We start from the raw sequence: 57,671 nt of genomic DNA, 5'->3' as shown, positions 1-57,671 counted from the left end.
AACAAAAAACAGTAAAGGAATACCAGACTGTCTTTAATGATACAATTAGTTGGGCGCTGGAAACGATAATTGCTTAGAACCTTTCAACCACTTCTAAAGCTGAAAAATCCATGAAGCCAGACAATAAAATTTCTGAACTCACGGATTTTCAACTAAATTTTTTTATGCTTTTGCCCTGTCCAACACCGTCTCCCTTTCAATCAATGTATGCGGAATCAGGACTTTCTGCTTCATTGCCTGCGGAGCTTTAAGCTGCTGAATAAACTGTTGTACCGCTATCCTTCCAAGTTCTTCCGTGTGAATATCAATAGAGGTGATATAGGGATGAATCAGTGTGGTGAAAATTGAGTTATTAAAGCTAATCACCGATAAATTATCCGGCACCTTATAGCCATACAAATTAGCCAGCTGAATTACACGTAAGGCAAACATATCATCAATAGCCATACAGGCTGTCGGCTTCAACTTTTTCAACGTTTCTTCAAATTCTATATAATCACTCGGCTGTTTCAACACTGCATAAGGAAATGGCTCTAAACCAGATTCTTCCATTGATTTTTGATACCCATAGCAGCGTTCCTGAAACACATTTTCTTTCTCATAATTGGTCACAAATAAAATTCTTTTGTGACCTTTATCAATCAAATATTGCGTGGCTGTTCTTCCCAGAAGCTGATTGTCATTATCCACACAACTGGTGCCGTTGCTGTATTGATAGGGCTGACCAATCACCGTATAAGGGATGCTCTGTTCAACCAGATACTGTAAGACCGGATCATTCTTTCTGACATACAGCAGAATAAAACCATCCACTCGTTTTTGTTTATACATCAGCTGAACATTTTCCAACAGTTCTTCCTGCGTCTCACCCGAAGCAAATGAGATAGTCACATCCTGCTTCCCCGCCTCCTGATTCATAGCCGTAATTGCTTCCAGATAGAAAGGATTGCTCTTCCTGTCATCAGAAGATAAAACAGGGAAGACAACGCCAATTGTATTGGAAAATTTCTTCGCCAGATTTTGCGCTGAGGCATTTGGAACATACCCAAGCTTATCCATGGCTTTTCTTACACGCTCTTTCGTCTCTTTTGAAATACTTGGATGATCCTGCAGCGTTCTCGAAACAGTTGAAGGCGCCACCCCTACTTCTCTGGCTACATCCTTAATTGTCACACTCATAGTTCTTCCCTCTTTATTATTATTGAAGAATCATTCATTATTTATAGAAAATTCTGTCATTATCTTAATAAGAATAAATGCAAACGGTTGCTTTGTCAATACTAATAGATTTGAGTTTACCCCCAATTTTTGAAATTAATATAGAAGATTCTTGAACTAACGGTATTTCGAAGCGTGTTTCATTTATTTACAAAACAGCTTCGACAACGACTAATATAATAAGATTGTTAGCGAAAAATATGGAAATTCAACTAATAGAGACTTTCCGCTTCTGCTTTGACCGTATTATTTTCTTTTTCTATTAATTCTGAGAAGAACAGCTCTGCTTCCACTCCATAGTGATCGCTTATTATCGGGGTTCCTCGTCCATCAAAAAGAACTTCACAGGCTTCGGCATAGAAATTTTCATCATTGAAAATGTAGTCCATTCGCAGCTGCTGCTGATTACCGGACCAGCCATCTATTGCTTTAGATACAGTAAATCCACTATTCGTTGTATCCGCAGCTGCATAACTATCTAAAAAGCTTTTAGTTACTAACTCATACCCTTCCTGCTGATACTCAGCTGGATTATTAAAATCACCCAATAAAAGTTTTGGACACTTGATTTTATCCAATAATTTAAGTGTTTGCCCCCACTCGTATTGGAATCCCTTCGCTGTTTCTTCTGACCACCAGGAATAGTGACAGCAGATTGCTAGAATCTCTTGTCCATCTAAAACAGTTCTGCCCAGAAGAAGCTTTCTCGTCCGATAATCAGAAAACTCTTTTTCCTTTGAAACAATAGCCCCTTGAGCCTTAACAGGTACTTTAGAAAACAGTGCCAATCCTTCATGATATTGCCCATACCCCAGATGCACAGGCATCCATGACCAGTAATAAAAAGTGCCCGCCGTCTTTAGTTTTTCTGCAAGAAGAAAAGCAAAGTTGTCTTCATGAATCGTATACTCCGCAAGAGCTCCTGTATCAAAATAAGCGTCTGTTTCAACAGTTTCCGAAGAAGTCAGCTGATTAACCTCCTGCAATGCGATCAAGTCATAATCTTTTTCAAGGATTACTTTTGTCAGTACTTCGAGTTTTTCCAAAGGCTTTGATTCCATCCAGCTGTGTGTATTTAAGGTCATTACCCGCATCAATTCAGTCCTTTCTTTTTTCCAAGCTGCTGCGACTTTCATTGAATTATTAAAAATATCACAGTATGCCGCCTCTACTGTTTTACAATAAAACACAGCATGCATAACAAAAAATCAATAATTCTTAATTTTCAGGTTCCTATTAAATTTTATATCTAATTCATACTGTTACGGAGCCAATCACTGTTTTTCCTGATTGCCTCCCCTTTTTATCCAGTGTAAATTTTTGAACTTTTTCACTGTTGGTAAAGACGACAATTATCGTAATTCCTTTCCCTTCAGCCTTGATTTTTGCCAAGTCGGCGTGCGCTATTTTTTCTCCTGCTGCCAGCTTCTGTCCAACCTGAACAAAGATTTCAAAAGCTGGTTCTTTCATTTCAACGGTATCCAAACCCATGTGAATCAGTACTTCCAAGCCTTCTTCTGTTTTCAGTCCGATCGCATGTTTTGTCGGAAAAACACTGACTACTTCTCCATCTATTGGTGAATAGACGGTTCCTGATACAGGTTCGACCGCAAAGCCGTTGCCCAGCATCTTTTGTGAAAATACTTCATCAGGTACTTCTTCGATTGAAATCACTTCACCGTCTGCAACAGCTCTCAATTCTTTTATAAGCCCTGAAGCTTCTTCGGTATGGCTAAATACACTTGTTGCTGCCTTAATAAACTCCTGTTCAAAATCAGTCTCAGGAATCTTGACACCTGATTCTAATAAATCTTGAATATCCGACTTCAGCACATCCGCTTTAGGTCCATAAACTGCCTGTACACCATTATCTTTCAAAATCAAGCCCATTGCACCGGCTTTTTTCCAATACTGCTCATCTCCGACTTTCTCTTGATCTTTCACGGAAACTCTCAATCTTGTCATACACGCATCAACATCCGCAATATTTTCACGTCCACCCAACAGATTTACTATATTGATGATTTGCTGATCGGCGTTCATTACTGTCCCGTCAATATTTGAGCTTTCAGTACCTTCATTTTCATAGTTGCCGCTTCTGCCCGGTGTCGCAAAGTTGAATTTTTTAATCATAAAATTCGCTGCAAAATAAGTAATCACACCAAACAGCACTGTGACAACTACAAAATTAACCAAATCCATTCCCAGTCCAGCTTTAATTGTAATCGGCGTCCGTGTCAGTAACTCAATATTGCCAAATGAATGTACTCGGAGAGAGACAATATCCGCCATGGCAAAAGCCGCACCCTGAATCACAGAATACACAACATACAACGGAACTGCCGCAAACATAAACATGAACTCCAGCGGTTCAGTTACACCGGTCAGGAAAACAGCTAAAGCAGCGGAAACAAACATAGATTTGTATTTGTGGCGTTTTTCTGCATCAACATTTCGATACATTGCCAATGTCATCCCCATCAAAATTCCAGATGAACCGATCATTTGCCCGACTTTAAAACGGGCCGGTGTCCAATTTTCCAAAACATAAGCATACTGACCGGCATCACCAGCATCTTTCAAGTTAACTAAATCAGTTGCCCATGCCAGCCACAACGGATCTTGGCCGAATACCTGAGTTCCCGCCTGCGCTCCCGAGAGGATTTCATAAGTGCCGCCCAACTGCGTATAATTAATAGGGATCGTCAGCATATGATGGAGCCCAAATGGCAGCAGCAAACGTTCCAGCGTTCCATATAAAAACGGTGCAAGGACAGGAGCTGTTTCCTGTGATTGAGCTATCCACAAGCCAAAATTATTAATCCCTGCCTGAATAGTCGGCCAGATTACTGCTAAGAGCAGTGATACCAGTACAGACCAGATAATTACCACAAATGGCACAAAACGTTTACCATTAAAAAAGGACAGAGCATCCGGCAGCTTGCGGTAACTGTAGTATTTATTATAGGCTGCTGCTCCGACAAAGCCGGCAATAATTCCAACAAAAACCCCCATATTCAATGCAGGCGCTTCCAGTACGCTGGTAAAGAATCCTTTCACCATAATTTTTGTTCCAAATAACGTGTGAGTAAAAGCGTCTTCATTATTCAGCATATCTGAAGTAACCCCAAAAATAGAACCTGTTATTCGATTAATCAAAATAAATGAAATTCCAGCAGCAAAAGCACCGCCTGCTTTTTCTTTCGCCCAGCTCCCGCCAATGGCTAATGCAAAAAGTATATGTAAATTGCCGATAATTGCCCAACCGATGTTTTCGATAACACCGCCTGTAGTGACCAGTGCTCCAAGATCAGGATTAATTAACGGAAGTGATTTTCCCAGACTGATCATGAGTCCGGCAGCCGGCATCACTGCTACAACGACCATTAAAGCCTTTCCAAATTTTTGCAGAAATTCAAAATTAAAATATTTTTTCACATTCTCCCACCTCTTCTTTAATAAACACACGATAATTGCTTAAGACATTAAAAATGAACAGTAATTATTCGATATTAGCGCAACCGTTTTCGTTATTAATTATATATCTTGCTTTATAAAAAGTAAACAACAACACGATTTTTCTTTTAAAAACCATTAAAACAACTGAAATCAAAGATTAGAAGGCTATTTTTTAAAATTGACAACGAAATCGTTTGCACTTATTATTAAAGTAGAGACTGAAATAATGGAAATTTAACAAAAAAGGAGGTATGCTTTTTTCAGCTTAAACTGTTAAAGAGGAGTTGGATTCTATCTTGCCACTGCTCTGTGCAGCAATTTCTCACGATGAGCAAAGCAGGTTTCCATGAGTAAATCCAGTAATCAGCAGAATGCATCAGTGACAGAAATAGAACAAACACATTATAGAGGAGGAATCATCTTATGTTTCAAGGCGTACTATTTGATTTAGACGGCGTCATAACAGATACAGCCGAATACCACTATCGTGCCTGGAAAAAACTGGCTGATCAGTTGGGAATTACCATTGACAGAAAATTTAACGAAAAGCTTAAGGGAGTTAGCCGAGAAGATTCACTTGCGCTGATTCTAGCACATGGAGATCAGTCTGACCGCTATACGGCAGAAGAATTTGCGTCCTTGGCCAAAGAAAAAAATGACAACTATGTAACGATGATTCAACAGGTATCCCCCGCTGATGTCTATCCCGGAATATTGGACTTGCTGAAAGAACTGAAAAAAGCAGGAATCAAAATTGCTTTGGCTTCTGCCAGTAAAAATGGCCCAACGCTTTTGGATAAAATGAAGCTTTCAGGCTATTTTGATGCAATTGTTGATCCTGCATCCGTTGCAGCCGGGAAGCCCGCTCCGGATATTTATCTGGCTGCTGCACAGCAGCTTGGTCTGGAAGCAAAAGACTGCATTGGTATTGAAGATGCACAGGCCGGTATTGCATCAATCAAAGCAAGCGGCGCTTTGCCGGTGGGCGTTGGAAAAACAGAAGATTTAGGCACAGACATCCCCTTGGTTGCCTCTACAAAAGAATTAACGTTTGATTATTTGAAACAGGTTTGTATAGAAAATAGATAACTGTCTAAATCATCTGTTTCAGAGTTAATTTTTTATAGAAAACAGAACTATGACATAGGTCCATAGAAAAACACCAATGAAATACCTGAAAAAGGTTCATTTCACTGGTGTTTTTTAGCAAAAGAAAAGGGTTGCCATTCCAGACATTTCACCAAAACTAGTTTTAAGCACCTTATTTTCATAACCATTGCGTTGATTTCCGTGTTCTTTGTCTTATTTTAAATGAGTGTCATAGCCTAAGTACTTCGTTAGCTCTCCCAGCAGTATCTTTTCAAACAACGGACAAAACGTGTCTTTTAGTGTTTCCTGCATATCCTCAACGGATTCAGGTTGGTAAGATTTGTAAACATTCAGAATGGATTCAGCCAGCTTTACGGGGACATGATTCTGTTTCTTTTTCGCCATGGATTCATCCCCTTTCTCCTTTATTGCAGGAAAAGAAAAATCGTAAAGCAACCTCATTCCCAGGATAGGGGTTACTTACACGATTTTTTTACACTCTCCGCTTAAACACAAAAAAGATAAGAGAAGACTCTTAGAGTTATCTCCCATCTTTTTTAAATTACTGCTATTAACAATCTCTCAAATAAAATTATTCGCTGACTGTCACTGTTCCTGTTACAGATGAATCATTTTTAGTTACGTCTGCTGAATCTTGATATTCTTGTGTTTCAAACACAACGTTACCTTCAACTGTTGCTCCGTCTAAAACAAAGCCATTTGCTTTAACAACGATATCACCTTTCACTGTACCGTGAACGATATTGAAGTTTTCAGATTCTACAGTCAATGTTGGAACTGTAATTGTGTATTCTGCAGTCACATTACGATCTGCATCTTGAGAATACAATGCCAGTTTTCTGTAGATGTCGCCGCTTTCTTCCCCTTTATCATGGAATTCTCCGGCAACTGTTACATCAGACTCAAAGGTTACATCACTTGTTGCTGCGATAAGCCAGTTGCCGTCTGCTGACAATGCTGCTTCCAATACTGCAGGATCATCACTGATTGAAGCAGTTGAAACCACATCTGCACTGCTGCTTGTTGAGCTTACTTCTGTTGTTTCTGAAGTTGATGTTGAGTCGCTTGAAGTATCATTATCTGCTCCACATGCTCCCAATACCAAAGTTGCTACTCCTGCTAAACCTACTAATGCTAATTTTTTTGATAACATATTTCTATTCTCCCTTTCTTTAATCGAAAAAATTATATCATGTAATACGAATGAATCCAAACAAAAAGCTCAAAATTTAAATAACAATTCAACTGTAAGAAAAGCTGTATGCCAGAGTATAAAATTTACTTTTACGCATCGTATCTTGACATATTAAAACGTTGAAATAAACAAAGCTGCTTACAATTGCTTATTATCTTGAAAACTTGAAAAACTTCTAAGCTATTTTTTATATGACGAACAGAAAAATAAAACGAACCTTCCAAAGTTTTCTGAAAGATTCATTTATCCGCTTATCCCTACATAAATTTACTTCATTCTGTTCTTCCTTTCATGATTCAACAGCCAGCGTTTTCTTTCCAGCCCACCAGCATATCCGCCAAGCCCCCCTCCGGTTTGAATCACCCGATGGCAGGGAATGATAATTGCCAGCTGATTCGCTCCATTCGCAGTCCCCACTGCTCGAATAGCTTTAGGGTTATCTATTTTTTCTGCCAGCTCCTTATATGTCGAGGTTTGCCCTGGTTCAATCAACTGCAACTGATGCCAGACATCTTTTTGAAAATCTGATCCCATTAAAGTGATGGGTGTTTTAAATGTTGTCAGCACTCCTTTAAAGTACAAATCCAGCTCTCTTTTAATTTGCTCTGAGACCGCTGTTTTTCCTGGAATGATCTGGGCACTGAGCCGGTTTCTCAACCGTTCAATTTCCCGTTCCAAGCCGCGGCGATCGACAAACTCCAATAAGTAAAGAAATTCATCATCCGCTATACTCATCATCGGACCTAAAACAGTATCCACCCAATCTGCATACAATACTTTCATTGCCTTCGAAAGAACAGGTTTTCTTCCCATAATTTTTGTAAATGCATCATGAAATCCGCTGGTGGACTCATAGCCCATATCCAGTTGTGTATCTATAATTTTTTCGCCATTCTTGATTGTTTTCATTGCGATCCCCATCCTTCTTGCTCTGGCATATTGTACAAATGTCATTCCATACACCTTTTTAAATTGTCTTCTGGCTGTCGCAGCGTGAATCCCAAGTGCTGAAAAATCACTGTCCTTCCAACGCTTTTCCGGCTGGGCTTCTACCAAATCCACCATTTTCTGAACCGTTTCAGGGATCTCACGAGGAAATGATAATGGTCGGCACCGTTTACAAGGTCTGAAGCCTGACAAAAGTGCTTCTTCTGCTGTTTCATAAAACTGACAGTTGTCATATTTAGGTTTGCGTGCTGGACAAGTGGCATGACAGAAAACACCTGTCGTTTTAATTCCCGCGAAAAAAATCCCATCATATTCTGTTTTTCGTTCAAGCAGCGCCTGATAAAATTCTTTTCTTACTGCTTCTTCGGTAATCATCTAAATTCCCTCTTCCTTTTTCCATTCAGCTTCTCTGCCTTTGCTTTTTCCTTTTATATTGTACTGTTGCCGAAAAATAGAATAGCTGACTTTTGTGATTGATGCTGAATTAATACTGAATCATTTATTACACTTAGTTAGTATACCTCTTCCTATTTGGGGACGCTTCCGAAAAATGAACATTGAATTTTTTCTTCCTATGTTCTGTGAACCCATTTTATTGATGATTTAAGAATTGGCTAAGAACAACTGTTACAGGAAAGATATTGAAAGAAACGGAGCAATTCCAAAAAAAGAGTAGACATTCATAAAATACAGTACAAGAAAGAGCGAATAACTATAAATGAGCCTATCTTACTCATTAAAAAATGAATCGAAACGCTTAGGAAAAGAGCATGCATTGAGGACTGTCTCATCAACAATCAAAAAAGGAGATAATTATAGATTAAATTGAATGTAACGATTCAGGAAAAACAATGCTTATGAAACGAATTACTGGTCTTTCCAGAGAATCCGGCGGCAAAATCATCTTAATGGGAAAAAGTAAAAAAAACTGGCTACTCTCAGGCGCTACAGTCTATTGTTGCTGTAATTGAAGAACCCGCTGCCTACGCAAAGCTGTCTGCTTACGAAAACATGAAAATCATCTGTATCCAGAAAGGGATTCATGATTATTCAATGATTGACGAAATGCTGCAGGTTGTTGATTTGGCTGATACGGGAAAAAAAATTCAAAAACTTTTCTCTGAATATGAAGTAGTGTCTAAGCATACATCTGAAACTTTTCCTTTTTTACTTATGAGGAACGAATCATACATCCCACTAAATGGATGTTTACTACAGAAAATCCTTGTATCTACAAGCCTCACCTTATTCGATTCTTCCTACAAACGCGTCTATTTAGAAAAGCGTTGGCACGTCTTGTATGTCCCCCTAACATGGGCTGAGTATTCGGTGATACGTGGGAGCGAACCTATTTCCTCCGTTGTTTTCAGATTCGCCCATCATGTTTTGTTGAAATTCACATTTTTTTCATTTCTTCATCTCTGGCTACGGTTGCATCAATTCCCTTCACAATGGTTGAGATGAATGCTTCTTCTTCCAAAGCCAGCAATCCGGCAACCGTCGTACCGCCAGGAGAACAAACTCTATCAATCAGGGTCCATGGATTTTCTTTTGACTCCATAATCATCTGCGCACTGCCCAATACAGCCTGTGCTGCATATTCCAATGCTTTATCCTTTGTCAATCCATGCTTAACACCAGCACGAGCCAAGCTGTCAATAAACAGATACGCATAGGCCGGAGAGCTTCCTGCCAACGCAGTGTAGGCAGAGAAATCTTTTTCGTCTACTTCCCAAGCTTTTCCGACTGCATTAAACAAATCCACAACATACTGAACCTGCTCTTTGGATGCGGTCTCATTACCGGTTACAGCAGCTGCACCCATTCCGATCATCGCATTGACATTGGGCATCACACGAACAATCGGCAGATCATTTGTTCCAGCAAGTCCGGCTAATTTATCTAAAGTTGTTCCAGCAGCAATTGAAATCAGCAACGGTTTTTTATCCAGCAAAATTGTCTTTGTCTCTTCCATGACCTTTTGAATAATATTCGGCTTTACAGAAAGAACAATTGCGTCTGCCTGCTTGATAACATCCGCTGCTGAAGAGCAGATATTTCCAGAAATCTGACAGCCAAGCTCCTGAACCTTGTCTGTCAGAATATCAAAGAGATAAACCTCTTCTCCTTTTACAAAATTTTGGGCAACAATTCCCTGTACGATTGCACCTGCCATGTTTCCTGTTCCAATAAATCCAATTTTCATATAAGCAGCTTCCTTTCAACATACTAAGATAGGTCTGAGAACTCTGTCAGTGAATCTGTTCATCATTTCTTTAAACAAAACAAGTTGTATAAAAGCAGAGAAACTATTCACCACTAGTGGTTTCAGACAGGTTCTATCCTAATAATATTTTTTATATTTCTTTTCAAAACAAGTGCTTAAAAGCTTCCCTTGTATAAATGGTTAATTTCTTCGATCAATTCCTGAATATACCCTTCCTGATAGGCAATTTTTCCTGATTCAATGAACGGTTTAAGCTGAATTAATTCAGAGGATTTCAATTGTCGCAGTTTCTTCACTATTTTAGGATCATACGACCGTTTTACTGCTGCTTTATGAAACAGTGATTCTTTCATAGCCAGCAGCTGAACTTGAGAAGGAAATATCTGAAGAAGCTTGTCTGCCATCAACAAGCCATCCGGATCCATATCCCCTGAATAATATAGAGTGACGCCACTATCAATTAATTTACGCAGCAGCACCCAAACGGAATAACGGAACTGACCATTCGAACAGATCATTGGCAGCTCGGGAAAACGGTCAAGCAAAATAGAATAAACCCCTGAATTTTCAATTACTACAACATAATTGCCAAATGCAGGAAAAATTTGCTGCATTTCCAATAGCTCCTTCAATGGAACATTCCACGAGCTGTGCCTCTTAACCGCCTCAAGCCACATGATATTTTGACCTTTCCTGTCATTCCCTATTAAACCGTTGACGGCAACAAAGTTCATAATATCATCTCGCAACAGGAAAACCTTTGTTAACAATTCATTGAATTGTTCCGTTTTTGACAGCTCTCTCTTTTCAGCTAAGCAACTTGCCTCCGGATACATTTTCCCCAGCATCTGTAACAACAGGCGTCCTGATTGCTGCGTCTCATCAAACGCATGTGGATCACCAGTCATTTTATAAGCAAATACCGGCAACCGTGTAAAGACTGCTGGAATATTATTCAATGCCAGGCTAACATTTTTAAAAGCTGTCAAATTATTTTTGGGAACCATTTGATGCCAGCTTTTTAATTGCTTCTCATCAAGATATTCTTTAAATACAGGCGAAATTTGATTGACCGCTTTTAAGAATTCTAAATAGGCAGACTCCTTTTGAGCCTGTTCCTCTTCTTTTGTAAACAGGTCATTTCCAGAAAGCAATGTAACAAACTCCACTATTGAAAGCTGAAAGCGGCTGCTTAGCAGGCTGTTCTCTAGTGTTTTAATAGACAGACGTTTCTTCTTTATCCATTCATGATCAGGAATTCCCAAAAAACGAATCAGCGGAGACATATCCACTGTTGAAAATTCTTTTTTGCCAATAGTTTTCCCAAAAGTCCCTTGTTGATAATAATTCTTCTCTAACTTTTGAGCCAACAATTGAAAGACTTCATCTACAAAATAAGCTTTCGCTTCTTTTAAACGCTGCTCCACTCATTTCCCTCCAGTATCATAACCTTTTTATTTCCATTCCAGTAGTATTTTACAGTAGAAACGACGGAGGCATTCAACGGACGGACTAATTCATACGTCATTAACTGAGAAACTGTGCTGTACTCTCCATAAAGTGACTGAGAATTCATTACATAATTAAAACCTAATTCCTCACAGGCTTTAAAAAGCTCTGAAATATTCAAATCATCAATTCCAGCAAATGCTTCGTCTAAGGTAATGATATAGGGTGCATTTTCTGAAGCTTCCTGGTAGCGGGAATATACTGAGGCAAACAGAGGCAAATACATCGCTACAGCCTTTTCTCCTCCGCTAAAAATAAAGAAGCGGTTATCCGTTAACGGCTGCCACTGAAACCCTTTATTGGCTCGTTTATATTTTAATTCAAAATCAAACCAATTACGATAATCCAATACATTTTTCACTGCATTATATAAAGAATCATCCGTTGCCTCCTCCAGCTCCAACATATCCTTTGCCAGACTTATTTTGGCTTGAAAATGGGTAACAATTGATGCTATATCCGCTTCTGAAAGGGTTACAGGATCCTTTCTCAACAACTGAAGCAAATCTCTTGTATCCAGTTCCTCTGCTGAATCTCCCTGAAGCTCTTTCCAGCGAATCGACAAAGATAATCCAGAGGAATTTTTCTGGTCCAATAACAGTCGGTTCATTTTTTCAATCCATTTAAATGCATTTTCGATTAATCCTCGCAGCACCTTCCCTACTGAATCAAAAATAATTTGCTTAAATAGATCTTCATCTTCTTTTTTCAAATAAAGTTGAAGCCTGTCAGATTGCTCCAGTAAAATTTCCTGCAGTTCAAAGGGTGTTTGTATTTCTTCCTCCAGTTCAAAAACAAGTCTTTTTTGAAAGTTATACATTTGCCAGTCCGTCTCTAATTCCTTGTGTTCTTCTTCCGTATTCAAAGGGATCGAGCGTTCCTGAATAATTTTGGGATTGTATTCTCTCAACTGATCTCCTGCAATTGTATAATTTCGATCAAAGTCCTGCTCCTGTTTACGCAGCTGTTCAATATCAAGCTTCCTTGCTTTTTCCTGTGCATATTTCTTAAAAAATTCAGGCGCCTCACTCTTGTATCCTGCTTCTGCCTTCAACAGAGAATACCATTTTTGTTCCTCAATCCTCAATCCTTCTACTATGCCTTCTTTATCAGATACAACCTGTGCAAGCTGAGACACCAGTCCAATCAGCTGCCGGTCTTCATGATTCAGCTGTTCCAAGGTTCTGGAAAGTGCACGTTCATCTTTTTTATATTTTTCCAGTTCTCTTTGCAATTCTTCGACATTCTGAATTTTCTGCTGTGCTAAGTTTGCTTTCAAAAGTTCATTTGATTTACTGAGAGAATTAGATAAATCAATTAACTCCTGATTCAAATGTTTTTCATCCTCTTGGCTGTCCGCAAGGTTTTGACGCGTCTCAGAAAGAAACTGTTCAATACCATATTTTTGCTGATAATTACGATAGGCATCTCCAATATCGTCCATATAATCAGCAATGTATTTCAATGCCTCCTGATAGGCAGAAAGAGTCGGCTTGATCCCATCTCCATAAGTTAGTTCCTGTTCAAAAATCTGCTGTTTACTTAGATCTTTTTTCGCTTGAACGACCTGCTGTTGTTTTAACTCAGCATCATGTGTATAAGTTTCCAGCTTCGTCAAAGCCTTAAGTTTCTCATCAAACGCTGTATATACTTCATCCCCTTTAGGATACTCTAAATAAGCTGTTTCAACCGCCAATCGCTGCTGCTCCAATTGAAGAAGCTGATTTTTAATCAATTCTTTCTTTTCTTCAGCAGCAGCAATTTGCTCCTGAAGCAATTTGATTTGCTCTTGTCGGTATCGTTCACGGCTGGCAGCACCAATAAATGAGGCCAGGTAGTTTGGATCAGCTGCTCCCTTGATGGTTGTCATTTGAAAGGACCCATCTGTGAATATCTGAGGTGTTCCTTCCGATAAATCCTCATCCACTAAAATAGTCTGCAAAATATCTGCTGTCAATTGTTCAATATCCTTTGGCAAATCTGAGATTACTTCCATATGATCAGCTAATGTGGCATGAAAAAATTGAGGATTGGGCGTGAGCTTTAAATCATCAGAAAGAATCAATTCATCTGCTGAGATCAGAGAATCCAGAATCCCTGATGAAGCCAATGCCCCTTCTAATTTATTTTTCAGCGGCTCTGAAATACTCTTTTTGAAATCGACTGCTTCAAAAAAAGGAAGACAAACGGCATTGCTTTCTCTCAGCGTTTCTCGATTTATTTTTCTAGCCTCCGACCTGACGGGCAATGGCTTTTCTTCTTTTTCCCATCTCTTTATTGCTGAAACAGCAGCTGCTGTTTCTTCTCCAAGTTCATTCAGCTTATGCTCTAAAGGAAGCTGTTGTTGCCCGATAATTTTCACATTCCGCTGATATTCCTCATATAACGGGCGAACGACTATTTCCTCTTTTGAATGGGCTTCCGCCAACTGATCAATATTAAATAACAGTTCTCCATACTTGGTTTCAGTGATTTCCATCTGAATTTGCTTACGCCATGTATCAAATGAATCCTTCCATCGCTCAATTTCTCGCACCTGTACATCCTGCCATTGCCGAATATCCCGATGCTGTTCATCAATAAGCTGCTGCAAGGCGCCAAATTCTTTATCTCGCTCCTGATAAAGTTCTTTTAATAACTGCGTATGCTTCATTGTTTCAAGTACCTTTTCAAAGTGCTCGCGCTTCTTTTTCACTTCATTTTGCCAATAGCTGAAATCAGCTTGACTAAATACATCTGTCATTTTTTTCGTCATCTCTTGATGCAGCAGTTCCATATTCAGCAGTTCCGTATATTGTTCGCCGCTGCTTAAATAAGCAACTGTTTCTCGTTCCAGCTGATCCCGCCTGCTCTGATATTCTGCAACTTTTCTTTGCTGCTGATCTACTCTCAGCCGTTTCTTTTTCAGTTGCTCCTGAAGCTGTGAATGATCCATTTCAAGTTGTTCAATCTTTGTTGCCAACTCATGCCCTCGCTCTACTAATTGAAAGCCTTCATGGTGACTCAACTCCTGGATCGTTCTTTGTGCCACCTCAAGAGATATTCGTTTTTCCTGAATGAGTGTGCCAATTTCCTGTTGACGGGCTTGCTTTTCCTTCAGTTCAGTTCTGTCTTTTTTCAGCATCTGCGTTTCTTTGTTATAATTTGAAGAAAGAGATAACCATTTTCCGCTTATCTGTCCCACTAGTTCATCACGGTATTTTTGATAGCTTAAGGTAATGCTCCTCAAATCTTTTTGTTCACGAACCAGTTCTTCCAAACGCTCTCGATTCGAATCAATACTCTCAATTGTCTGAGATAACGGAAGCAAATCATCTTCTGTCAGCTGAGGCAGGGAATTTTTTAAAATTTCATAAATAACTGTCGGGCGAAATTCCTTTGACAGCTTGGGACTGCGTAAATTAATCAGTAAAGCAATCAGCTCATCAAATTGCTCAAGTGTTTCAAAACCAAATACATGGTCATTAATATACTCCTTGTACTCTCCCTGCCGATCCAACACACGGCCCCGACCTTCAATCGCATGAATTAATCGTCGTCGGGATAAGGGCTGCCACTCCTCTTTTCTAATTTCGGTATGAAGAAAAAAATCCGTGCCAATTCGAGAATTGTCCTCCAGTATAAAAAACCATTTCGTCAATTTCCCGCCCCGCTTGGCAGACATCCCAATCCCGCAGGTCAAATACTCTTCCCGATCAGCTCGCTTCAATTCAAGGTACAAATAACCAATACCGTCATCCCGATCTGAAACACCTTTTTCTCCTAAAAGGTAATCCTCCATTCTTCGCGACCGGCTCCCAAACGAATCTAAACGGGCAGCTGCTGTTACACCATCCAGCAGCACCGGCAACAAGCTTTGCATCGTTAATGATTTACCTGAACCATTGGTTCCCCGTAAAAGCATTTTCCCACCAGCAAAGTCAAAAACCTGATTTTGATAATACCAAAAATTCAACAATCCCACACGATTCATTTGCCATTTATTCGTTGCCTCATTCATTTCAATTCTCCTCCATTACTGCTGCTATTCTTGAAAAGAGCGGTGTGATTACTACAGAATCATTTCGTTCAATGACATACTGCCATTCTTCAGCCCGTACCAATAATTTTTCTGCAAGAAGCTCAAGAGACATTTCTTCAAATTCCTTTGACCAGTAATTCAAGTATTTTTTTCGTGACTCCTTGACCAGCTCCAGCCACTCTCCTCTAGATAGCCGTACCAGCCCATACTCATCGACAGGCTTTTCTTTTTTTTGAAAAATTGTTGCCAACTGAATCAGCAGCTCATCAATCACTTTTCGACTGGGAAATACTTCTTCCATACCATCCCGCTGCTCTGTCGTGAACAAGGCCATATCCTTTGTCAGTTCAAATTGAAAAATAGTTTGCTGATCGGCAAAATCCATAAAATACTTTCTATAATTTCTTAAGCGAATAAAGAGCTCTTCATTTTCCTTCGTTCGCAAAATAACCGGCTCCATCATCAAGCGTTGATACAGCTCCTGATTTTTCTCGATTCCTTTTGACTGATTAACGTCTTTCCAAAAAGCAGAGAAGGTGTCATAGTCCCGATAAGAGGCTGGTGATTTGCCTAAAAAGTATCTACTTTGAGATGTCGTAATATACAACACTTCCCGGCTGTCAACATTTGTTTCAAACTCATCTGCAGTTCCTTGAATATCTTCGATTACTTTCAAATCCAATATCTTTTTTAATACTCTAACCAAGCTTTTCCGATGCTGATAGTTAGTCCAATCAACGAATAAGTTCTCCGGCAGCAAATGGTCGATTTCCTGTATCAATTCATTCAACATAAAAGGTGTTCCCGGCTCACGCTCTTCTATATATCCCATAGCACAAGCAAAAAGAACATAGTCCATTTTATCAGTAAATTCACTAAGCCCCATCCATGAAGCCAGCGTGTGCGGCCGTCTCAATAATTGGATAAACTGAGGGCGAACAACAAGATATAATCCGAACCGCTGCCAGATTTCCTTTTCAAGTGCTTTTTGATGACGCTTGAGAAAAATATACTCTGCCGGCATATCTTTTTTAATGATCCAAAAATTTTCAAAAAGCAGACGTAATCCACGGGTGTATTCTGCTGGCTCCATTACTGTCCCTCCTTTTCAATAATGACTTCCGGCATTTCCAGGACGCCATCTTCAGAGGATATCTTAATTCGTCGGTCATTATGAATTGTTATTTTTACCGGAAAGCCCAGTTCTGTATTAACAAGGTGCTGGGAATCCCCTATTGACTGACTAATCCACTTTAAAAAAATTTTTCGTGAGTCTTTATCTAAATCAGTTAGTTCTGAGAAAATAATTTTTCCGTTTTTAAAATATTTGCTTACACGTTTTTCTTTCTTTTTTTCAACAGTCAAATAATTTTCAAGCTGTTTTTCCTGCTCTTTATTTTTTAATTTAAACGACCGTGCTTTTCTTTCACCACCGCCTCCTCTTCCACGCTTTCCAAGAACTAATTCAGCCGGTGAAAGCTGCCAGCTGTCATCCTTGCTGCCTGTAGCTTCACTTGGTTCCGGCACAAAAATATGTCGTGTATGGCTTAAACCAAAAATTGCCGCAAACATTTGATGCCCCTCATCTAACGTTTCCGCTGCTGCGAACCAGTTTGCCAACTGCAAATAATCTTTTTTTCTACTGCGATACTGCTTCAGCTCCTGACCAAAATAATGGATCAGTCCCGTCATTTTGGCAATCATCTGCTCTGTCTGACGCATTAAAGAATTATATTCACTTTCGCGCTCCTTTGTTCCGGAAAACCAGGTAGTTAGCGCAAATAATTCACCATTAAAGCGTTCAGCAATTTCTTCAGCATCGATCGCTTCAAGATGAGGGGTCCGTTTTTCTTTTTCATAAAGACTTAAGCGGATATCCGCTTGAAGTTCCGGTGCTATCGCTTCAATTGAATGTCTTAATTTGTAGTACAGCTCCTGGAGTTTAATAATAAATTCTCTGAGATAGTTGATAAACTGGTCTTTATACAGCAAAAAACTTTCTGTTTTTATCTGACTGTCAATCTCGTTACTGTTAATGTAACCGATGTAATCAGACGTATCTTTCTGAATTTTCATAAAGATTTCCCGAACCTTCTCCCATGTTCTGGCAAGTTCCAACCCGTCTCCTTCAGAGATATTCTTCAATTCTGTTAAAGCATCCAATAACTGCACAAATCGATTTTTATCCAGCTCTCCCCGCGTACTTTCTTTCAGTTTACTTACCTTTACCAAAAGCTCTTCAAAGAGAATTCCTGTTTCTGAAATTTGGTAACGAAAGTGCTTATTGCGATATTCCTCAATTGATTTCGGTCGAATCAATTCCTGTCTCTTCGTGATGTTTCCCCAATCAACCAGATTTTGAAGATCCTGATCTATTTCCTGACTCGAATACGATAAATCATACTCATTTTGCATCATTTTCAGAATATCCAGCCGATATAATAAACCATTCATCTGCAAATGTCGTTGATAGAAAAAGCTCATAATCTTTCGATATCTGTCCACATTGTCTACAGTCAAATAATTAGCTGCAGAAATTTTTTCATTAGCTGACATTTACGTTCCTCCATTTTTATTCCATCTACTCACAGTATAACAAAATTGTCTTTCTTATGATCACTTTTTCTTACTAAAAAACAAAAAGACAGCATTTTATTTTTAAAGATTGATCCCTCTACAGTCCGTATCAACTCTTAGTTTATCTTTATCTTATTATTTGTGACGTATTTCACTATAAAACATATCTTTCTATGATTATTATAAAGAATCTGAAAAAATACAAATGAAACCAACAAAGAGAATCAGGGCATGTCTGAAAAAGCAGCTGCTTTTAACCCCCACTAATCCAAGAGAGCTTATAGAAATTTCTCCTGTCTCATTCAATTTTTCCGTTGAAAATCGAAGGCCTTATTAATGAATAAATTTTCTTTTGTTATTTTTTCTTTATAATATAAAAGGACCGAAACTCCGTTGTTATTTAATTTTTGTTCGCCTTGCAACCGCCGATTCTTTCACCTATACTAAAGATGCAGGATAGAAATTAATAACAATTAAATATAGAAAATTGGCACTTCTTGATTCGGCGCCAACCGGATTAATGAAGCCTTGTAGAAACAGCTGTAACTGTCCATGCAAGTCGCCAATAGTCCAAATAATTCTTATTTTCCTTAGTATGCTTGGAATTCTCCCATCCTTAGAATTCACGGCTCTCCTATTCCCATACTAAAGCAGAATCAGGTTTATTTGCAGACTGTTGAAGACGGTATCAGGACATTCCTGTTATTGTCTTTTTTTCTATCCTGTTGATTTAATATCCAGAACTATGAAAAATAAAAAAGGGCACTTCGTCATCCGGCGCCAACCGAACAACAAAGCCCTGAATAAATGGCTGTAACCATCTAAACAAGTTGCCCTTTGCCAATGCAAAGCATCAGCTCTTTTATTGTACCGAACTTTTCAAAATATTTCTACACGATGATACATTTTTCTGCCAGAATCTGACAAAATTGTCGAATTTCTAAAATAAAACGTAAAATCTATCTCATCATATAAAAAGAAGAAAGGAAAATCAAAATGAAAAATCAGCCCTACTGTATCAAAGCAATCCCCTATCATGATCTCCTTGCCCTGCAGGAAACAATGGAAAGATTAACTTCCTGGCAGGAACCCTTAACTGTTCTCGAACAGTTTTTCTCCGACCAAAGCAGTCCAGTAAATAAACGAAAAATTATCCAGGAGTACCACGCCTGCGCTCAGCTTTTTCAAATTTTTCATGCTGATTACAAGCAGCATATCAAACAAGAAAATGAACAGCTCAGACAAATGATTGCAGGTAAGAAGCTCAACAAATGACTGAATACGGCAAACACTAAACACTTTCTGCATTTGATCAGCTTCAGCGTTTAGCTCTACTCCATTCATTTATCTGATAGCTCCAAAAAATGCTCATATTTGCAATCATTCATTTATCATACAAAAAAATGAGTTGCTTCTCCTACTTTCCCAAGGGTATACTATCCAAGAAACAAATAATATGAAAAGTTGGTATGGATATGGATAAATTATACTGTGAGGCTTGCGGCAGCAATGAGCTGACAAAAAAAGGTGATTCCTTCGTTTGCAATTATTGCAACACCTCTTATTTAATAAAAGATAGGACGAAACATACAGCATTTGCAAATGAACCTACATCCAGAACTGTAGAGACACCTATTAATAAAACAGAACGACATGAAGCTCCAGCACCTCAAATATATGTTCCATTTCAAAAGAAAGTTCTAAGCCTCGGGCTAATGCTGGCTGGATTGCTTTTTCTGATTCTTACTGTTGTGTTTTCTCAAATGGATAACAAGGTAGGCGTCGGACTCTTTAGCTGGTGGTCCGTTCTCTTGCTGAATATCAGCTATACAATGCTTTATGGAAAGAAAGTTTTTTTAACAAAGAAACTGAATGGCTGGCAGCTGACTGTGATTACGATAGTTATTTTCTTATCAGTAATGAGATTGGTCTAGAGAACTTACAAGATAAAAAAGATAACTATTATTATTTGAGTGTGGGACAATAGTCAGAAAAAAATCTGATTATTGTCCCACACTCTTTTGTTTGAAATCAACACAAACTCGATTCGCTGTTACCGATTTTATAAAACCGCCTACGCGAATATGTTCCGGATGCGTCTGATATGCTTTTAACGCTTCCTCGTCCTCATGCAAGCTGCACAAAACGACATCATGTGTACTTGTATCCAACAGCTCAGTAATGACCTCCAATGAAACAATTCCTGGAATAACACTTTTCAATGCTTCCAGCTCTTCTTTTATCTTCTGTCCAAGGCTTGTCTTCTCCTCATCGGTAAAATTGTCCTTAAAATGCCACGCGACAATATGTCTGATCATAAACTTGTTCCTCCTTGATTATTATTAATATACCGAAATTCGAACGGAGATAGGATGAAATTCTTCGATCCGATTATCTCTAGCTCACTCTTTTCACAAATACACTAATACTTAAAGCAATTTCTTCAGAAAAAGATTACTTTTGTTTGATAAAATCATAGGTTTCTATAGGAACAGGTTGTTCAAGATTCATCTCAATACTTACAATATCGGTATCTTTACCATTTTTATCTTCTACTACCTGTTGCTTAACAGTGTCTAGCTTAGGAAAGCCTCTACCTAAATAAACAAATTCACTAGATTGCTTTGCTTCTTTTTGAACAAAAACGTGAATTGCTAAACCTGATTCTTTATAGTCCTCAATTAATTTTACATCCTTACTTTCTCTTGTACGATTTGCTTTTGTATACCATAACAGCGTATGACGATTAATCAGCTCGTCCTCATATTTCACACTATTTTCGATAGAATCATCTTTATGATAGTTTATAAAAATTGGACACGTATTATATTTTATTCGATAGCCATACATGGTTCCTTTTTCATCATTTTCCCAGTTAAGTAATCGGCAGACATCCTGTCTCGTGTAAACTTCATTATAAGTCAGAGCATTCTCCAACTTATATCGATGACTTCTTTCAAATGATGTTTCGATAATATCTTTAACATTATCGTAAAACCATTGGTTCATTTTTAGTGCTTCAACAAAATTTTCAGATAAACGGTAATAAGTATTTTCCAATAATACAAGCGGTTGATCTCCATATTTTTTCTGATCATTGCTAACAAAAAAATCTAATGAAAGAATCCGCATAACCGAATTTAATATGTCTTCGTCTATTGGATAACTATAATTTTTGAGTAAACTAGTATATTCAGTAATCGAAATAGCTTTTTGATTTATTAGCGTATTTAATAATAGAAGCTCATGGTTTCGTTTTCCATTAATTAACTCCTTAGAAAGAAATGTGAGAATTTGATTTTCTAACTTAGATAGTTCTGGAATATCTTCTTTCATCCAAACTAAAAAACCAGGATAATTCTCTTTATAGCTACTTATAAACAAAGGATCAACTGTATCATTCGCAATAAAATCAATTAATTTAGGGAGTCTACCAATTTTATTCTTCAAGTTTTGATAAGCTTCTTTATAATTTTTAGCTGTATTAAGATTTGACTCTTCAATAGACTGGAAAATACGATTCTTTGATATTTCATCAAAGCTTATTGTGGATAATCCAGAAAGATATTTGGTCCCCATTGTCTTTTTACGTAAATCAATTCTATTCAACGAATTATCGCCAGTTAAAGCAATTGGTATTAAATAATTGTTATCGTAGTTACCAATGAAGTCAATAATCGTGACAAAGTCCTTATCCTCAAATTTTCTTAGACCTCTACCGAGCTGCTGAATAAAGATAATGCTTGATTGTGTTTTTCTCAGCATAACTACTTGATTTATACAAGGAATATCAATACCTTCATTAAAAATATCTACCGTAATGATATAATCTAACATTCCATTTTCTAATTGCCTAACCGTTTCTTCGCGCTCATTAATAGTGTGATCACCAACAAGTGCTTTTGTTCGAAATCCGTTTGCATTAAAAATTTGTTCAAGCTCACTGGCTTCATTTTTCCCACTACAAAAAATGAGCCCTTTTACCTGGTCTCCACAATGACCATAATATTCTAGCTTTTCAAAAATATAATTCGTTCGCTCCTCACTGACTAGTTGACTAAATTCAGATTTATCATCTATAGAATAACCATCAATCTGTAAATCAGTGATCCCAAAATAATAAAACGGACAAAGCATCTTTTCTTTTAGTGCTTCTTGAAGTCTAATCTCGTAAGCAATATTGTAGTCAAATAATTCATAAATATTGAAACCATCTGTTCTCTCTGGTGTAGCAGTCATACCTAAGAAAAATTCTGGCTCAAAATAATCAATAATTTTCTGATAGCTATTAGCTCCTGCCCGATGGACTTCATCAATTAAAATATAGTCAAATGTGTCCTTAGCAAAATTCTGTAAAGTTTCATCTTTTGATAATGTCTGAATGGTTGCAAACACGTATTTCTCATCCTGAATTTTTCTATTCCCAGATAAGATACCAAAATTCTCTTCAGATTCACTCAGCACATTTTGGTAATCAGACATTGCTTTAGTCAAAATCTGTTCCCGATGGACGACAAATAATAGCCTTTTCGGAGCAAAGCTTTTAACATCAAATGCAGATAGATATGTTTTTCCAGTACCAGTTGCTGAAACAACTAGAGCCTTTTGTTTTCCTTCATTACGAACCTTTTGAATTTCTCGTAAAGCTTGCTTTTGCATATCATTGGGTGTAATTTCTCCAACTTGATAATCTGCATAGTCTTCACTTTCACTAGCAAACTCTAGAGCCTTCTCAGACAAAAACGGATTTTCAGAGCCATCAATTTTACGAGTAATTACAATAGGCTTATAGCTGTCTTCATATTTTTTGATCCAAGTCTCAGTTAAATCAATAGAATTTGCCCACATTTCTTCAAAACTATGTTTTACTGATCGAGTTAGGTCTCCGTTAACTAAAGAATTTAGCTTTAAGTTCCATTCACAGTTCACTTTCAAAGCTTTAATCGTCAAATTTGAGCTACCCAATATCAATGATTCATGTGTATCATGTTCAAAATAATATCCCTTAGCATGAAATCCTTCCATGTCTGTAATTCTGATATCTATATTCTTTAGCTTCGTTAGCTCCTTAAATGATTTTGGCGAATTAAAATAAAGATAATTTGATGTAATCATTCGTCCACAAATTCCCTTATTCGCTAAGTCAGACAAAACTGTTTTTAAAGGCTGAATCCCATTTTCAGTAACAAAAGCAACCGCAAAGAAAAATTCCTTGCAGGTGCTCAGTTCGTCTATTATTTCATTTAAAACAAAGCTTTGTTCAGATTCTTGATTCATCAATAGCTTTGCTTTATATAAATCATTATAGTCTCTACTTCGATCAATAAAACTGTGTTCTAAAGAAGTTTGAAAATGCTCTAACAAAGAATAATCCATAACTAAACTCCCTTAACTAATTCATCTATTGTTGGAATATCGGCTGGTGCCCACTCTAAAGTTTCTAATTGAGAAATCGTCAACCATTTAATACTTTTATGCTCTGTTAACTTCGGTTCCCCCTTAAGAAGTTCACAAAAGAAAGTCGTGAGCTCAACAATCCCAAAATCATATTCATGACGAGTGGTAACAATCTTATTCTTAATCAATATCTCACAAAGAAGCTCTTCCTGAATTTCACGCTCAAGTGCTTGCTGAGGCGTCTCCTCTGGTTCTATCTTTCCACCAGGAAACTCCCATAAACCACCTAGGGATTTATCTGCTCCACGCTGTGCACATAAAATCAAGCCATCCTTCTCAATAACAGCTCCAACTACATGGATTTCCTTTTTCATATATATTACCGATCCTAACTAAATAAATTTTACCATCCTACACGCACAAAATCTTTTTACTTTTAGATATTTTTTAGAACACCCAAGAACTCCATTGTACTCTTTTCTATATCTGCATTATTCCTTGTACTAATTGAGTTATCTTTATTTTCCTCATGAAATTCTTCTTCAAATATATACATAAATGTAGTAAGTTCATTCCAAATTTTGTCTCGAACCAATTTTAAATTTAATTTACCATCTTCTCCTCTTAGGTTCCTTATAAAATCTTTTTGCTTATTATTAAACCCCCGATTAGGTAAAGCATTAACTATATTTGAAAAAATTTTAGGATTTACTTCAGAATTTTTAAAATTTAAAATATACTCTCTTTTTTTTGAGTTTAACTCGTTTGCTAATTCTCGAACAAGCTGAGAATTATTATCTTCTGCATTAATTTTTTCAGCATTATTTTTATTAAATTCATTAATAATATACTCTGAGATTGGAAACAGATCTTTATTTATATCAGCTACTGCTTGTTGAGCTAACTCTTCTTTAAACTCACTTACACTATAACAATAATTTGATAATCCAGAAAATAAACTAGCTTCAGCTTCTACTAACGGAATCTCATTACAATGAGAAGTAAAAAGTTTGGGCCTATCAATCATCTCTACTATTTTCCCATTTATGTCTTTTAGTTCACCACAAACTAAATATATATCCATATTATTAATTTTAGTGAAAGCATATTTAGGAAACAATTCTATTCCATCTAAATATTTTTGCTCATAATCCACATTCTCTTCATAATAATTATAAAGTCTGTATTTAGCTTCTTGTTCACTAACTTCCATTGGTTTACTCAAAAAATCAAATGTATTTTCTCTTACTTCATTTCTCTCCAACGCAATTCTTAATCCATTTTCTTTTATGTCTTTCATAAAAGGTAAGTTTATGTCGCTATTTGTATCATACGAAGCACTCTCAGCCTTTAATTGATATCTTGAAAGCAATGCAATTTCCGCATTAATAATTTCATCTGAAGGAAACGCATAAATAGAAATTTCGCCATTTAATAATTCTTTCGGTCGATCAATACGACCGATTCGTTGCTCTAAACGCATAGGATTATAAGGTAACTCAATCGTCATAACTACAGTTGCATCTTGCAAATTTTGTCCTGTACTTATAGCATCTGTACCAATTAAAATATTGATTTCCTTCCCTGGAAGTAATTCATGTTTATATTTTTTTGAACTAGGAGAAAATCTTCCTAACACATCTTCTTTATCCACTACTTCATTATTTGCACTGGAATTCTTTCCTGAAACAAAACCTACTCCATGGGAACTAAATTGGGGATTAGCCATTAAACTGTTATAATAATCACGCGCAGTATCTACGAACTCAGTAAATAATAAAACCTTATTACCATGTTCTAACTCTTTACTAATTTCCTCACAAATTGCTTTTTTCTTTCTATCATCATCAGAAATTTTTCTCCAATTTTCTAAAATACTTTTAAGTTGAGCTCGGTCTTTTTTGATATCCGTAATTATTCTATTTAAGTAATTAGTAAGATTACTTTCTGTCAAAGCTTGATCAATTAATTTAAGACGATTTAGCTTAGCTTGACCAATATCGTTCAACCACTCTTCATCTTCAGAAAAGTCTAAATCTAATTCAAATGTATCTTCAACTTCTTTAAACCTTTTATCTATTAATGACTTAAAATACTGTTTAACTGTGCTTAAATTTTCTGTTTGTAATTCTTCTATTTCTTGATTAAACATTTTTAGTCTCTTATCAATGTTTTCTAAACTTCTTTTAAAAGCTACATTGCTAGAATCAGCTCTGCGTAGCAATTGCTGTCTTTGCCTTATTAATAAATTACTCTCTGAATCAGAAAAATATTGGATGATTGTATCTTGATAAGGTAATTTTAGTCTAATTAATTTCTCTAAAATATTATTTAAAGCTAAAGAAACCTCTGGACTATACCCTATACGATAGGGCTCATCTCCATTTTGCTCTAAGGGAAATACACGTTTAGGATATTTATCAGAAAGATGGTTTTCATTAGATAAACTAAAACGTGTTCGTTGAATAAAAATATCGTTCCAAAACTGTTCATATGCTACTTGATTAATATCTTGTCGTCTTTTAGTTTCATACATTGAGGAAAGATTATTATTTATCACATAGCTTCTATATTGTCGACCTAAGTCAATCTTTTCACTATTTAAGAACAATGTACCTAAACGAATGACATCCTCTCTAGAATTATTCCAAGGAGTTGCGGTCATCAAAAGACCTCTTAACTCTCTTGATTTATTATTACGAGATTTAATTATCAACTCCTGCATTCTTTGATAAGCCCTATTCTTTATCTTAAGAAATCCCTCATGCGCTTCATCAATAATAATTAAGCCATAATACTCTGCATAAAAATCTAGATCTTCATCTGTTTTTAATGCAAAACTTTGCCGTGTAATAATATCATAATCACTTCTATTAACTTTTACATTTCTTAATTCAAAATGCCATTGTTCTTCAAGTCGACTATTTGCTAATATTAATATTTTTCGTTTGTCATTACTTTGAGAAAAATCCTCAAGAAAAAGTTTTATAACTGTTGCAGTTTCCAGAGTTTTTCCTAATCCTACTCCATCCGCTAAAACAACAGTATCTTGTTTAAGTAATTTTTCGTATACTTTTTCAATTCCTTGTCTTTGATGAATAAAAAATTTACTTCCATCTTTTCTCAAAGGATAGGGTAAACTATTTTCTATAGTTCGAATTCGCTGTTCTAAAGTTAAATCTTTTTTTTCCCCATAGAATTTTGCAAGTTGATAGTACACATAACCTACAGGAGTATATTTTTTTGTTTTTTCATATTCAGTCCAGTTTATTATCCCTTGTTTCTTTTCAGTTTCTAATTCATTAATTAATTCTCTGCTATATTCTATTGAATAATTTTCCCAAATTTCAGAAAACCAGTCAGTGATTACCCTCCATGTATCATTTGAATAAATATTTAATTCTCTATTTTTTACTAAACCACCTTGAGTAAAATTAGACGAGCCTATTAGTACATGACCTGATGTACTTTTTCTAGTTTCTGAAAAGAGGTACGCTTTCCCATGTAAAAATTCAATTTTTTTCAAGTTATTAGTATTTATGAATTCTTCCCCAACAAATACTCTAACTTGAATTCTACCTTCTTTTATCCAATTAACTACATCACAAAAAAATTCATTATCAGGATAAAATAATTCATCTTCAAAAAGAGAACATACTTCTTCTTCAAGATGATTACTAAATAGCCAACGCATTGCTGGATATTCTGTAGAAGTCTCCATAAAATAATGGAGAGCTTCTTTTATTTCACTAAGTCCACTTAATCTAAAAAAGGCGCTTGCAATATCGACCGCTCCAGTATTCATATCAATTAGCATAGAGCTAATGGCGTCTTTCATTGTTAGAACATCATTATCTATTCTATTTGTAGTTTTTAATCGATTATATTTTGGCTCTATTACAACCACTCCCCTTCCTCTTTTAGCCTTTTAACAAATTTAGTTACTGTCATTCTATTTACTCGTAATCTTCTAGCAATTTCAGAATATGACTTCCCTTCTTCCAACAATGAGATGACTTTTTTCTTTTTCGAGTATAACTTTAAACTTTTTATATTTGAAGTTCCCTTAGGCCTACCAAGTATTATTCCCTCAGATTTTTTTCTCGCTAAAGCTTCCTTTGTTCTTTGAGATATTAGATTTCTCTCTATCTCTGCGGATAAACCGAAAGCAAATGCTAAAACTTTTGAATTAATATTATTGCCTAGCTCATATCCTTCTTTAACTGTAAAAACAGATATTTGACGTTCCATACATTCGTTTAAAATACTCATCACTTGAAGTAAATTCCTACCAAGTCGAGATAGTTCACTAACAATAATAACATCATTTCTTTGTAATTTAACTAACAACTTTCCAAATTTTCGCTCTTCTAATTTTTTTTTTGCACTAACGGTTTCTTCAATCCATTTTTCAATGATAATATCTTTTTTTTTACTAAATTCTTTTATTTCAAACCTCTGATTTTCAACCGTCTGTTTATCAGTGCTTACCCGAATATATCCATAAATCATTTATTTTTTACTCCTCCATTGATTAAAATTAACGAGCGATTATATTAAGCAGAATTCTATAAATATTATTTACCAATTGGGAAAAACTTGGACAATTCTTTCCGAAATAGAAGAATCAATTAAAGATAAAGTTGAAGAAGTAGGCACTCCTTTAAAAGAATGGGATATTTCAATAAACTACGGAATAAAAACCGGACTAAATGAAGCATTTATAATTTCAGATGAAACACGAAAAAACATTTTAGATAATTGTGTAACCAAAACTGAACTTAGAGAAACACACAAAATTATTCAACCGATAATTCGCGGCAAAGATATTAAGCGATATATAATTGAATTTCAAAATCTTTTTTTAATAAACGTTCACAATGGTTACACAACAAAAGAAAACAATCTAATTAAACCAATTTGTATTGATGATTATCCAGCAATAAAGTCATATTTAAGTAAATTTGATGATCAACTTTCTAAAAGAACAGATAAGGGAGTGACTCACTATAATCTTAGAAGCTTAGCATATATGGACGATTTTTTTAAGCAGAAATTGATCTATCCAAATATGACAAAGTATCTCCCATTTGTTTTTGATGAAAATGGTTATGTTACAAACCAAAAATGTTTTATAATTACTGGAGAAAATATTGCCTATCTAACTGCTTTCTTTAATTCTTCATTATTTAAATTTGCTTTTTCTAGTAATTTTCCAGAGCTCCAAGGAGGAACACGAGAATTAAGTAAAATTTTTTTCGAAATGATCCCGGTGAAAAAGGTTACAAAGGAAGTTAATCAGATTTTTTACGAAAAAATTACGAAAATTCAAAACTTTAAAAAAGATAATATCTATGATCACAATCAATTAGAGGTGGAAGTTGATAACATGATTTTTGATATATATGGAATTAAAGAAGATCAAAGAAAAATTATCGGCTATATTGAGATTTAATAAATTCTTGTTCAGATACTGTCAACTCGATCATTTTCCCTGGCTTTGGTACTGGTAAGTCAAGTAAGTTATTTAATTTGAACTCTTTATCGATCCCACCTCCCATGTAAAAGCGTTTAAATGCGAACCAAATGAGATCCGAAGTTAATTGTGCCAAAAGGTACTCTAAATTTTCTCCAGTTATTATATAACCAGTATCATTCAGTATCATTTTTTGCTTATCCATAGCGAAACAAGGAGAATCTCCAGGTATTCTTGAGAATACAATTTTTTGCTTAAAAAAATCGTCCATATAATTTGATCCATATCTTTGCAAAGCATACCATTCGTATCTTTTATTTACTTCTGATTTATTTCTATTTGACAATAGCTCCTTATATTGAAATAGATGATTATAAATACTAGGGAAATTTTTTTTGAACTCTTCTTCAGCTAATAATGATGCTCCACGAATACTTTTCTCGTTTTCTAGTGGGAAATGCCAAGGTATATAAATAACATACTGTTCGGCAAAAGTATAACCATATTTTTTTATATCTCTACCACGTAAAATTGGATGAATTAATTGGTCAGATTTTGGATCCTGAGTAATTAATTTTTGTCGAGTAGTTTTATCAATAATAAAAGCTTGATTTAAACCCGTTAGAATTCCTCTATTAATATTAATTTTCCACTCTCTTAAAGGAATTCCATTTTGCTCAATTTTTTCTTTTATAGATTTTTCTACAGAAGATAGTATGGTCCAATTGTTTCCTAAAGTAAAACTAGTCTTTTGAGAATTCTGCTTAATATAATCGCTCATATTTTCTATACGTTTCTTTGGATCTTTAGAAGCTCTAGAAAGATCAGTTACTTTTAAAATATTTTGATTTTCTGATTTTTCAACTATCAGTATATTAGTATCAACAGTTGCATTAAACATATTATCTCCCAAATCAACAAGTAGAATTGGATTAGTTTTTTCTAAAAGGTAATTTCTAATTGATTTCCCATATGCTGCTCGCATCCATTTATTAGAAGTTACAAATCCAAGATATCCAGATGTTTTTAGTAACTTTATGCTTCTTTCATAGAATAAAGTATATATATCTCCCCTTGCTTCGTACGTTTCAAACCCACCTAAAAATTTATATAAATCCTTCTCTTTATTTTCAAATTTCTGCAATGAAATATACGGTGGATTCCCAAATATTACGTCAAATCCTTCTGTCAAATGCCCTTCTTCATCAAAGAAGACCTCAGTAAGATTTATTTCTAAAACTTCTACAAGTTTATCTTCCAATATTTTTTTATTTAGTTTTTTATTTTTAAGCAACATTTGTTCCAAAAAAATATTTTGTAATTCCTGTCTTTTTTCATTATAGACTTCAAAATCTACTTCATTTTTTAACATTAAAAGTCTCAATTGCCTTAATTCAATAATTTGACTATTATAAATCTTAAAAAATGTAGTCCTATTCTCATAATCAATAGCACTTACAAGTGAATTAGTGTGTAATAAAGTTTTTCCTAGTAACTGGGGCAACTGTTCGGAGTTCTCGTACATTGTTTCTAAACCAAGTGCGAAACTTGAAACTATTAAAGCTTTCAAATCGATATCAATTCCGTAAACCATACTATTGACAGCATACTTTTGTAAACTCTGTTTACTATCTAATTCTGAATATTTTTTTATTAGTCTTTCATCATTAACCGCTATTAATATATCGTTATAACAATTACCTATACGTTTGACTGCTCCAGCAAGGAAACTACCTCCTCCACTAGTAATATCAGCAACTTTCAACGAAAGAAATTTATCAATAATTAATTCCTTTTTACTCTTGGGAGCTTGTTCTAACTCAGCTAATACTTCCCGTAATTTCCTTCCTAGTGATTCTTCTAAAATATACTCAGTTATTTTTTCTTGAGTATAAAATGCCCCTTTCATCTTTTGATCTCTTTTGTCCTTATCATAATAAAGATAGCCATCTTTTTCTTTCAGCTCATTTCCCATAGTCTGTTCATACTGTTCACCAATTGTTGAAGGAGAGACATCGGCTAAATCAAAATCAAAATTATCATTTGATGTCCAATGCCACATCTTAGACCACTCATTGGGAGTTAATAACAACTCAATTTGAGTTGCAGCTTCTGCAACATCTCCAACATATAAATCTCCTCCATAAACAACTGAATAGCTATTAATAAAATCTTCTCGTAATTGGTTTATGCTTTCGTCAGAATCTGGTTCAACCTCTTGAATTTCTACAGATTCAAATAATTCCATCTGTTCAGCAATAGAATCAATAGGTTTCTTCATATTCTGTAACTCTTTTTCACTATCTAAATCAATATTCTTCTTTTTAGAAATTGAATTATCTAAACTACTTCCTAATCCCAAATTTTTTATAGCATTGTGAGCCTCTTTTTCAGTGTAACCGTATCGACCTTCTAAAATTCGTACTAAAATTTGTCTTAAAACTAAAGTATCTGTCACAGCTGAAATTATTTCTTTATGAAACCGATTAGTATAATCTAATTCATCTATATCATCATGAATGACTTTCTCTACAAGAATATTTTGAGCTTTTGTATGTTTAGTAATATACACCATTAATTCTTGTCTAAGTTTTTTTGTACGAATCTCGAATGCTTTGTCATCACTAATAGGAAATCTAAACAATGATTTTGAAAATTCTTCTAAAGTAGTATCTGTAAAAAAGTCTTCTGTATATTTGTCTGCAACGTTAGAAAAGCGTATGGATTCCAATTTTAAATTGTATTTATCTGTTTTCCTATTTAGTTTTTCCAAGCTTAAATCTAATCTACTTGAATACTCGTTAATATCAAAAATTAGTAACCGCTTTTCTCCAACAATAATTAAAAAATCCAATTGACCAATAGAATTATTCCCAGACATTTTCTTTATATTGGAAAAACGATCAAACAAGGTCTTAAATCTGTTAGCTGCTGTTTTTATAGTTAGTGTCACATCAAAAATAATATAGGCAAAGAGTCCATCAATATCTCTAGGACGATTTATTTCAAAAAAGCCATCAAACTTTTCTTTACCAATAGGAGCAACTGGAAAAACTTTTGCTCCTAAATAATCAACTACAAGCTCAATACCCTTTTCGTCTGGTGTTAATGATTCAATTAATTTAATTTGTTCTTTTTTATTCAATGACATGACAAGCACTCCCTTTTTCAATAAGTAAAAATAACCAAACTAATCTTATCATAAAAAAAATATCTTACAAAGTCTATTTTAGAATCAATTTTAATTTAGCACTAAAAAGTCAGTTTTTGATCAGTAAAAGATCCATAAATAGTTAATAAAACTCTATAAATATTAATTTTCGAATTTATGCTACATATCAACATAAAAAATGAGTTTATATCTTCTTCGATTAGAAAAATATAAACTCATGAATTAATTCCATATTACTTTATTTCCTTACCCCCAATACCCCACTATCCCCTTCTCATACTCTTCTATCTCTTTTTCATGTCCCAAGGTAATGGCTATGTCGTCCAGTCCGTTGACCAGTTTGTGTTTCCATGTGCTGTCAATGTCAAAGCTGTAGGCTTCGTCATTGGCAATGACCTGTTGGTTGGGCAGGTCAACGGTGATGCTGGCGTCTGCCGGCAGCGCCGCCAGCTTTTGGCGTGCTTCCAGCGGCAGTACGATCGGCAGCAGACCGTTCTTTGTTGCGTTCATGTAGAAGATATCACTGAAGCTGCCGGCAATGATTGCCCGGAAGCCGTAGTCTGCCAGTGCCCACGCCGCATGTTCTCTAGATGAGCCTGAACCGAAGTTGTCTCCGGAGATCAGGAACTCTGCTCCCTCGTATTGAGGCTCATTCAGGATAAAGTCAGGATTTGGCGTACGGTCAGGCAGATAGCGCCATTCATCAAACAGGAATTCGCCGAAGCCTGTTTTTTCAATTCGTTTCAGAAATGATTTTGGAATGATCTGATCGGTATCAATATTGTCATTCATCAATGGTACGGTTGTTCCTGTATGCTGTGTAAATGCCTTCATTATGCACCCAGCTCCTCTCTGATATCAATAAATGTACCGTTTAGGGCAGCGGCAGCGGCCATTGCCGGACTGCAAAGATGCGTTCTTGCGCCCTTCCCCTGACGTCCTTCAAAGTTTCGGTTGGACGTTGACGCACAGTGAACGCCTGCCGGTACCTGGTCAGGATTCATACCCAGACACATGGAGCAGCCCGGCTCCCGCCATTCAAATCCAGCCTCTTTAAAGACTTTATCTAGTCCGATTTTTTCTGCTGCTTTCCGTACCGGTCTTGAGCCTGGAACGACGATAGCTGTTATACCGTCTTTTATTTTCTTCCCGCGAACAACATTTGCCGCTTCTTCAAGGTCTGACAGGCGGCCGTTGGTACATGACCCAATAAAGACGTAGCCCACTTCAATATCAGATGGGCGTTGTCCCGGCTGTAAATCCATATAGTTGTAGGCACGTTCATCGTTCATGTCTTTGATTTCAGGGAAAGTACCGGTTACCGGAATCCCCATTTCAGGATTGGTTCCCCACGTGACAAAAGGAACCAGCTCGCCTGCGTTCAGCTCTAGATCGGCATCATAAACCGCATCCGGATCGCTTGGCAGTGTTTTCCAGTCAGCAATTGCCGATCCCATATCCTTTGGCGCGTATTCTCTTCCATGAACATATTCATATGTCTTTTCATCCGGCGCCATCATGCCCATTTTTGCTCCGCCTTCGATTGCCATGTTGCAGATTGTCATGCGCTCTTCCATGGTTAGACTTTCAATTGTATCTCCGTAAAATTCTACAGCATGACCGACACCAAAGTCCACACCGTATTTTGCGATCAGTGCCAGAATAATATCTTTTGCATACACACCTTTTTCCAGCTTCCCGCTGATTTTTACACCCATGCTTTTCGGTTTTCTTTGCCAGATTGATTGTGTAGCAAACACATGCTCCACTTCACTGGTTCCAATCCCAAAGGCCAGTGCACCAAATGCTCCGTGCGTCGCTGTATGAGAATCTCCGCAGACAATAATTTTACCCGGCTGAGTCAAGCCTGTTTCCGGTCCGACCATATGAACGATTCCCTGACGATCACTCCCATTATCACAAAGTGTAACGCCAAATTCCTCACAATTTTTCTTCAATGCTTCAATCTGTTTTTTAGCAACCAGATCAGTAATATTAAAAATATCCTTCGTCGGTACATTATGATCCATCGTACCAAATGTTTTTTCCGGACGACGCACTTTGCGTCCAGCTTCTCTCAAGCCTTCAAACGCCTGAGGAGATGTTACTTCATGAATCAAATGCAGATCCACATACAACAGCTGAGGCTCCCCGTCATTTCCAGTTACCACATGGCGTTCCCAAAGCTTATCAAACAATGTTTTACCCATCTTATTCGCCTCTCTTCAATTCATTAATTACTGCATCTGTAAATTCCTGCGTCCCGGCGCTGCCGCCCAAGTCCCGGGTCAAAACGCCTGCATTCATTACCTTGTCGCAGGCTGCTTCTATTTTCTTCGCTGTATCCTCCATACCAAATGATTGTCGAAGCATCATAGCAGCCGACAAAATCATTGACATCGGATTCGCAATATTCTGCCCGGCAATATCCGGTGCCGAGCCGTGGATCGGCTCATAAAGAGACGGCCCGCTTTCACTATGGCTGGCACTTGGCATCATGCCCAGAGAACCAGGAATCACAGAAGCTTCATCGCTTAGGATATCGCCAAACAGATTTTCTGTAACAAGTACGTCAAAGTCCTTGGGTTTAGTAATCATCACCATCGCCGCTGAGTCCACCAGCTGATGTTCCAATGTGCAATCCGGAAATTCCTTTGCCACTTCTTCAGCCGTTTTGCGCCAAAGCTTGCTTGTCGCCAGCACATTGGCTTTGTCCACTGAGGTTACTTTCTTATTTCGCGTTCGAGCGATTTCAAATGCTTTGCGAATGATTCGTTGCATTTCCTTTTTCGTATAGATACACAGATCAGAGGCCTGATCTTCTTCAAGTTTCTTTTCTCCAAAATAGATTCCTCCTGTCAGCTCACGGACAACAATGAAGTCAACCCCTTTAACATTTTCCTCTTTCAATGGAGATAAGTGAACGACTGCATCAGGCACGCTGATCGGTCGAATATTAGCGAACAGTCCCAACGCTTTACGAAGACCCAACAGTCCCTGTTCTGGACGCTTAGGGGCATTATCCCATTTCGGTCCGCCAATTGCTCCAAGTAAAATAGCATCGGCCCCTTCACAGGCAATCAGCGTTTCTTCCGGCAGCGGATCGCCTTCTTTATCAATTCCGGCTCCGCCAAATGGAAATTCCTGAATATCGAAAGCCAGTTCATCCTGAATCATTACCTCTGATAAAATTTTCAGTGCGCTGTCCATAATTTCTTTTCCGATACCGTCACCCGGCAATGCAATGATTTTTTTCGTCATTATCTCTGCTCCATTTCTTTTTTGAATCGTTCACTTGCCTGTACATAGGCTTTTGCGGATGCTTGAAGAACATCAAAGTCTATCCCTGTTCCGTTAAACTGTCGTTTGCTTTCTGTATCCTGAACAGTCACATACACCTCAGCCTGTGCATCTTCTCCGCCGGTAATGGCTTTGATGGAATACTGCTTTAATTCCGGCGTCTGCTCCATAATTTTGTCAATGGAGTTGTAAATTGCCTGAATACTTCCAGAGCCGATTGCTGATTCTGTTTTTGTGTCGCCTTCATTATTTTTCATGGAGACGATCGCTCCCTGACTACCGTCAGAAACATATTGCAGCTGGACACGCTCTAGATGACAAACCTCTTCTGTTTCTTGTGTCTGCCCGATCATCAATGCAATCAAATCTTCATCCGTCACCTGCTTTTTCTTGTCAGCCAAAGCTTTGAAACGTTTAAAAGCAGTCTTCAATTCCTCTTCTTCCAGCTGATAGCCCAGCTCTTGCATTTTAGTGGAGAAGGCATGACGACCAGACAGCTTGCCTAGAGGAAGAGAGTTATTGGTTACACCGACCAGTGATGGCGTAATAATTTCATACGTATCCGGATTTTTCAGTACACCGTCCTGATGAATTCCTGACTCGTGAGCATAGGCATTCGCTCCAATAATGGCTTTATTTCTTGGCACTGCCACACCTGACAGTCGACTAACCAAATCACTGGTCCGTTTGGTTTCATTTAACACAATATTGCTTCCTGCCTGATAAAAATCTTTGCGGATGTAAAGAGCCAGTGCCACCTCTTCCAGCGCTGTATTTCCTGCTCTCTCTCCGATTCCATTTACAGTTCCTTCAACTCTCAGTGCTCCGTTTTCAATCGCTGCCAGCGCATTGGCTGTTGCCATTCCCAAGTCGTCATGACAATGAGAAGAAAAAATGATTTCCTGATCGCTTTGAATATTTTCAATCAAAAATTTGAACAATGCTCCATACTCAGTCGGGTTTGAATAGCCCACGGTATCTGGTATATTAATGATCGTTGCCCCTGCATCAATCGCTGTTTGAACAGCTTTCAACAGAAATGGTTTTTCCGTCCGTGAAGCATCCTCCGGAGAGAACTGTACTTTTTCAAATTTTGATCTGGCATAGGCAACATGCTCTTTGATGGATGCAATCACTTCATCCGGCGTCATTTTCAGCTTGTATTCCATGTGCACCGGACTGGTTGCCAGAAATACATGTATTTGTGGATGAACAGCATTTTTCAACGCTTCATGTGCCCGATCAATATCTTTTTTCTGACAGCGTGCCAATCCTGCAACCGTCATTCGGGTTGCTGCCTGAGCAATAGCCTGAACTGCTTCAAAGTCTCCAACTGATGCGATTGGAAAACCGGCTTCAATGGTATCTATCCCCCATTTTTCCAATTGTCTGGCGATTTGCACCTTTTCTTTTGTATTGAAATTTACACCTGGCGTCTGTTCTCCGTCCCTCAGTGTTGTATCAAAAAACTGAATGTTTCTCATTATTCTTACTCCCTTCATTTTTTATTCGTTTGAGTATTCAGAAAATTATGACTATTATCCATACGTTGTTGTCTCGTCACTCTATATTCTCAGTTCACTTCCTTTTATACAGCATTTTCAGTAAATCATTTTCTTCATTTAGAGACTTCTCAGTATTTTCTTCATCTGCCAATAAAAAAAGCATCCCATGTCTGGGATGCGTATCATCCCGTTCATGCAAATGCGAAACAGGACTCTTCCATTCTGATCAAAAATCGTTGCAATCAGATAGCGGAGTCCTCAGCTAATAATAATAAAAAGGTTTGTTTGTATGTGGTTTTCTTCATTACAATCAACATCCTTTATTTACTGAATTTTCTGTCAATTAAACCTTATAAAAAATAGCTTACAGAATTTTCCCATCAATGTCAACTATTATTTGAAAAAAAGATAATCAGAATCACTTTTCACTCTCACCATTCAAAAAATAAATCCTATCCTTTGCCTGCTTTTCAAGCTGTTCCTCATTTAGTCTTCTATCTGTTAGGATATCTATTTATCCATCCTTCCTCGTCAGCTTCAAATTAGATATGGAACGGTAGTACTCAATTTTTCACAATAGTACATTTTTTCGAGTCATCATCTTCATATTTTCGATTAGCCAAAAAGCCTCTGGATAACTCTGCTGGCAAAGGAAGAAAATATATAACAGATAAATAGAAAATCCAAAAAGAAACAAAGAAATTTGATGCTTCTTTTATAAAAATAGAAAAAGAAATCATTATTTTAATGAGCGGTCGTGCTGTTGGTGCCGGATTTTCAACATCGGTTTATTCAACGGTATCTTCAAACAGTTTTTCTCTAAGTTCGAAAACAGCGAAAAAATTTTATTTGTTAATCTTCTTAATCAATTAACTCCCACAGTTCAGTTGATGAACCCACAAAAGAATGTTTATTTCTGTCCTGCCATTTATTCAAGTTTTGAGTGTGAGGCAATTTTCACTTTGATTATTGTCTCACACTCTGTTTTTCTGTCTGTCTTCTATTCACCCAACAGCTTCTCTATCTGCTTCAGCACACCATTTTCATTGTTTGTTGCAATAATCTCTTTGGCTGTCTCTTTGACTTTCGGATGTGCATTGCCCATCGCATAGCTGAAACCTGCATGCTTCAGCATCTCCAGATCATTGCCGCTGTCACCAAAAGCTGCGACTTCTTCGTCTTTTATTCCCCACAGCTTCTGCAGCTTCAATAGTCCATTAGCTTTATGAATACCCGGAATAATCAAATCAATGTCTTCATGACCGCTTGAAACCGGAGTTATTCTATCGTCCATGGCAGAAATCAGGCTGTCTAAAATTTCCTGTGCCTTTCCCTTCGGTACAGTCAAAGCAAATTTAAACAGCGTATCCTGATCAACTCCATACAAGTCGTCTACTAATTTCAGACGATGATAATAAATACTGCCGTGATCAACAAAGGACTGAGGCTCTTTTTTATTTACATAGGCACTTTCTCTACCGCATAAAATGGTGTGCACATTTTCATACTGTCCTAAGATATCCAAAATTTCATGAACTTCTTCAAGTAACAGCTCTCCGCAGAAAATTTCTTCCTCGTTATTAACAATATATGCACCGTTTTCAGCAACAAAAGCAATTTCAGCGGCTATTTTTGGGAAAAAGGATTTCAGCTGATAGTACTGATTCCCGCTGGCCACAACAAATTTTACATCCTTCTCCTGCATTTTTTTATAAAGTTGCTGAAACAGCTCCCGATCATAATCATTTTGACTATTTAAAAATGTGCCATCCATATCTACTGCAATCATTTTTATCTGACTCATTGTATGTCCTCCTCGATCATCTTTTCTTCTATTTTATCCTCAGCAGACTTCTTTCTGCGAGCTGGTCCTCTATAAAAACGGCTTGCCAACAAAAACAGCAAAACTTCATATACAATAGCAGCTGCCAGTATAAACAGCAATCCTCAGCTGTTCAGAATAGACAATGCCGACAGTAACAGCGGAAAAGTCTTGAACAAACACGATAAATGATGTTCCTTCTGCCACAAAGTCCTTTTTAGTATGGCACTGAAAAAAACACTGAAAGCATTTGCGACATTCCTAAGCCCAAACCGGCAACTTCGGCTGACAAAATAATCACCGAATAAGCAGCAGAAGCCAGTATGATTGTATACAAAAGACTGCCAGTTAAACCAATACTGCCATAATCACAGCGGAAAGGCGGTTCGATATATATAGTTTATTCTGTCGCTTCGAACAGCTCTCTCAGTAATTCGTTATGGTATTCCAGCAGCTCTTTAATCGTCTGATTAAACAGATCTGTCAATTCTCCCGATCAACGAAGGTCTTCTCTTAATTTTCATCATCGGCAGCCATATACAAATCACCTGCCAGCATCCGTTCTTTTTCTACGTATCTTTTAGACAGAGTACATTTTAGTTCTCATCTTTCGGCCCTTTCTATTTGAAAGCAGCTCACTCCATTCTTCAAGGTCTGCGAACTGCATTTCATTATTCCTGTAATTTTTTCCCTAATCGAACTGTTCCCATTGCGTATTCAATTGTGTAATGCCCAATGCAAACAAGCCATAAATATAATGATTATGAAAATCCTTTGACAAAACGATTTCAGGCAATTCAGCATAAGGAAACTCTTCTTTCATTCTTTGTTCTATTCTTTCTTTTAAATGTTCATCAGTAAATCCTTTATCCCGATAAATCACAAAACAATCTGGGTCATAAAGGCTCATAAACGTTTGTACATTGTTCAGCAAATTTCCGATCACTTCTTCCTCACTAAAGCTGAATGTTTTCCAATCCGGATCAGAGGGCAAATGTGCAATTTCACCCGCTACGCCATTTCTCCCTTTAACGAGTCGACCATGAAGAACAATACCTGCGCCCGGTGGAAAGCTTTCAGGATAATACAAACCGACAACAGCGTTTTCTGCTTCTAACAGCATCACCTGACTGTATCCATAAATTACTGCATTCACATCGTTTTCAGTAATTACATCAAAACCAAAGGCTTCCTCCAGATACTCCTTTAAATTCTCATCCTTTAACAAAGGAAAATCCATATCCTTCAATATACCCTCATGCTCTACCCCAGGAAGCCCAATAACCAGACACTGAATTGCCGGATAGTCTTTAATAAATCCGGCGATCTGTGCTTTCACCAGTGTCTTGTCAAAATAATTGCCCAGCTGGACTTCCTGTCTCAGTATCTGACCATTCAAATCATGAACGGTGAATAAAAAAGTGACGGCTTTATCTTTTTCCAACAGAGCTACTGTAAGCACCAGCTGATGAAAGGCATTAAATTCAAATACACTGGCCTTCCTGCCGCCGGTTGTTGCAGAAGCTTTTGTTTCAATGACTTCATTCTCTGCTAGAAGATCTTTCATTAAATTATTGACCGTCATTGTACTTAACCCGCTTTTTTCAGCCAGTTCAGGCTTCGTTATTCTTTTTTCTTTTTGAATAATCTTTCTCAACCGATGAAGATTACTGTTTTTCAGCTGATTAGGGGTTCCCGCCTTCATCTTATTTCACCTCAATTTATCCTTATCACATTTTATAAACCAACTTTATAAATATTATTTACAATCTTACTTTAGAATCTCTAGTAAGTCAATTTGTTTTTTTATTACTATGAAACCGCCAGATAGAAAAAAAAAGGAACAGTCATTGATCCGTATACTAAATACAAAAGCTGGCATGTTCAGTATGATCTGACATTTGAATTGCCGCAGGAAAAAAAACTAGTTGAAAGCTGTATAGATGTTTTTAAAGCAATGAAGCCTTTCAGTGACTAGCTAAACACAGCACTGTTTGACTTTCAGTTTTCAAATCGGTAATGAAGTTCTGCGAATGCTCTTTCCGATACCTTGGAACACAGACAAGTTATTATTTCTCAATTCAGCCGATCTTTATTATAATAAAATAAATGGAGGTGTCTGTGATGGCAGCAACAAAAGAAAAAATTGAAATCTTTTTATCGTACCTATCTGAAACGCATACCAAATGTCTGGCTTTGTATGATTTAATCAGCATCCAGCCTCGTACAGATGAAACGGACGTACGGATCTTAGTTAATATCAATGAGGTATTCACTTATTTCCATAGTGTGCGGGTTTTTTATTACAGTAACGAGGCGCTTGCACAGAATAAAACGGAACCTTTTTTCGATGCATTTGAAGATTTTTATTTTGAACTGAAACAGGTCTTTCTTCATGAGGATACAAACATTGCACTTCTTTATAAAAAGCTGGATGTGATGAAAAGTTCATTTGAAGAGTTGACGAATTGGTTCAATGTCTTATAATGAGAGTTGATAATAATTAAAGAGGTGCTGAAATGGATCACACGGATGTTCTAGAACGCTTAAGAGAAGAACTGAAAATCCCTTTTTTCAATGGCAAAATTGAGGAGAAAGAGTACACTGAAGAAGAATACCAGAAAATCAAAGCCGATTTGATTCAGTATTTCGATGATTATGTACGAAATGTAGAAAATTAAAGAGTCTCTCCCTGAGTCTGAAAAAGTAGGCTTGGGGATTTTTTTATTCGGATAATTAAAAGTATTCCCTTGACTGTCTTTCCCATTTGAAAAATCCAGAGAAGCAAAAAACAAACATGTTTTAACGGACAAACTTCCTTTAAAACCAAGAGTTTACACTATCATTTGTTGAAATTCAGGATAGTCAGTGAGTCTTTCTAAAATAGTACATTTAAATGCTCGCTTTCCGTGACACTCTTTATATCCGTTAGGCTTTCGTTTTCCTTTCATTGGTAGTGTTGCGACATCAAATTGATTGGCTTTGAACTTGCAATAGAGCGTTCTAACAGAGCAAGAAATAGGAATTGCCGCTCCTCAGCTAATAATCACATCAAGTGTCCAGCCTTGGGCAAACAGAGAGTGTAAAATAAGTAATCTAACTGACTGTTAATTAAACTGTTGCAGGTCCTTTTCTCCAAACATATCCTTAAATGCGTCTTTTATGTCTTCAGTAGTCTTAATATCATAGTGTTGAATCATTTCTTTGATTTGATCTCTAGAGAGCATACTCATGGTTTGTTTCTCCTAGTTTATTTATCTCGTTTTACCATTGGAACTTACACAAAATATTTTATACTCTCCTGATCTATTTAAACGAGAAACAGAGGGTCATTTGGTTTACCCATCCAAATAATCCCCCTGTTTCATTTTTTTATGCTTTTTTGTCTCAAGCCCTTTTGTCGGCGAACAAGTTTGGTTGTTCAATTAAGTCTAGACATTTTTATTTGCTTTGATTAAATCAACCAGCTCTTTCAGCGTACTGTCTGCTGTTTTGCCGTTATCTTCTTTGATCAATGCTTCTGAGATAATGAACGAGCCGCCCACACCTATTATTGGTTTGCTATTGAGATATTCAATAAAGTTTGATTTGTCGATACCGCCAGTTGGCAGGAATCGCACATCGTAAAATGGACCGCTCAACGCTTTAATAGCTTTAAGTCCGCCATAAATATCTGCCGGGAAAAATTTAACGACTTTAATCCCGTAATCCAAAGCTCGTTGAATATCACCGGGAGTTGCTGTTCCGGGAAATACTGGAATGTCTTGTTTAAGACAATATTCAATCACCTCTGGAACAACTGCTGGTGATACAACAAATTTCGCCCCGTTGGCTACCGCAATTTTAACTTCTTGAAGAGTTCTTACTGTACCGGCTCCGACTACCAATTCACCAGACACAGCTAACTTTTTAATTGCTTCAGCAGCCAGATTACTGCGAAAAGTGACTTCGATAAAACGAACATCATTATTCACAAGAATCTCTTCCAGCTTGTCTAAATAACTTAAATCAGTTGCTGTGTATAGTGGTAACAATTTTACCTCTTCTAGTTGCTTATAAATTTCATGATCCATATTTGCCAGCATATTTACTCACTTTCTTATAAAAATTTATCATGCAGGTTAGTCAATAATACAAGCACTTATTTTTTGGCTTTCGTAATTGCTTCGTGCAACCCCTGCATATATGTGATCCCCATTGCACGATCATATAGCCCATAGCCTGGCATTGCGATTTCACCCCAGATAGTTCTTCCATGATCAGGACGAATCACTCCATCAAAACCAGCATCAATCAACGCTTGCATGATCGCATACATATCCAATGAGCCTTCTGTACTCAAATGAGCAGTCTCTTTAAATTTCCTTTCTCCCATAAAACCAACATTACGGAAGTGAACAAAGTTGATGCGATGACCGATCTGCTGGACCATCTCAACTAAATCATTTGCCGGATCTGCTCCTAAAGAACCCGTACAGAATGTAATTCCATTATAAGGGGAATCAACGATGTCCATAATTCTTTGCAGGTCTGCCAAATTTTTAGTAATTCTTGGAAATCCGAAAATTTCCCAGGGCGGATCATCCGGATGAATGGCCATTTTAACATCCATCTCTTCACAAACCGGAATAATCTTCAATAAGAAATATTTCAAATTTTCAAACAAATCTTCTTCTGTGACACCCTCATAAATTTTAAGTAAGGCATCAAATTTTTTCAGTCGTTCTTCCTCCCAGCCAGGTAAATTAAACCCTTTGGATTGGCTGTGAATTAACGTATACATTTCACTTGGCTGCATTTTATCTACAACTGACTGATCATATACAAGCGAATAACTGCCGTCACTATTTTCATAGGACAAAGTTGTTTTTGCCCAGCCAAATATTGGCTTGAAGCTATAACAAATCAAGTTCACACCACACTTAGATAAGTTCCTAATGGTTTGTATATAATTGTCGATGTATTGATCCCGATCTGGTGTTCCTGCTTTGATTGCGTCATGAATAGCTACACTTTCAATTCCAAGCAGCTCTAAATCACCAGCTTCTACAGAATCCTTCAATTTTTGAATTTCATTTACTTCCCAAATATCTCCCGGCAATTTGTTCAGCAGAGTTCCCACAATACCGTTAATACCGGGAATCTGCTTCACATTTTTTAATGGAATGGAATCTTTTTCTCCATACCATCTGAATCCCCATTTCATCTACGCATCATCCTTCACTTATTTTTTTGAGTCCGCCCTCAATGATTTCTCCGTCAGCTTTTCCAAGATTTTTAGAAATCATCATCCTCTTCGGCATCATTCTCATCTACCATGGACACATGCCAGATAGTTACACTGCCTGTTCCTTGTTCAGCAATCGCTTGAGCTGCCTGATCAACAGCTGTACCTAATATTTGATGATTGATTGCTTCCAAAAGCATCGGCAGATTAGCTCCGCTTATAACATGAACCGAATGTTGCAGCTCACTTTCCAGTTCACTGATGATCAATAATGACTGGTTGTATGGACTGGCACTAACTAAATCGACCAATACAACAACGCCGTCTCCCTGATTTACCTCTTGAACCGCTTGTTTGATTTTCTGTCCCAATTTCTGAATGTCGTCTCCCTGATTCAGACTCACTGTCGCAATATTCTGTGTTGCGCCCATAATAACTTCTGCTGAATCCTTTAGCCCGTCACTCAGTTTACCGTGTGTTGCAATGACAATCCCAAGCATCTTATGTCCTCCCTATTTCTAGTAGTATATATTTTCACAAATACTGCTTTAGCACCTCTATTTACCTAAACAAGTTAGACGAGAAGTATCAATTAAATAATTCTATTATTTTCGTCAAGTTTTTCTGGTTTAGCACTTTTTTCTTCAAATCAGATTTTTTAAGATAATAGGCATTTTCATGATCCCCAATTGAATTTCTTGCTCCAAATAAATAGCTCACTTGATTGTCTGACGGTTGGTGAACAGTCACCCCTTTCAGTCTGTCTTCTTTGGTAAAATTACCCATAAAATGCAGTTCAGTATCTGCACCGACACAATCGAGTGCATAAATTTTAGCTGAAGCTTTACAAGAACTTTTCAAGACATCAAGACCCATATCTCCAAAACTGCCTTCATCTACAAAAGCGAAAGCCATTTTATTTCCCTTTATCGTTTGTATAAGTGTTAATAATGATAAGACAGAGGAAGTATTGCGAATAAGATTTTTTCTGCTGGATAGACCTTTAGCTACTTTACTAAGCAAGTAAAAATAAACACCATAGCCTAAAATAATAAGCAATGTATTGAAAGAAGCAAAATCAAATGTATTATTGGAAACCCGCATATAAAGAACGGTTAACAGTAATCCAATCAATAAGCTCGCAATAGATGTTGCCAGTATAAAGCTTGTGACAGCTTTACTTTGTTTTTTTCTGTCAAACAAATAATACGGACCAAATCCCTGTGGAGGGGTATCATAATACGTGCAAATGATTCGGTCAGCTGTTTCAATATTCCCAACGTATAAATTACTGGAAACATATTTTTTATTTTGCTTATATTCAATCACTTGGATATCTTGACGTATTTTGACTATATCTGCTGCCAATGCTGAAAGAAATCTTTGTTTCTGTTTATTAGTACGTCTCAAGCGATAGACATACTGATAGCGAAAGATCCAGTCTTTAAGCTGCTCGTTTTGTTCCATAATGCCAATCACTTCCCATCATCCATCTCACTTTACTAGCTTTTAAAATAAAAATTATCACAGCTGCTTTAAAAGGTTAACGCTCCGTCTCCATTTTTTCAGCAGAAGTGATAATTCTCACTGACAGAAATCAGATTACAAATTGAATTTCACCAACACTTCTTTTAGTGATGATTTAGGCGCTGATGGTGTTGCTTGGAAATAAATATTTTCCACACCGTAGCTTTCATTCAATTCTTTTAATTTTTCAGCATCCTCTTTATTTAAATAAACAGACTTTGTTACCAAAATATCTTTCGCTGGATCTTTCTGAGCAATTCCTCCAATATTTAATTCTTTCATAGGAAGACCATGCTTTACTAAATCGTAAATAGCACCGACTGTTTTAGTAATCAAAATACAATTGTAATCTTTAAATTCATATTCATCCCAATAAAACTTTGCCTTATCAGGAGTGATAACGATTGTTTTTTGCCCAGTACGGCTTCCTGCGCTCTTATATAAATCACGCATAAATTTGTCTTTAGCCACTACATCATCTACAACAAAGATCGAATTTACCCCGCTCTTTTGTGATAATGTAACCATTACTTGACCATGAATCAGTCTTTCATCAACACGTGCTAAATTGATTACGCCCATTTCCATTCACTTCCTTTTATTTTAATTTATAAGATTCCAACTGCTGCCAATACAATTAAAATACCTGTCAGCCAGACCAATGCCTGCGTTACTTTTAGTCCTTTTTTCGTATAGAACCAGTACACACCCATTACGACTGCCAATGGTAATATCCCTGGAATAATCTTATCGAGTATTTCCTGAATAACAAACTCTCGCCCGGAAATCTTAAACTGCAAGGTTGAAGAAACTTTTACATAATTTCCGGCTAGAATTCCCATCATAAACAATCCCAAAACAGACAATGTTTCAATTGCGTTTTGAACACCTGAGCTTTGCATTAAGCCTGTTGCATTACGTCCCATTGAAAATGCTTGACGAGCAAAGAAGACTCCTAGTAATACCTGATACAATGCAAAGAAGACGAATGGGAATAATGCCCCTAATGCGCTTCCTTGTTCAGCCCAAGGAACAGCGATCGCAATAAAGATATACTGAACAGTTCCTGAATCGATTGCATCCCCAATTCCTGCTAAGGCACCCATTAAACCGGCCTTTGTGTTATACATCAAATCATCCTGCATCAACACTTCTGTGCCTTCATATTCTTCCTGCGCTCTTTGTTGCTCCATGGATGACATCAACCCAGTAATAACACCACCACCCCAGCTAAGCTGTGTATTAAAGAACAACAGCTGACGCTTGTAGGCAGCTTTCAACGCATCATCATCTTTATATAATTTTCTCAAAATCGGCATCATCGCATACAACAAAGATGGGGCCAGATAACGTTCAAATGAGTGCGGAATTTCATTTGCAAAATGCCATCTAAGATAAGCTTTTGTAACATCTTTCTTAGTAATTTCTTCTGGTGCAAGATTCGTATTTTTTGTTATCTCTGTCATTTTTTTCCCTCCTATTAAAACGCTTTTTGGCTCAGCTGATTCTAGAAGAAATTCAGCAAAGCGATCTCAGCTTTTTCTGTTTCACTTTTCTCAATTTCTAAAAACTGGCAAGAAGCTCAAAAAGCTAGACTCATATTAATTAGAACCCGTCATCGTAATCATCTTCATCATCCCCATCAAAGGATGGTGCTGCACTTGTGTCGCTGCTTGCCGCCTGTATATTTTTCCCTTTTTGAGACTGTACGAAAATCAATGCGATTAAAATACCAAACACTGCATAAGTAACCATTGTTACTTCTAATGATTTAAATACGATACTCATGAAGTATGCAAGGAAGAAGAAAACCATATAGTCTTTTCGACCAATAACATAAACAGTTGTTGCAATCCCGATTGCAGCTAAGCCGCCGCCGACAACCTCCAACACGTGAATAACCACAGTTCCTTCTAAAGCAGTGATTACATCAGCAATAACTGGTGCTCCAAAATAAAGAGCAATAAATACTAATGGTACGAATAACAAAAATGATGCAATTGTTGGATAAGCAATTATCGAACGTGAGATAGCTTTCGGATTCAAATCGTCTACTGCTTTATCGGTGTATTTTCCTAAAAATGTATTAATGAAGAATCTAAATTGGTACAAGTAGCTTCCCAAAAGGCCAACTGGTACAGCAACTGCAATTGCCGCTTCTGGAGCCAAATTTCCCATCAATGCAACGGGCACCGCAATCGCAGCTGCGATTGATGGTTCGGCAGGCATTGAACCTCCTGGTGAGAAAACACCCATATAAATCATTTGAAGTGATGCGGTTACAATCATCGCTTGAGGAACATTCCCCATTACAATCCCTACAATAAGCCCTGTCATCAATGGTGAAAAGCGCAGCGTTAATGTTGCTCCTCCCCCAAGCCATCTTGACATAACGGCTGCTGTCCACACTGCTATTAACAAACTTTGCGTTACACTTAATGTTTCCATATGTCCTCCTCCTCTATCTCTTTCCTTTAATGTATTCTTCCAACTGATAAATTGATTCCTTTAACAAATCTTCAGTAATCGTTACCGGGATGAGATGAACTTTTTCTTTTGAATCAATAAATTTAACTATAGCATCAATGACTGTTTCATCTTCAGGATAGATGCCCATCTGATGTAAAGACATTGGTAAATCCAACTCTTGATAAAATGGAAGCAGCTGATCGATTGAGGCCCATTTATTCTCGATTGCCAGCTGATAAAAAATACCATAAGCTACTTTTTCACCATGTAAAAACTGATGACTTTTAGGAATATATTTACTCATCGCATCATGCATTGCATGAGCAGCGGCATTCCTAGCATATTTATCGCCCAATCCGCCAACCATTCCTGCAATGGCAAAAACAATTTCTGATAAGCGAATAAACTCGTCGGAAAGTTCACGATTTTCCATATCCTGAATAGCTTTTGCCGAATCCTTCACAATTGCGTCCTTACATAGCGCTGCTGTGTAGCCTGCTAATTGCAAAAATGGCTCTTTTTTTAAATGAGTTTGCTGTAAAATAGCATCTGATTCATACCATTTAGCAATCGTATCTGCTAATCCAGCAATAAAAAATGCCACTGGTGAGTTAATAACCAACACAGGATCTGTTATTAGAAAAGCTGCTTGTCTCAGATAATGCTCCGTTTTGCCTTCTGCTTCTCCTGTTTCTTTATACATCACTGATAGTGGTGTCCAAGGCGCGCAATTACTGGCTAAAGTCGGTATTACACCAAAATTACTATTTGATACATGTGCTGCATAACCAACCAGATCAGTTAGTTTTCCGCCGCCAACACCAATGATGAAATCAATTTGCTCTTTTTTTACAATCTCAACTATTAAATCTGTCCCAAAATAACTGCATTCTCCTGTGTATTGATGATAAGAAAAATTATAGCGATCATCATTTAAAAATCCCATTTTCGGCTGTGCTTTTTCCCATGATACTGTTCCATGTACAATCAGAACATTCTTCGCAGCATATTCGTTTAGTACGGTTGGAACAAAGTCAATTGCCCCTTCATGATATTGATAAAATTGAGGCCCTACTTTTACTTTTAAATCATCTAGCATTCAAACACTCCCTACTTTCTACGCAATGTAGGCACTATTCGGCTGTACCGCTCGTTCTGGTAATTTCCTCTGAACGACATTCTCTACATCACGAACACATTTTTCACCCATTTCTTCCAGACATTCCATTGTATAGGCTGAAGTATGCGGAGTCATAACCACATTTTCAAAAGAAAGATATGGATGATCTTTTCGTCCTGGTTCTTCTTCTAAAACATCTGTAGCAAACCCTGCGATTTTTCCAGAGCTTAAGCCTTTAATAATTGCTTCCTCACTAACTAAAGCACCTCTCGCACTGTTTGATATATAAACATTGTCTTTCATCTTTTCAATCTCTTTATCTGAGATCATATGATAATTTTCTTCTGTCAGATTCGCACATAAACAAATGATATCTGATGATTCAAGCAGCTCATCCAACTCCACTTTTTTGGCGCCAAAGCTTTGAATATGCAAAGCAGATTTATATGGATCATAAGCTAAAACATCACAGCGAAAGCCATTGCGGACAATTTCCACTACTCCACTGCCTGTATTACCGACTCCAATGACTCCAACTGTCTTATTAAATAACGCCCGACCGACAAATTGAGCCCGATCTTCCCAACGATCTTCTCGTACACGCTGATCCGCTTTTGTTGTACAGCGTAAAACAGCCATCAAATTAGTTACATTATTCTCGGCAACTGCATCACGTTCAACAAGAGCCGGAATAATTGTAACGATTGTATTGTGCTTTTCAGCTGCATGAATATCAATATTATTGTAGCCGATTCCATGTCTTGTAATTAGAATAAGTTCATCTTTATAAGCAAAAAATTCTTGTGTAAAAAATGGCGTAACACTTGCAATAATAATATTGTAGCCTTGAAGAAGTTCAGCAAGTTCTCGTCCAGGAATCTCACCATCAACAGTAAAATGTTTGATCTGACCGATTTTTTCTAGCCTTTCAATATGTTTGGGGAAAATTTTACCAAAGCTACTGGAATTAACAATTGCAATCTTATATTTCGACATATCTCTATCTAACTCCTTCTTTAATCTAGCTCCCTTGCTATTCATTTTCAGTTTGACCAAGCTGTCTGCGCATTTGTTCTCTCGATTTTTTGTAAGCCTTTTCACAAAAAGCACTTCTTAATCATCTATTCCTAAAATAACCCTAGCAAACTTTTTCATCTCCTCCTTCACTGAACAGCTTTGTTGCAGAAATTAGGGAATCAATATTTCTCCACATAGAATAGTTCACCCCTCTGCAATACGCCGCTTTTTAAATTACTGATTAAAGAACGAAAAAAATTGTTTTGACGATTTCTGTTCTTCTTTCTATATCTAGATAGTACTTCATAAAAAAAATTATGTAAATGTTTTCAGTTAATAAAAAATATTTTTTATTTCCATCCTTCAAAAGCTCTAATCAGCAGCATTGAAAACGAATTCATAAATATGAATAAATACGACAAATCTAATAAAAAAATACAATTTTAAAAAAAGTCCTTCTTTACTCAACCACGAATAATTAGAACAAAAAAAGTTCAGATGACAGTGATAAGATTCAATTCATATTCGTTTTTTTATAATAATAACAGTAGATACCAACCTACAAATATATTTGAAAAATAAGTGACTACATAAGTATGTAATATATATAAATTCTATGCTGATGTTATATAATAACCTAAATAAAGAATGCCTTAGCATCAATCAGGGGAAAGACAAAAATAAAAATTGCTCTGTCATTTCTCCTTGAAATCTAAGCAGATTTTTTTCAGTTCTTAGAACCGACAGCTGAAAATATATACAATTTTTCAATTTATTTAACCGAAACTTTTTTTCTAAACGTCAATAAAAATAAAAATTGTTTTTTATGATTTTGTTCTCTATAATAATAAATGAGTCCGATTAGATAAATCACTTACTTTTTTTGTTAATTGCTTTAGCTGGATTTACTCTCCTATTGATAAATTAATTATTAGATGTGTAGCATAGATAAGCTGAAAAATGGCAGTTTAATTCATTTAAAGATCTAAAAACAACTCCGGACTAGACAACTGAATATACTCAACTTTCTACAAAATTCTATTATTTCTCGTCTTTCGTGCTTGCTATTACTTAAACAGGTGAAAGAATAGTACGTATTCACAATTCAAATATTTTCTTTTGATTGCACCTGTACTGATTTTATTTCTTATCAATGATGTTTTAGCGAATGTTATGCAGCAGGTCGCTGCTTTCTACTAAACTCCTTTAAGTTGACGTTTAGAATGCAGTAGAAATCCAGATGGAGGTCATTATGAAAAACCATTATTTAGATCAACGAATTAGATTAAAAAAGGGAAATCTTAGCGAAACTGAGCAAAAAATTGCTGATTATTTGGTCCAATCAGACGAGCTGATCTCTCGAAAAACATTAGAGGAAATGGCCAGTGACATTGGTGTTTCTCAGTCTTCTATTTATCAGTTTGTTAAAAAAATCGGTTATAGTGGTTTTCAAGATTTTAAAATCGATATTGCCCGTAATTCAAATTACCAGCCTACCTTCCATAATTTAAATTATATGACAGGTGCAGAAGATATTCATCCAGAAGATTCCAGTATTGATATTGCCAAAAAAGTGTTACAATCAAATATTTATTCATTAAGCAATTCCACTCACTTTTTAACTGAAGAATTGCTTGACAAGGTTTTATCGCTGATTTATTCAGCTAAAACATTACATTTTTTTGGACTTGGAGGATCTTCCATTGTTGCTTTTGATAGTTTCCATAAATTTATCCGAACTAAATATCGCTGTAATTATATTTTTGACTATCATATGCAGCTGGGCTTCGCCACAAAGCTAACAAGTGAAGATTGCGTGTTCATTTTTTCTCATTCAGGACAAACAAAAGAATCTGTAAACCTGGCGAGACAAATAAAAAAAACATCGGCAACGATCATTGCTTTAACTGGCAACAGCGGATCTGAGCTTGTTACTTTAGCCAATCAGGCAATCATTGTTTTAACCGAAGAAACACTTTTTAGAACAGAATCACTGGCTTCCAGAATCAGCTATCTGACGGTGATGGATATTTTATATACAAATGTTATGCACCACAACTATGATCAGAACATCGAATCAATCAAAAAGATTAGAGACAACATCAGTACTACCAAAACAGATCCCTATAATTTTACACCTTAGAAGCTTTCACTTGAAGAATAATACAAAATAATCCTTTCAAGAATTTAGGTTTTGTAAAAACACCTCGGTAAGCAACGGAAGACAGACGCAACTCTAAAAGCAAATGAGAAATGACCAAGCGTACTTCTTGTGTTACTCTTGGTTTGACTTCATTTAGTGAGTGACTCGGCACGATTTTTACCAAGTCACTCACGGCTGGCTGCCTCCATCTACAGTTGTTTATTAGAGGCATTCGACTTTATTTTGCAGCTATTTTTTCATGCTTTTGTCGTGGAACAAACCAATTTAATCACTTCTCTTTTCTAGCAGTAATGATAATAAAATATATTAACACAGCAAAAGTCCGAAAACTGCTCTTCATTATTATGGAGAAGTTTGTCCGTTTTAAAAACGGACAGTTGAAACCATAGAACATCCTGTTTGTTTCTCTGTAAAGAGAGAGGCATCCAGCCAAGTATACAGGAACCTGTTGCTTAGCTGGATGCTGCTTTTTTTCTTCTGTGCTTCCCATTTTTTAGCTATCTATTTTTCACTTTGTTTCAAGCTTTTTTGTTTGTATTTTCTGTATACTTTTATCATGTACATACTAGAGTTAGCGGGTAAGTTATCCGCTGAAATATCATACCCGTCAGTGTTCATAAGCTTTAAAAAATAACTTTCCTATTTCTTCATCAAAGGAAACCGTATCTTATTGTCTGCCCAATTAATAGGCTTATATCCCAGACTAAAAATTGTAATAGTTACGACAACTGGTTTTTTCCAAAGGTTTCATTAGCCATGATAGAGGTTTCGAGCTGCTCTATCTTGTTTTTTTATCAAAGCTCTATTTAAATTCTTCCATGTCTGGCATTTTCAGGATTCGATTGTCTATGAGTGTCTGATACCAATAAGCTGATTTTTTAAGTGTTCTGGTTCTATCTTCATCCAGTTCTATACGCACCAGTCCATATCGGTTTTTAAATGCGTTCATTGGAGAGACACAATCTGTAAATGCCCATAACATATACCCTTCACAAGTCGAACCAGCTTCAATGCCTCGAAGCAAATGGTACAAGTGTTTAGAGATAAATGCAATGCGATAATCATCCTGTACAACACCAGCATCATCTTGGTATTGTTCTTCTTGTTCTCTCCCCATTCCGTTTTCAGTAATCAGCCAAGGGATAGGTTTGTAATTGTTTTTCAGATACATGGACAGATCATACATAATTTCCGGATAAATTTCCCAGCCACGTGAGTTATTCATTTGTTTCCCAGGAAGATCAAACGTTTCGTAGTATCTTTCTGGGTGGAAAGGCGTATTTTCATTCCATTGATAGCGTGGTGAGCGGACTCGCTTCGGATAATATTGATTGATACCTAAAAAATCAACGGTGTTCTTTCCTATTACCTCTAATTCTTCTTCTGTTGGATCGAAGTAGATATCATGCTCTTTGCATAACTCTATTAGCTCTTTAGAATAGGTGCCATTAATCATTGGGTCAAAAAAGACTTTATTAAAAAATAGATCATAGATCTTTGCTGCATGGAGATCTTCAGCAGAGCTGGATCTTGGATAAACCATTTCAGGATTTATAATGCAGCCAATCCTTCCATCATATTGTTCTTGATGGTAAACTTCCACTACTCGAGCAGTCGCTAATGCTTTGTGATAATTCCAAAGCATCCATTTTTTAGTATTCTGTTCATGAGGCCAACGTACAGCATCTAAATAGCACCTTGTTTGAATAACGATTGGTTCATTAAACGTAAACCATTGTTTTACTCGATCTCCATAACGTTTAAATGCAATACGAGCATACGCTACATATAGTTCCAATACTTTTTTAGATGACCAGCCGTCGTACTCTTTCATCAGATATTCAGGAACTTCATAGTGTTCCAAGCAAATCATCGGCTCAATACCCGCTTTGATCAATGAATTAATCACCTCATCAATATGACTTGCATATTCTTCATCCACAATCAAATTCTCATAGTCTGTAAAAAAACGTGCCCAATTGATAGAGGTTCGATAGTGCGTCAAATGAATTTCTTCCATTAATGCAATATCTTTATCATACTCTTCAAAAAAATTTGTAGCTACAGCTGGACCATAGCCTTCATTCCAAACAAACTTTTCATTTTTATACCAACTATCTAAAAATGAGTCCTGCCCCTCCTTTTTTCCTTTCCATCCTTCTGTTTGCCAAGCAGAAGAAGCGGCACCAATGATAAATTTTTTTGGAATTCTGATTTCCATGTTTTTCCTCCTAGAACTAAGCAACTTCAGTGGTTACTTTGTTTGATATTTTTACAAAAGGTAAGTAGATCAATATTGATACAATGATACAAATAATTTGGGTTAAAACGGCACCCATATCGCCTGCGGTTGCCAGATAAGCATTGACAATTGGCGGCATTGGCCAAGGAACCATAACGACTGCTTTTGCTGCAAAACCAATGGATGTAGCGATATAGCCAATCGTTCCAGTGACCAATGGTGTAACAATAAACGGAATTGCCAGAATTGGATTAAGCATAATTGGCATCCCAAATATTACTGGTTCATTAATATTAAAAATTCCAGGTGCCAGTGATAATTTGGTTATTTCTCTCATGTCCTCTCTCTTACTAACAAGTAAAACAGCAATTAAAAGTCCGATTGTTACACCTGAACCGCCCATACTCATATACATATCCCAAAATGGCATCGTAATAATATTAGGAATCTCTTTACCTGCTTCAAACGCCTCAGTATTGACAGCAATCGCTGCAAGAAGCAACGGTTCACGTACAGGTTTAACCATCTGATTTCCATGAATACCGATTACCCAAAAAACCTGAGCAATCAACATTAACAGTAAAATACCCGGTAAGCCTTGGACAATTCCTTCTAATGGTTTTTGAATGATGTTATAAATAATATTGTAAGCATACATTCCAGTTAGTGCTTTAATAACAAAGCCTGCTGTAGCAATAATAGCAATGGTTAATATGGTCGGGAATAAAGATGAAAAGCTTTCTGATACATTTGCTGGAACAGTGTCAGGCATTTTCAGTTTGAGTCGATCTTGTCTGCCCAACCAACAGTATAATTCTATTGAAGCGATTGCAACAAACATTCCCAGAAAAAGTCCTTTTGTATCCGTATATTGCTTCGCCAAAACATTTTCTGCAATGACTTTGACATCCTCTGCATTAACAAATTCATAGACAAAGGGATTAACAGAAAGATAACTCATCACAGCAATAATCCCAGGGAAAATCCCGTTTACTTTGTTTAATTTTGCCAGCTCAATACCAATTAAAAAGACTGCATAAATTGTTAGAAAGCTTAAGGTAACATAACTGATTGCTGACGAAATAGGCTTTAAATCAGCTAAAAAACCTAACGTACTAATACGAGCCAAGCCATTGTCACTATCAAATACCATTGCTGAAAACAAGGTACCAAATGCACCTGTAATGATTACAGGTATTAAAGATGCAAAAGCATTTTTTATCACCATGATATATCGTAACGAATTAATCTTAGTTGCAAACTTTCCGAGAACTTCGGTAAGTTTTTCCATAAAACCATTTTTCATAATAGTCCTCCTCAATACTTAATATACATTTCCAACTATGGTATACTTTCCTTACAAATTTGAAGAAGCAAGGAATAAAAACGCGAATATCTCTTTTTTTGCAATCGATTACATCGTTAATTTAATACATGGAAAGACATTTGTAAATTCAAATTAATTTATACTAAAAATTTGTAAACTTATGCATTTACAAATTCATCTAATTAAGGGAGAATGCTTACGCACTCTTGATTGTCTACCATTCAGCTAGTTGTTCCTGCGCAAGCAAAACTGGCAGCTAGTCTTGTATGCCCATTAGACATGCGACGAGGATCGTAACACAGTGAGAACCGGAGGAAAGCGATTTTAGTGTTGTGCTTTGCGACGAGGATCACAGCGTAGCGAGAACCGTAGGAGCAGCAGCCCTTCCCCTTCCATAGAAACCCTTTCATGCAAGGGAATGAATGCTTACACCTACCCTCTCGCTAGTCCTACTAAAGATTAAGGAGAAAAAAATGCCATTTTATCAGTATATTGCAACAGATCTTAGAAAGAAAATCATTGATGGAATTTATCCGAAAGAATCCAGACTGCCTAATCAAACGGAGTTGGCTACAATCTATAACACAAGTCGCGTAACGATTCAAAAAGCTTTAAAGCATTTGCAAATTGAAGGATTCATCGAAAGCAGGCAAGGCTCAGGATCTTTTGTAAAAGGTCCTGAATCTGTCTATGATTATGATGCAACCAGCTATGGCGGAATGACAAAAAAACTCGGCCATCTAGGAAAACTGGACAGCAAAATCGTTTCTTTTGAAGTAACCTTTCCCAGTGAGAAGGACCAAGAGAAACTAAAGCTTCAAAAGAATGATCCTGTTTACGATATTATTCGCCTGCGTATATTAGATGAAGAACCTTTAGCTCTAGAGTACACTGTAATGCCAGTACTCCTTATTCCTGGAATTACTGAAGATATTCTGAAACATTCCGTTTATCAGTATATTCAAGAAGAATTACGCCTGAATTTTGGAAAATCCCATAGACGGATTAAGGCAGACAAGCCCGATCAATATGATATTGAGCATCTCCATTGTCAAGCAGATGATCCGGTTCTGGAAATCGAACAAACAGTTTATTTAGATAATGAAATTCCATTTGAATATTCCCAAACAAGACATCGGTACGACAAAGGAGATATCACCGTTATTAATAAGTTCAGCAAACATATTTACCACTTGTAAATCTTTTCGTTAGCAAATTAGTGTAAAACAAAAAATCCCTTCGTTTATAAGCTCTGTTGCGCCTATAAACGAGAGGATTCTTACTATTTTTTTTTACATTATTCAAGGGGCTGTGACATAAGTTTGTACTAGTCCCTTAAAACCGAATAAACGGTGTTCCAGTCTTTGTATGATTCGAGCATTCGAAGAAGCGTAGAAGCAAGTTCATACATGCCCCTAAGACATGCGACGAGCATTCGAAGAAGCGTAGGAGAAAGTTCCTACATGCCCCCCAGACATGCGACGAGCATTCGAAGAAACCGTAGGAGAAAGTTCCTACATGCCCCCCAGACATGCGACGAGCATTCGAAGAAACCGTAGGAGCAAGTTCCTACATGCCCCCCAGACATGCGACGAGCATTCGAAGAAGCGTAGGAGCAAGTTCCTACATGCCCCCCAGACAT

At 36.8% G+C, this 57,671-nt stretch carries 44 protein-coding genes and 2 pseudogenes; 7 read left to right on the top strand and 39 right to left on the bottom strand.

Annotation, left to right across the window (positions count from 1 at the left end):
* Positions 1–162: 162 nt before the first annotated feature.
* From IW492_RS13550 to IW492_RS13540, 3 genes are all read right to left on the bottom strand, one after another.
* Positions 163–1,179: a LacI family DNA-binding transcriptional regulator gene (locus tag IW492_RS13550; protein WP_202068176.1), complete on the bottom strand. Its 1,017-nt coding sequence runs from the start codon at positions 1,177–1,179 to the stop codon at positions 163–165.
* A gap of 251 nt (positions 1,180–1,430) precedes the next feature.
* Entirely contained in the window at positions 1,431–2,417 is a 987-nt protein-coding gene (locus IW492_RS13545; RefSeq protein ID WP_229441253.1) for an endonuclease/exonuclease/phosphatase family protein, read from the bottom strand.
* Positions 2,418–2,472: 55 nt separating this feature from the next.
* Positions 2,473–4,656 carry a PTS transporter subunit IIBC gene (locus IW492_RS13540; protein ID WP_202068175.1) on the bottom strand — a complete coding sequence of 728 codons (2,184 nt, stop codon included), beginning with the start codon at positions 4,654–4,656 and terminating at the stop codon, positions 2,473–2,475.
* Positions 4,657–5,100: 444 nt separating this feature from the next.
* Between IW492_RS13540 and pgmB the strand changes: the two genes are divergently transcribed.
* Positions 5,101–5,766, top strand: a complete 666-nt coding sequence (pgmB, locus tag IW492_RS13535; protein ID WP_202068174.1) for a beta-phosphoglucomutase — start codon at positions 5,101–5,103, stop codon at positions 5,764–5,766.
* A 144-nt stretch (positions 5,767–5,910) separates the two neighbouring features.
* Here the strand turns inward: pgmB and IW492_RS13530 are convergent.
* The 10 genes and pseudogenes from IW492_RS13530 to IW492_RS13485 all read right to left on the bottom strand — a co-directional run.
* Positions 5,911–6,171: pseudogene (locus IW492_RS13530) on the bottom strand (transposase); the annotation flags it as partial.
* Positions 6,172–6,358: 187 nt separating this feature from the next.
* Positions 6,359–6,940 (bottom strand): polymer-forming cytoskeletal protein, encoded by a 582-nt coding sequence (locus tag IW492_RS13525; protein ID WP_202068172.1) that lies wholly within the window; start codon positions 6,938–6,940, stop codon positions 6,359–6,361.
* Between the two features lie 309 nt (positions 6,941–7,249).
* Complete coding sequence (locus tag IW492_RS13520; protein WP_202068171.1) at positions 7,250–8,305, bottom strand: bifunctional transcriptional activator/DNA repair enzyme AdaA; 1,056 nt, start codon at positions 8,303–8,305, stop codon at positions 7,250–7,252.
* Positions 8,306–9,326: 1,021 nt separating this feature from the next.
* Positions 9,327–10,136, bottom strand: coding sequence for a pyrroline-5-carboxylate reductase (proC, locus tag IW492_RS13515; RefSeq protein ID WP_202068170.1), 810 nt, complete (start codon positions 10,134–10,136; stop codon positions 9,327–9,329).
* Between the two features lie 176 nt (positions 10,137–10,312).
* Positions 10,313–11,584 carry a TIGR02679 domain-containing protein gene (locus tag IW492_RS13510; RefSeq protein WP_202068169.1) on the bottom strand — a complete coding sequence of 424 codons (1,272 nt, stop codon included), beginning with the start codon at positions 11,582–11,584 and terminating at the stop codon, positions 10,313–10,315.
* Positions 11,569–15,666, bottom strand: a complete 4,098-nt coding sequence (locus IW492_RS13505; protein ID WP_202068168.1) for a TIGR02680 family protein — start codon at positions 15,664–15,666, stop codon at positions 11,569–11,571. The genes IW492_RS13510 and IW492_RS13505 overlap by 16 nt, the downstream gene beginning before the upstream one ends.
* Before the next feature lies 1 nt (position 15,667).
* Positions 15,668–16,780, bottom strand: coding sequence for a TIGR02678 family protein (locus IW492_RS13500; protein WP_202068167.1), 1,113 nt, complete (start codon positions 16,778–16,780; stop codon positions 15,668–15,670).
* Positions 16,780–18,243 (bottom strand): TIGR02677 family protein, encoded by a 1,464-nt coding sequence (locus IW492_RS13495; protein WP_202068166.1) that lies wholly within the window; start codon positions 18,241–18,243, stop codon positions 16,780–16,782. The genes IW492_RS13500 and IW492_RS13495 overlap by 1 nt, the downstream gene beginning before the upstream one ends.
* Before the next feature lie 459 nt (positions 18,244–18,702).
* On the bottom strand, positions 18,703–18,891 hold the full coding sequence (locus IW492_RS13490; RefSeq protein ID WP_202068165.1) for a hypothetical protein: 189 nt from the start codon (positions 18,889–18,891) through the stop codon (positions 18,703–18,705).
* Between the two features lie 465 nt (positions 18,892–19,356).
* Positions 19,357–19,608 carry a hypothetical protein gene (locus IW492_RS13485; protein WP_202068164.1) on the bottom strand — a complete coding sequence of 84 codons (252 nt, stop codon included), beginning with the start codon at positions 19,606–19,608 and terminating at the stop codon, positions 19,357–19,359.
* A 131-nt stretch (positions 19,609–19,739) separates the two neighbouring features.
* On the opposite strand from IW492_RS13485, the gene IW492_RS13480 reads away from it, so the two are divergent.
* Positions 19,740–20,198 (top strand): hypothetical protein, encoded by a 459-nt coding sequence (locus tag IW492_RS13480; RefSeq protein WP_202068163.1) that lies wholly within the window; start codon positions 19,740–19,742, stop codon positions 20,196–20,198.
* A 69-nt stretch (positions 20,199–20,267) separates the two neighbouring features.
* On the opposite strand, the gene IW492_RS13475 is transcribed toward IW492_RS13480, so the two are convergent.
* From IW492_RS13475 to IW492_RS13455, 5 genes are all read right to left on the bottom strand, one after another.
* Positions 20,268–20,582 carry a Dabb family protein gene (locus IW492_RS13475; RefSeq protein ID WP_202068162.1) on the bottom strand — a complete coding sequence of 105 codons (315 nt, stop codon included), beginning with the start codon at positions 20,580–20,582 and terminating at the stop codon, positions 20,268–20,270.
* Positions 20,583–20,718: 136 nt separating this feature from the next.
* On the bottom strand, positions 20,719–23,640 hold the full coding sequence (locus IW492_RS13470; protein WP_202068161.1) for a DEAD/DEAH box helicase: 2,922 nt from the start codon (positions 23,638–23,640) through the stop codon (positions 20,719–20,721).
* Between the two features lie 2 nt (positions 23,641–23,642).
* The gene (locus tag IW492_RS13465) at positions 23,643–24,035 is read right to left on the bottom strand and encodes a (deoxy)nucleoside triphosphate pyrophosphohydrolase (protein ID WP_202068160.1); all 393 of its coding nucleotides are present in this window, start codon (positions 24,033–24,035) and stop codon (positions 23,643–23,645) included.
* 62 nt (positions 24,036–24,097) lie between these two features.
* A complete protein-coding gene (locus tag IW492_RS13460) occupies positions 24,098–27,568 on the bottom strand; it encodes a helicase-related protein (protein ID WP_202068159.1) in 3,471 nt (1,156 codons plus the stop codon).
* Positions 27,559–28,173: a master DNA invertase Mpi family serine-type recombinase gene (locus tag IW492_RS13455; protein WP_202068158.1), complete on the bottom strand. Its 615-nt coding sequence runs from the start codon at positions 28,171–28,173 to the stop codon at positions 27,559–27,561. The genes IW492_RS13460 and IW492_RS13455 overlap by 10 nt, the downstream gene beginning before the upstream one ends.
* A 76-nt stretch (positions 28,174–28,249) precedes the next feature.
* Here IW492_RS13455 and IW492_RS13450 point away from each other — a divergent pair, with 76 nt between their 5' ends.
* On the top strand, positions 28,250–29,116 hold the full coding sequence (locus IW492_RS13450) for a TaqI-like C-terminal specificity domain-containing protein (RefSeq protein ID WP_236671918.1): 867 nt from the start codon (positions 28,250–28,252) through the stop codon (positions 29,114–29,116).
* On the opposite strand, the gene IW492_RS13445 is transcribed toward IW492_RS13450, so the two are convergent.
* The 7 genes from IW492_RS13445 to IW492_RS13415 form a co-directional block, all read right to left on the bottom strand.
* Complete coding sequence (locus IW492_RS13445; protein ID WP_202068157.1) at positions 29,094–32,288, bottom strand: Eco57I restriction-modification methylase domain-containing protein; 3,195 nt, start codon at positions 32,286–32,288, stop codon at positions 29,094–29,096. The two genes, IW492_RS13450 and IW492_RS13445, sit on opposite strands and share 23 nt — an antisense overlap.
* A gap of 267 nt (positions 32,289–32,555) precedes the next feature.
* Positions 32,556–33,143, bottom strand: coding sequence for a 3-isopropylmalate dehydratase small subunit (leuD, locus tag IW492_RS13440; protein WP_202068156.1), 588 nt, complete (start codon positions 33,141–33,143; stop codon positions 32,556–32,558).
* Positions 33,143–34,519 carry a 3-isopropylmalate dehydratase large subunit gene (gene leuC, locus IW492_RS13435; RefSeq protein ID WP_202068155.1) on the bottom strand — a complete coding sequence of 459 codons (1,377 nt, stop codon included), beginning with the start codon at positions 34,517–34,519 and terminating at the stop codon, positions 33,143–33,145. The genes leuD and leuC overlap by 1 nt, the downstream gene beginning before the upstream one ends.
* 1 nt (position 34,520) lies before the next feature.
* Complete coding sequence (gene leuB / locus IW492_RS13430; RefSeq protein ID WP_202068154.1) at positions 34,521–35,570, bottom strand: 3-isopropylmalate dehydrogenase; 1,050 nt, start codon at positions 35,568–35,570, stop codon at positions 34,521–34,523.
* Positions 35,570–37,093, bottom strand: a complete 1,524-nt coding sequence (locus IW492_RS13425) for a 2-isopropylmalate synthase (protein WP_202068153.1) — start codon at positions 37,091–37,093, stop codon at positions 35,570–35,572. The genes leuB and IW492_RS13425 overlap by 1 nt, the downstream gene beginning before the upstream one ends.
* A gap of 1,021 nt (positions 37,094–38,114) precedes the next feature.
* The gene (locus IW492_RS13420) at positions 38,115–38,918 is read right to left on the bottom strand and encodes a Cof-type HAD-IIB family hydrolase (protein ID WP_202068152.1); all 804 of its coding nucleotides are present in this window, start codon (positions 38,916–38,918) and stop codon (positions 38,115–38,117) included.
* Between the two features lie 709 nt (positions 38,919–39,627).
* Positions 39,628–40,641 carry an ROK family transcriptional regulator gene (locus tag IW492_RS13415; protein WP_202068151.1) on the bottom strand — a complete coding sequence of 338 codons (1,014 nt, stop codon included), beginning with the start codon at positions 40,639–40,641 and terminating at the stop codon, positions 39,628–39,630.
* Between the two features lie 419 nt (positions 40,642–41,060).
* Between IW492_RS13415 and IW492_RS13410 the strand changes: the two genes are divergently transcribed.
* The gene (locus IW492_RS13410) at positions 41,061–41,423 is read left to right on the top strand and encodes a hypothetical protein (protein WP_202068150.1); all 363 of its coding nucleotides are present in this window, start codon (positions 41,061–41,063) and stop codon (positions 41,421–41,423) included.
* Positions 41,424–41,455: 32 nt separating this feature from the next.
* Positions 41,456–41,617, top strand: a complete 162-nt coding sequence (locus IW492_RS13405) for a hypothetical protein (RefSeq protein WP_202068149.1) — start codon at positions 41,456–41,458, stop codon at positions 41,615–41,617.
* 165 nt (positions 41,618–41,782) lie between these two features.
* Here IW492_RS13405 and IW492_RS18125 read toward each other — a convergent pair.
* The 11 genes and pseudogenes from IW492_RS18125 to IW492_RS13360 form a co-directional block, all read right to left on the bottom strand.
* A pseudogene (locus IW492_RS18125) lies at positions 41,783–42,007 on the bottom strand (IS30 family transposase); the annotation flags it as partial.
* A 36-nt stretch (positions 42,008–42,043) separates the two neighbouring features.
* On the bottom strand, positions 42,044–42,169 hold the full coding sequence (locus IW492_RS18430; RefSeq protein WP_269160941.1) for a hypothetical protein: 126 nt from the start codon (positions 42,167–42,169) through the stop codon (positions 42,044–42,046).
* A gap of 198 nt (positions 42,170–42,367) precedes the next feature.
* Positions 42,368–43,021 carry a bifunctional 4-hydroxy-2-oxoglutarate aldolase/2-dehydro-3-deoxy-phosphogluconate aldolase gene (locus IW492_RS13400; RefSeq protein ID WP_202068148.1) on the bottom strand — a complete coding sequence of 218 codons (654 nt, stop codon included), beginning with the start codon at positions 43,019–43,021 and terminating at the stop codon, positions 42,368–42,370.
* A gap of 56 nt (positions 43,022–43,077) precedes the next feature.
* Entirely contained in the window at positions 43,078–44,142 is a 1,065-nt protein-coding gene (gene uxuA / locus IW492_RS13395; RefSeq protein ID WP_202068147.1) for a mannonate dehydratase, read from the bottom strand.
* Positions 44,143–44,213: 71 nt separating this feature from the next.
* Positions 44,214–44,663: a PTS sugar transporter subunit IIA gene (locus tag IW492_RS13390; protein ID WP_202068146.1), complete on the bottom strand. Its 450-nt coding sequence runs from the start codon at positions 44,661–44,663 to the stop codon at positions 44,214–44,216.
* Positions 44,664–44,751: 88 nt separating this feature from the next.
* A complete protein-coding gene (locus IW492_RS13385; RefSeq protein ID WP_330928097.1) occupies positions 44,752–45,642 on the bottom strand; it encodes a hypothetical protein in 891 nt (296 codons plus the stop codon).
* 123 nt (positions 45,643–45,765) lie between these two features.
* Positions 45,766–46,272, bottom strand: a complete 507-nt coding sequence (locus IW492_RS13380) for a PTS system mannose/fructose/N-acetylgalactosamine-transporter subunit IIB (RefSeq protein WP_202068145.1) — start codon at positions 46,270–46,272, stop codon at positions 45,766–45,768.
* 26 nt (positions 46,273–46,298) lie between these two features.
* The gene (locus tag IW492_RS13375) at positions 46,299–47,156 is read right to left on the bottom strand and encodes a PTS system mannose/fructose/sorbose family transporter subunit IID (RefSeq protein WP_202068144.1); all 858 of its coding nucleotides are present in this window, start codon (positions 47,154–47,156) and stop codon (positions 46,299–46,301) included.
* Positions 47,157–47,295: 139 nt separating this feature from the next.
* On the bottom strand, positions 47,296–48,138 hold the full coding sequence (locus IW492_RS13370) for a PTS mannose/fructose/sorbose/N-acetylgalactosamine transporter subunit IIC (protein WP_202068143.1): 843 nt from the start codon (positions 48,136–48,138) through the stop codon (positions 47,296–47,298).
* Positions 48,139–48,151: 13 nt separating this feature from the next.
* On the bottom strand, positions 48,152–49,258 hold the full coding sequence (locus IW492_RS13365) for an iron-containing alcohol dehydrogenase family protein (protein ID WP_202068142.1): 1,107 nt from the start codon (positions 49,256–49,258) through the stop codon (positions 48,152–48,154).
* An 18-nt stretch (positions 49,259–49,276) separates the two neighbouring features.
* Positions 49,277–50,275, bottom strand: a complete 999-nt coding sequence (locus IW492_RS13360) for a D-isomer specific 2-hydroxyacid dehydrogenase family protein (protein ID WP_202068141.1) — start codon at positions 50,273–50,275, stop codon at positions 49,277–49,279.
* A 1,273-nt stretch (positions 50,276–51,548) separates the two neighbouring features.
* Here IW492_RS13360 and IW492_RS13355 point away from each other — a divergent pair.
* Positions 51,549–52,439, top strand: coding sequence for a MurR/RpiR family transcriptional regulator (locus tag IW492_RS13355; protein ID WP_202068140.1), 891 nt, complete (start codon positions 51,549–51,551; stop codon positions 52,437–52,439).
* Here the strand turns inward: IW492_RS13355 and IW492_RS13350 are convergent.
* From IW492_RS13350 to IW492_RS13340, 3 genes are all read right to left on the bottom strand, one after another.
* Positions 52,429–52,632, bottom strand: coding sequence for a hypothetical protein (locus IW492_RS13350; protein WP_202068139.1), 204 nt, complete (start codon positions 52,630–52,632; stop codon positions 52,429–52,431). The genes IW492_RS13355 and IW492_RS13350 overlap by 11 nt on opposite strands.
* Positions 52,633–53,262: 630 nt before the next feature.
* The gene (locus IW492_RS13345; RefSeq protein ID WP_202068138.1) at positions 53,263–54,681 is read right to left on the bottom strand and encodes a glycoside hydrolase family 1 protein; all 1,419 of its coding nucleotides are present in this window, start codon (positions 54,679–54,681) and stop codon (positions 53,263–53,265) included.
* Positions 54,682–54,697: 16 nt separating this feature from the next.
* Positions 54,698–56,008 carry a PTS sugar transporter subunit IIC gene (locus IW492_RS13340; protein WP_202068137.1) on the bottom strand — a complete coding sequence of 437 codons (1,311 nt, stop codon included), beginning with the start codon at positions 56,006–56,008 and terminating at the stop codon, positions 54,698–54,700.
* Between the two features lie 494 nt (positions 56,009–56,502).
* On the opposite strand from IW492_RS13340, the gene IW492_RS13335 reads away from it, so the two are divergent.
* Positions 56,503–57,228, top strand: coding sequence for a GntR family transcriptional regulator (locus IW492_RS13335; protein ID WP_202068136.1), 726 nt, complete (start codon positions 56,503–56,505; stop codon positions 57,226–57,228).
* The last annotated feature ends 443 nt before the right edge of the window (positions 57,229–57,671 follow it).

Source organism: Enterococcus sp. BWB1-3, from assembly GCF_016745275.1.
Lineage (GTDB): Bacteria > Bacillota > Bacilli > Lactobacillales > Enterococcaceae > Enterococcus_L.
Note: the sequence above shows the minus strand (reverse complement) of the source record. Positions and strands in the feature narration are given on the sequence as shown.

Coding starts and splice junctions, on each gene's coding strand:
- IW492_RS13550 (WP_202068176.1), bottom strand. CDS start 1,179: ATGAGTGTGACAATTAAGGATGTAGCCAGAGAAGTAGGGGTGGCGCCT.
- IW492_RS13545 (WP_229441253.1), bottom strand. CDS start 2,417: ATGCATGCTGTGTTTTATTGTAAAACAGTAGAGGCGGCATACTGTGAT.
- pgmB (WP_202068174.1), top strand. CDS start 5,101: ATGTTTCAAGGCGTACTATTTGATTTAGACGGCGTCATAACAGATACA.
- IW492_RS13525 (WP_202068172.1), bottom strand. CDS start 6,940: ATGTTATCAAAAAAATTAGCATTAGTAGGTTTAGCAGGAGTAGCAACT.
- IW492_RS13520 (WP_202068171.1), bottom strand. CDS start 8,305: ATGATTACCGAAGAAGCAGTAAGAAAAGAATTTTATCAGGCGCTGCTT.
- proC (WP_202068170.1), bottom strand. CDS start 10,136: ATGAAAATTGGATTTATTGGAACAGGAAACATGGCAGGTGCAATCGTA.
- IW492_RS13505 (WP_202068168.1), bottom strand. CDS start 15,666: ATGAATGAGGCAACGAATAAATGGCAAATGAATCGTGTGGGATTGTTG.
- IW492_RS13500 (WP_202068167.1), bottom strand. CDS start 16,780: ATGGAGCCAGCAGAATACACCCGTGGATTACGTCTGCTTTTTGAAAAT.
- IW492_RS13495 (WP_202068166.1), bottom strand. CDS start 18,243: ATGTCAGCTAATGAAAAAATTTCTGCAGCTAATTATTTGACTGTAGAC.
- IW492_RS13485 (WP_202068164.1), bottom strand. CDS start 19,608: ATGAATGGAGTAGAGCTAAACGCTGAAGCTGATCAAATGCAGAAAGTG.
- IW492_RS13480 (WP_202068163.1), top strand. CDS start 19,740: ATGGATAAATTATACTGTGAGGCTTGCGGCAGCAATGAGCTGACAAAA.
- IW492_RS13475 (WP_202068162.1), bottom strand. CDS start 20,582: ATGATCAGACATATTGTCGCGTGGCATTTTAAGGACAATTTTACCGAT.
- IW492_RS13470 (WP_202068161.1), bottom strand. CDS start 23,640: ATGGATTATTCTTTGTTAGAGCATTTTCAAACTTCTTTAGAACACAGT.
- IW492_RS13465 (WP_202068160.1), bottom strand. CDS start 24,035: ATGAAAAAGGAAATCCATGTAGTTGGAGCTGTTATTGAGAAGGATGGC.
- IW492_RS13455 (WP_202068158.1), bottom strand. CDS start 28,173: ATGATTTATGGATATATTCGGGTAAGCACTGATAAACAGACGGTTGAA.
- IW492_RS13445 (WP_202068157.1), bottom strand. CDS start 32,288: ATGTCATTGAATAAAAAAGAACAAATTAAATTAATTGAATCATTAACA.
- leuD (WP_202068156.1), bottom strand. CDS start 33,143: ATGAAGGCATTTACACAGCATACAGGAACAACCGTACCATTGATGAAT.
- leuC (WP_202068155.1), bottom strand. CDS start 34,519: ATGGGTAAAACATTGTTTGATAAGCTTTGGGAACGCCATGTGGTAACT.
- leuB (WP_202068154.1), bottom strand. CDS start 35,570: ATGACGAAAAAAATCATTGCATTGCCGGGTGACGGTATCGGAAAAGAA.
- IW492_RS13425 (WP_202068153.1), bottom strand. CDS start 37,093: ATGAGAAACATTCAGTTTTTTGATACAACACTGAGGGACGGAGAACAG.
- IW492_RS13420 (WP_202068152.1), bottom strand. CDS start 38,918: ATGAGTCAGATAAAAATGATTGCAGTAGATATGGATGGCACATTTTTA.
- IW492_RS13415 (WP_202068151.1), bottom strand. CDS start 40,641: ATGAAGGCGGGAACCCCTAATCAGCTGAAAAACAGTAATCTTCATCGG.
- IW492_RS13410 (WP_202068150.1), top strand. CDS start 41,061: ATGGCAGCAACAAAAGAAAAAATTGAAATCTTTTTATCGTACCTATCT.
- IW492_RS13405 (WP_202068149.1), top strand. CDS start 41,456: ATGGATCACACGGATGTTCTAGAACGCTTAAGAGAAGAACTGAAAATC.
- IW492_RS18430 (WP_269160941.1), bottom strand. CDS start 42,169: ATGAGTATGCTCTCTAGAGATCAAATCAAAGAAATGATTCAACACTAT.
- IW492_RS13400 (WP_202068148.1), bottom strand. CDS start 43,021: ATGCTGGCAAATATGGATCATGAAATTTATAAGCAACTAGAAGAGGTA.
- uxuA (WP_202068147.1), bottom strand. CDS start 44,142: ATGAAATGGGGATTCAGATGGTATGGAGAAAAAGATTCCATTCCATTA.
- IW492_RS13390 (WP_202068146.1), bottom strand. CDS start 44,663: ATGCTTGGGATTGTCATTGCAACACACGGTAAACTGAGTGACGGGCTA.
- IW492_RS13380 (WP_202068145.1), bottom strand. CDS start 46,272: ATGGGCGTAATCAATTTAGCACGTGTTGATGAAAGACTGATTCATGGT.
- IW492_RS13375 (WP_202068144.1), bottom strand. CDS start 47,156: ATGACAGAGATAACAAAAAATACGAATCTTGCACCAGAAGAAATTACT.
- IW492_RS13370 (WP_202068143.1), bottom strand. CDS start 48,138: ATGGAAACATTAAGTGTAACGCAAAGTTTGTTAATAGCAGTGTGGACA.
- IW492_RS13365 (WP_202068142.1), bottom strand. CDS start 49,258: ATGCTAGATGATTTAAAAGTAAAAGTAGGGCCTCAATTTTATCAATAT.
- IW492_RS13360 (WP_202068141.1), bottom strand. CDS start 50,275: ATGTCGAAATATAAGATTGCAATTGTTAATTCCAGTAGCTTTGGTAAA.
- IW492_RS13355 (WP_202068140.1), top strand. CDS start 51,549: ATGAAAAACCATTATTTAGATCAACGAATTAGATTAAAAAAGGGAAAT.
- IW492_RS13345 (WP_202068138.1), bottom strand. CDS start 54,681: ATGGAAATCAGAATTCCAAAAAAATTTATCATTGGTGCCGCTTCTTCT.
- IW492_RS13340 (WP_202068137.1), bottom strand. CDS start 56,008: ATGAAAAATGGTTTTATGGAAAAACTTACCGAAGTTCTCGGAAAGTTT.
- IW492_RS13335 (WP_202068136.1), top strand. CDS start 56,503: ATGCCATTTTATCAGTATATTGCAACAGATCTTAGAAAGAAAATCATT.